The sequence below is a fragment of the Cupriavidus sp. UYPR2.512 genome (genome assembly GCF_000379565.1).
Lineage (GTDB): Bacteria > Pseudomonadota > Gammaproteobacteria > Burkholderiales > Burkholderiaceae > Cupriavidus.
The window spans coordinates 1-42,225 of record NZ_KB903161.1 but is presented as its reverse complement, the minus strand read 5'-3'; the positions used below and the strand labels follow the sequence as shown (position 1 = coordinate 42,225).

General features: G+C 68.2%; 37 protein-coding genes and 1 pseudogene. 18 read left to right on the top strand and 20 right to left on the bottom strand.

Annotated elements, in window-relative coordinates:
* Positions 1–322: 322 nt before the first annotated feature.
* The 4 genes from A3A5_RS0127970 to A3A5_RS0127955 form a co-directional block, all read right to left on the bottom strand.
* Positions 323–2,023 (bottom strand): lactate permease LctP family transporter, encoded by a 1,701-nt coding sequence (locus tag A3A5_RS0127970; protein WP_018313771.1) that lies wholly within the window; start codon positions 2,021–2,023, stop codon positions 323–325.
* Between the two features lie 249 nt (positions 2,024–2,272).
* On the bottom strand, positions 2,273–3,718 hold the full coding sequence (locus tag A3A5_RS0127965) for a LutB/LldF family L-lactate oxidation iron-sulfur protein (RefSeq protein ID WP_018313770.1): 1,446 nt from the start codon (positions 3,716–3,718) through the stop codon (positions 2,273–2,275).
* Complete coding sequence (locus A3A5_RS0127960) at positions 3,715–4,416, bottom strand: LUD domain-containing protein (protein WP_018313769.1); 702 nt, start codon at positions 4,414–4,416, stop codon at positions 3,715–3,717. Before A3A5_RS0127960 ends, A3A5_RS0127965 begins: the two co-directional genes overlap by 4 nt.
* Positions 4,413–5,195 carry a (Fe-S)-binding protein gene (locus A3A5_RS0127955; RefSeq protein ID WP_018313768.1) on the bottom strand — a complete coding sequence of 261 codons (783 nt, stop codon included), beginning with the start codon at positions 5,193–5,195 and terminating at the stop codon, positions 4,413–4,415. Before A3A5_RS0127955 ends, A3A5_RS0127960 begins: the two co-directional genes overlap by 4 nt.
* 127 nt (positions 5,196–5,322) lie before the next feature.
* Here A3A5_RS0127955 and A3A5_RS0127950 point away from each other — a divergent pair, with 127 nt between their 5' ends.
* Positions 5,323–6,048 (top strand): FadR/GntR family transcriptional regulator, encoded by a 726-nt coding sequence (locus tag A3A5_RS0127950; protein WP_026201213.1) that lies wholly within the window; start codon positions 5,323–5,325, stop codon positions 6,046–6,048.
* A 45-nt stretch (positions 6,049–6,093) separates the two neighbouring features.
* Here the strand turns inward: A3A5_RS0127950 and A3A5_RS0127945 are convergent, their stop codons facing one another.
* A complete protein-coding gene (locus A3A5_RS0127945) occupies positions 6,094–7,131 on the bottom strand; it encodes an AI-2E family transporter (RefSeq protein WP_018313766.1) in 1,038 nt (345 codons plus the stop codon).
* 204 nt (positions 7,132–7,335) lie between these two features.
* Between A3A5_RS0127945 and A3A5_RS0127940 the strand changes: the two genes are divergently transcribed.
* Together A3A5_RS0127940 and eutC are read left to right on the top strand one after the other, a co-directional pair.
* A complete protein-coding gene (locus A3A5_RS0127940; RefSeq protein ID WP_018313765.1) occupies positions 7,336–8,718 on the top strand; it encodes an ethanolamine ammonia-lyase subunit EutB in 1,383 nt (460 codons plus the stop codon).
* Between the two features lie 10 nt (positions 8,719–8,728).
* Positions 8,729–9,514, top strand: coding sequence for an ethanolamine ammonia-lyase subunit EutC (gene eutC, locus A3A5_RS0127935; protein WP_018313764.1), 786 nt, complete (start codon positions 8,729–8,731; stop codon positions 9,512–9,514).
* 96 nt (positions 9,515–9,610) lie between these two features.
* Here eutC and A3A5_RS0127930 read toward each other — a convergent pair whose 3' ends face one another.
* The 3 genes from A3A5_RS0127930 to A3A5_RS0127920 all read right to left on the bottom strand — a co-directional run bounded on the left by A3A5_RS0127930 (position 9,611) and on the right by A3A5_RS0127920 (position 12,494).
* Positions 9,611–10,084 carry an aminoacyl-tRNA deacylase gene (locus tag A3A5_RS0127930; RefSeq protein ID WP_018313763.1) on the bottom strand — a complete coding sequence of 158 codons (474 nt, stop codon included), beginning with the start codon at positions 10,082–10,084 and terminating at the stop codon, positions 9,611–9,613.
* 79 nt (positions 10,085–10,163) lie between these two features.
* Positions 10,164–11,087, bottom strand: coding sequence for a LysR family transcriptional regulator (locus tag A3A5_RS0127925; protein WP_018313762.1), 924 nt, complete (start codon positions 11,085–11,087; stop codon positions 10,164–10,166).
* A gap of 93 nt (positions 11,088–11,180) precedes the next feature.
* Positions 11,181–12,494, bottom strand: a complete 1,314-nt coding sequence (locus A3A5_RS0127920) for an MFS family transporter (RefSeq protein ID WP_018313761.1) — start codon at positions 12,492–12,494, stop codon at positions 11,181–11,183.
* A gap of 446 nt (positions 12,495–12,940) precedes the next feature.
* On the opposite strand from A3A5_RS0127920, the gene A3A5_RS0127915 reads away from it, so the two are divergent.
* On the top strand, positions 12,941–13,279 hold the full coding sequence (locus A3A5_RS0127915; RefSeq protein ID WP_035813847.1) for a hypothetical protein: 339 nt from the start codon (positions 12,941–12,943) through the stop codon (positions 13,277–13,279).
* A gap of 22 nt (positions 13,280–13,301) precedes the next feature.
* Here A3A5_RS0127915 and A3A5_RS0127910 read toward each other — a convergent pair whose 3' ends face one another.
* On the bottom strand, positions 13,302–14,051 hold the full coding sequence (locus A3A5_RS0127910; protein ID WP_018313759.1) for an SDR family oxidoreductase: 750 nt from the start codon (positions 14,049–14,051) through the stop codon (positions 13,302–13,304).
* A 266-nt stretch (positions 14,052–14,317) separates the two neighbouring features.
* Between A3A5_RS0127910 and A3A5_RS0127905 the strand changes: the two genes are divergently transcribed.
* Positions 14,318–15,088: a ferredoxin--NADP reductase gene (locus A3A5_RS0127905; RefSeq protein WP_018313758.1), complete on the top strand. Its 771-nt coding sequence runs from the start codon at positions 14,318–14,320 to the stop codon at positions 15,086–15,088.
* Between the two features lie 60 nt (positions 15,089–15,148).
* Here A3A5_RS0127905 and fumC read toward each other — a convergent pair whose 3' ends face one another.
* Positions 15,149–16,555, bottom strand: a complete 1,407-nt coding sequence (gene fumC, locus A3A5_RS0127900) for a class II fumarate hydratase (RefSeq protein WP_018313757.1) — start codon at positions 16,553–16,555, stop codon at positions 15,149–15,151.
* Between the two features lie 134 nt (positions 16,556–16,689).
* On the opposite strand from fumC, the gene A3A5_RS39445 reads away from it, so the two are divergent.
* Positions 16,690–17,580, top strand: coding sequence for a LysR family transcriptional regulator (locus A3A5_RS39445; protein ID WP_018313756.1), 891 nt, complete (start codon positions 16,690–16,692; stop codon positions 17,578–17,580).
* Here A3A5_RS39445 and A3A5_RS0127890 read toward each other — a convergent pair.
* A complete protein-coding gene (locus A3A5_RS0127890; RefSeq protein ID WP_018313755.1) occupies positions 17,577–17,927 on the bottom strand; it encodes a four-helix bundle copper-binding protein in 351 nt (116 codons plus the stop codon). The genes A3A5_RS39445 and A3A5_RS0127890 overlap by 4 nt on opposite strands.
* A 358-nt stretch (positions 17,928–18,285) precedes the next feature.
* Between A3A5_RS0127890 and A3A5_RS0127885 the strand changes: the two genes are divergently transcribed.
* Positions 18,286–18,660 carry a hypothetical protein gene (locus A3A5_RS0127885; RefSeq protein ID WP_018313754.1) on the top strand — a complete coding sequence of 125 codons (375 nt, stop codon included), beginning with the start codon at positions 18,286–18,288 and terminating at the stop codon, positions 18,658–18,660.
* A gap of 18 nt (positions 18,661–18,678) precedes the next feature.
* Here A3A5_RS0127885 and A3A5_RS0127880 read toward each other — a convergent pair whose 3' ends face one another.
* On the bottom strand, positions 18,679–20,670 hold the full coding sequence (locus A3A5_RS0127880; RefSeq protein ID WP_018313753.1) for a diguanylate cyclase domain-containing protein: 1,992 nt from the start codon (positions 20,668–20,670) through the stop codon (positions 18,679–18,681).
* Positions 20,671–20,898: 228 nt separating this feature from the next.
* Between A3A5_RS0127880 and A3A5_RS0127875 the strand changes: the two genes are divergently transcribed.
* From A3A5_RS0127875 to A3A5_RS0127860, 5 genes and pseudogenes are all read left to right on the top strand, one after another.
* Entirely contained in the window at positions 20,899–24,153 is a 3,255-nt protein-coding gene (locus A3A5_RS0127875) for an EAL domain-containing protein (protein WP_026201211.1), read from the top strand.
* 32 nt (positions 24,154–24,185) lie between these two features.
* A pseudogene (locus A3A5_RS45810) lies at positions 24,186–24,766 on the top strand (ATP-binding cassette domain-containing protein); the annotation flags it as partial.
* Between the two features lie 6 nt (positions 24,767–24,772).
* Entirely contained in the window at positions 24,773–25,411 is a 639-nt protein-coding gene (locus A3A5_RS45805; protein WP_369797826.1) for a TOBE domain-containing protein, read from the top strand.
* Positions 25,408–27,135: a putative 2-aminoethylphosphonate ABC transporter permease subunit gene (locus tag A3A5_RS0127865; RefSeq protein WP_018313751.1), complete on the top strand. Its 1,728-nt coding sequence runs from the start codon at positions 25,408–25,410 to the stop codon at positions 27,133–27,135. Before A3A5_RS45805 ends, A3A5_RS0127865 begins: the two co-directional genes overlap by 4 nt.
* Positions 27,136–27,208: 73 nt before the next feature.
* Positions 27,209–28,237: a putative 2-aminoethylphosphonate ABC transporter substrate-binding protein gene (locus A3A5_RS0127860; RefSeq protein WP_018313750.1), complete on the top strand. Its 1,029-nt coding sequence runs from the start codon at positions 27,209–27,211 to the stop codon at positions 28,235–28,237.
* A gap of 82 nt (positions 28,238–28,319) precedes the next feature.
* Here A3A5_RS0127860 and A3A5_RS0127855 read toward each other — a convergent pair whose 3' ends face one another.
* Positions 28,320–28,643, bottom strand: a complete 324-nt coding sequence (locus tag A3A5_RS0127855; protein ID WP_018313749.1) for a PadR family transcriptional regulator — start codon at positions 28,641–28,643, stop codon at positions 28,320–28,322.
* 534 nt (positions 28,644–29,177) lie between these two features.
* Between A3A5_RS0127855 and A3A5_RS0127845 the strand changes: the two genes are divergently transcribed.
* Positions 29,178–30,107: a DMT family transporter gene (locus A3A5_RS0127845; protein ID WP_026201210.1), complete on the top strand. Its 930-nt coding sequence runs from the start codon at positions 29,178–29,180 to the stop codon at positions 30,105–30,107.
* A gap of 31 nt (positions 30,108–30,138) precedes the next feature.
* Here the strand turns inward: A3A5_RS0127845 and A3A5_RS0127840 are convergent, their stop codons facing one another.
* The 5 genes from A3A5_RS0127840 to A3A5_RS0127825 form a co-directional block, all read right to left on the bottom strand.
* Positions 30,139–30,402: a hypothetical protein gene (locus A3A5_RS0127840; RefSeq protein WP_018313746.1), complete on the bottom strand. Its 264-nt coding sequence runs from the start codon at positions 30,400–30,402 to the stop codon at positions 30,139–30,141.
* A gap of 41 nt (positions 30,403–30,443) precedes the next feature.
* Positions 30,444–30,932 carry a ferric iron uptake transcriptional regulator gene (gene fur, locus A3A5_RS0127835; RefSeq protein ID WP_026201209.1) on the bottom strand — a complete coding sequence of 163 codons (489 nt, stop codon included), beginning with the start codon at positions 30,930–30,932 and terminating at the stop codon, positions 30,444–30,446.
* Between the two features lie 611 nt (positions 30,933–31,543).
* Positions 31,544–31,969, bottom strand: a complete 426-nt coding sequence (locus A3A5_RS0127830) for a PRC-barrel domain-containing protein (RefSeq protein WP_018313744.1) — start codon at positions 31,967–31,969, stop codon at positions 31,544–31,546.
* Positions 31,944–32,144, bottom strand: a complete 201-nt coding sequence (locus tag A3A5_RS43645) for a hypothetical protein (protein WP_157637308.1) — start codon at positions 32,142–32,144, stop codon at positions 31,944–31,946. The genes A3A5_RS0127830 and A3A5_RS43645 overlap by 26 nt, the downstream gene beginning before the upstream one ends.
* A 58-nt stretch (positions 32,145–32,202) precedes the next feature.
* Complete coding sequence (locus A3A5_RS0127825; RefSeq protein ID WP_018313743.1) at positions 32,203–33,096, bottom strand: LysR substrate-binding domain-containing protein; 894 nt, start codon at positions 33,094–33,096, stop codon at positions 32,203–32,205.
* Positions 33,097–33,284: 188 nt separating this feature from the next.
* On the opposite strand from A3A5_RS0127825, the gene A3A5_RS0127820 reads away from it, so the two are divergent.
* On the top strand, positions 33,285–34,304 hold the full coding sequence (locus tag A3A5_RS0127820) for a DUF1338 domain-containing protein (RefSeq protein WP_018313742.1): 1,020 nt from the start codon (positions 33,285–33,287) through the stop codon (positions 34,302–34,304).
* Between the two features lie 131 nt (positions 34,305–34,435).
* On the opposite strand, the gene fusA is transcribed toward A3A5_RS0127820, so the two are convergent.
* A complete protein-coding gene (gene fusA / locus A3A5_RS0127815) occupies positions 34,436–36,544 on the bottom strand; it encodes an elongation factor G (RefSeq protein ID WP_018313741.1) in 2,109 nt (702 codons plus the stop codon).
* A gap of 292 nt (positions 36,545–36,836) precedes the next feature.
* Here fusA and A3A5_RS0127810 point away from each other — a divergent pair, with 292 nt between their 5' ends.
* Complete coding sequence (locus tag A3A5_RS0127810; protein WP_018313740.1) at positions 36,837–37,466, top strand: response regulator transcription factor; 630 nt, start codon at positions 36,837–36,839, stop codon at positions 37,464–37,466.
* 71 nt (positions 37,467–37,537) lie between these two features.
* Here A3A5_RS0127810 and A3A5_RS0127805 read toward each other — a convergent pair whose 3' ends face one another.
* Positions 37,538–38,311, bottom strand: coding sequence for a FadR/GntR family transcriptional regulator (locus A3A5_RS0127805; protein ID WP_018313739.1), 774 nt, complete (start codon positions 38,309–38,311; stop codon positions 37,538–37,540).
* A gap of 155 nt (positions 38,312–38,466) precedes the next feature.
* On the opposite strand from A3A5_RS0127805, the gene gudD reads away from it, so the two are divergent.
* The 3 genes from gudD (at position 38,467) to A3A5_RS0127790 (ending at position 42,026) form a co-directional block, all read left to right on the top strand.
* Positions 38,467–39,822, top strand: coding sequence for a glucarate dehydratase (gudD, locus tag A3A5_RS0127800; protein WP_026201208.1), 1,356 nt, complete (start codon positions 38,467–38,469; stop codon positions 39,820–39,822).
* A gap of 82 nt (positions 39,823–39,904) precedes the next feature.
* Complete coding sequence (locus tag A3A5_RS0127795; RefSeq protein WP_018313737.1) at positions 39,905–40,927, top strand: tripartite tricarboxylate transporter substrate binding protein; 1,023 nt, start codon at positions 39,905–39,907, stop codon at positions 40,925–40,927.
* A 100-nt stretch (positions 40,928–41,027) separates the two neighbouring features.
* Positions 41,028–42,026 carry a tripartite tricarboxylate transporter substrate binding protein gene (locus tag A3A5_RS0127790; protein ID WP_018313736.1) on the top strand — a complete coding sequence of 333 codons (999 nt, stop codon included), beginning with the start codon at positions 41,028–41,030 and terminating at the stop codon, positions 42,024–42,026.
* Positions 42,027–42,225: the final 199 nt, after the last annotated feature.

Below are 42,225 nucleotides of genomic sequence, written 5' to 3'. Positions count from 1 at the left end.
AGGCGTCCCACCGATAACCTGGTTAGCAGGCTGCCAACAACCTAAAGTCGGGTTCGTCCAATAGTCCGTCGACGCAGGCACCAGACAGGGAGCGTAGCTGGCTCGAACCACCAATCCCATCAGCGGAAATCACCACCGCCCGAACCACCAACGCCGATGACTTTATTGCCAGCCGCACAGGCGACGCGTTCTTTGGTTACTTTCTGTCACTTGGACAGAAAGTGACTCGCCGGCTACGCCGGCGAAACAGCCCACGCTAGTCAAGCACGATAACCAACCACAGTGCCGAAGCCAGAAAACCATCCCCCAATACCATGCCCCATCAGCCCGGAATCATCCCCGGCAACAGGTACGCCTGTACCACGGTAATAATGCCGATGACCACCGCGAACAGCAGGCTGTGCTTCACCGTAAACCGGAACAGCTCCGATTCCTTGCCCACCAGCCCGGTCGCCGCACACGCCACGGCGATCGATTGCGGCGAGATCATCTTGGCCGTGACGCCGCCGGTGGTATTGGCGGCGACCAGCAGCGTGTCCGACACGCCGATCTGATGCGCCGTGGTGTTCTGCAGCGCGCAGAACAGCGCATTGGACGAAGTGTCAGAACCGGTCAGGAACACCCCCAGCCAGCCCAGGAACGGCGAGAAGAACGGGAAGGCCGCGCCGGTGCCGGCCAGCAGCAACGCCAGTGTCGATGACATGCCGGAGTAGTTGGCGACAAAGGCGAACGCCAGCACCAGGCCGATCGACAGCACCGGGCGCGCCAGTTCCACCAGGGTCTCGGCAAAGGTGGCCAGCAGCGCGCGCGGCTTCATGCGCAGCAGCACCGCCGAGATCAGCGCGGTCAGCAGGATGGCGGTGCCGACGGCGGAGAGCAGGTCGAGCTTCAGCACCGCGTCATAGGCCTTGGGCGTGGCCACGATCGGCGCGGCCTTGATCACCATCTGGTCCAGCCCCGGGATCTTGAACTTCAGCACCGTGCCCGCCAGCGCGCCATTGGCGGCAAACAGCGCCTTGAACGGCTGCAGGCTCCACACCGTGACGATGGCGGTCAGGATGCCGAACGGCGCCCACGCGCGCAGCGTCTGCGCCAGGGTGTAGGGCGACGCCTTGCGGCTGGACATCGCACCGCCGAAGCCGCCGCCGAAGCCGGCCAGTGCGACGGTGCCGCCGCTGACATTGCCGCCGGCACGCTGCGACGCGCTGCGCGGCTGCCATACCTTCAGGAACGCGGCCAGCGACACCAGGCTGACCAGTGCCGAAGTGATGTCCGGCAGTTCGGGCCCGATATGGTTGGACGTGAAGTACTGCGTCACGGCAAAGCTGCCGCCGCACACCAGCGCCGCCGGCCACGTCTCGCGCACGCCCTTGGCGCCATCCATCATGAACACCAGCCAGAACGGCACCAGCAATGACAGCAGCGGCAGCTGGCGTCCGGCCATGGCGCCGATATGGAAGGGATCGATGCCCGTGACCTGGCCCGCCACGATGATGGGGATGCCCATCGCGCCAAACGCCACCGGCGCGGTATTGGCGATCAGGCACAGGCCCGCCGCATATAAGGGATTAAAGCCCAGGCCCACCAGCAGCGCCGCGGTGATCGCCACCGGCGCGCCGAAGCCCGCCGCGCCTTCCAGGAAGGCGCCGAAGGCAAAGCCGATCAGCAGCATCTGCAGGCGCTGGTCGTCGGTGATCGACAGCACCGAGGCGCGGATCACGTCGAACTGGCCGGTCTTGACCACGATCTTGTAGAGGAATACCGCGGTCACGATGATCCATGCGATCGGCCACAGGCCATAGGCAAAGCCGAAGCCGGCCGAGGCCAGCGCCTGCTGCACGGGCATGCCGTAGGCGAAGATCGCGACGGCCAGCGCCAATAGCAGCGTCACGGCCGCGGCGACATGGCCCTTCATGCGCCAGACGGCCAGCGCAATGAAGAAGAACAGGATGGGAATGGCTGCCGCCAGCGACGATAGCCACAGGCTGCCCAGCGGCGTATAGAGTTGGGTCCAGGGTTGCACGGTTTAGTCTCCTGCTTCGGTGGTGTTTCGGGAAAGCTTTGTTGTTCTGGAAAAGCGCCGCGGCTTAAGTCCGCTCGCTTGTTTGCTCCCCTCTCCCGCGCGGGAGAGGGGCCGGGAGTGAGGGCAGGCGGTGGCATACCGACAGCCTCGACTTCGTCGACACCTCGGCCCTCACCCCGGCCCTCTCCCGCAAGCGGGAGAGGGTGAACACAGTCGGGAGTAGGACGCGCTAGTGCTTTGGGAAGCGGCCTACTCCGGCTGCCCCTTCTCCTTCAGCAAATCCGCCAGGCTCTTCGCCGCCGGCTTCAGCGGCGTGCGATGCTGCGTCCAGCCCATCTGTTTCGATGGCGTCAGCGCGCGCAGCCGCGTGGCCGCCCAGCGGAACAGCCGGTACGTCGCCGGGTGTGAATACGCGCCGCTCCAGAAGCGCCACACCAGGTGCTCGCCGCGGCTGTACTTGGCGCCCTGGCCGCGCAGCGGGTTGAGGACCTGCTCTTGCGGATCGCGGTTGGCCTCGGTGCGCAGGCGCACCAGCAGTTGCGGGATCGGGATGCGCACCGGGCATACCTCGCCGCAGGCGCCGCACAGGCTCGACGCGGTCGCCAGGTCGGCGGTGGCGTCCAGCCCCAGCAGGTGCGGCGAGATGATCTTGCCGATGGGGCCGGGATAGGTCGTGCCGTAGGCGTGGCCGCCGATGCGCGTGTAGACCGGGCAGTGGTTCATGCACGCGCCGCAGCGGATGCATTGCAGCGTGGCGCGCAGCTGCGTGTCGGCATAGGCCTGGGTGCGGCCGTTGTCGAGCAGCACCAGGTGGACCTCGCGCGGGCCGTCGCGCTCGCCCGCGCGGCGCGGCCCGGAGATCAGGTTGAAATAGGTGGTAATGGCCTGCCCGGTGGCCGAGCGCGTCAGCAGCGTGGACAGCGGCACGATGTGCTCCAGCCTGGCCACGACCTTCTCCATGCCCATGATGGCGATATGCACGTCGGGCACGGTGGTGGAAAGCCGGCCGTTGCCCTCGTTCTCCACCAGCCACAGCGTGCCAGTGTCGGCGGCGGCGAAGTTCACGCCGGACAAGCCGATATCCGCGTCGACAAAGGCCTGGCGCAGCGCACGGCGGCCGGTCTGGATCAGCGCGTCGACATCCTCGGTATAGGGCGTGTCGGGGATATGCGCCTGGAACAGCTGCGCGATATCGCCCTTGGTCTTGTGGATCGCCGGCATCACGATATGCGAGGGCTTCTCGCCGGCCAGCTGGACGATGTACTCGCCCATGTCCGATTCGATGCAGTCCACGCCGCGCTCGGCCAGGTAATGGTTCAGCTCGATCTCCTCGCTGGCCATCGATTTGCCCTTGATCACGCGCTTCGCCTGCTTCGATGCCGCGATGCGGTGGATGATCGCGTTGGCTTCGTCGGCGTTCTCGGCCCAGTGCACCTGCACGCCGGCGGCGGTGAGCTTTGCCTCCAGCTGCACCAGCAAGTCCGGCAGGTTGGCCAGCGCGTGCTGGCGCACCGCCTCGCCCAGGTCGCGCAGGTGTTCCAGCTCATCCGCGTCGGGGAACTGCGCCAGGCGCTTGCCCTGCAGGAAGTCCATCGCGCCGCGGAAGCTCCGGCGCAGCTTGGGATCGTCCAGCGCCTCGCGGGCGCGTGCCTTGAAGTCCTGCGGCGGAACAAAATTCAGTGTGTGCTGGCTCATTGCCCGGCCTCCGCGGTCTCGGTCTCGATCACGACCCACAGCCGGCGCGGACCATGCGCGCCGTAGGCCAGCGTCTGCTGGATGTCGGAGGTCTTGGACGGGCCGGAGATCAGCACCAGGTTGGTCGGCATGCCGTCGGACCAGCGCTCGGTGCGCGCGGCCATATGCAGGTCGGCGTGCAGCGTCGAGGCGCGCACCAGCGCGACATGCAGCGGCGGCACCAGCGACACCGTGCGCGGCGAGCCCGCGTCGGGCGCGACCACCAGCGTGCCGGTGGCGGCAATGCCGGAGCGCGCCACGGTGAAGCCGGCATCGACAGTGTCGAACAGCTCCGCCTTCCAGGCTTGGATCGGGCGGTCGTAGCCGATGGCTTCGATATGGGCCGGCAAGGCCGCCGCCAGCGCGGCACCGGCCTGGCTGGCGGGATCAAGCAGCAGGCGCTTCACGCCGGCATTGGCCAGCTCAGTGGCCAGCAATGCCGGCCAGGCCGCCTCGCTGGCGCACCAGACCTCGGCATGCAGGCCTTGCAGTGCCGCCTGCATCGCGCCGATCAGCTCGCCAACGGCTGGCGTGCCGTGGCGGCGTGCCTCGAAATGGCTGTCGATGCGGCGGTTGAGTTCCGCAGTGCCTGGGGAAGGGGCGGGCGCGGCAGCGCGCAGCCGGCCGAGCATGCGTTCGCGGGCGCCGGGGGTGCTCATGCGGCACCTCCGGTACGGCGCCACAGGAAGGTGGCCAGGTGCTCCACCTGCAGCGGGGCGTGGTCATGCGCCGCGGTATGGCCGATATTGAGCAGGCAGCCGCAGTCGGCCGAGACCAGCCGGTCGCAGCCGGTGGCGCAGGCCGAGGCCACCTTGTCGCGCACCATGGCGCCGGAGATATCGGGATGCTTGAGCGAGAAGGTGCCGCCGAAGCCGCAGCATTCCGACTCGCGTTCATGCTCCACGCGGGTCACGCCCGGCAGCGCGTCGACCAGGGCCACGCCGTGCTGGCGCGTACCCATTTCTCGACGGGCGCCGCACGAGGTATGCAGCACGATGCGCTCCTGCGGCTGGACCGCCGCTGCGGCATCGCCAAAGTCCACCTTCAGCACATGCAGCAGGAACTCGCCCAGTTCATAGATGCGCCCGGCCAGTTCCAGTGCCTTGGGGCCGGCCACCGGATCGTCGGCAAAGAGCTGCGGCCAGTGGTGGCGCATCATGCCCGCGCACGAGCCCGACGGCACGATCACCGGCCAGGGCTGGCTGAACAGGTCGAGTTGAGCGCGCGCCACCGCACGGGCCGCGTCGGGGTTGCCGCTGCTGTAGGCGGGCTGGCCGCAACAACTCTGGCCGCGCGGGAAGTGCACGGTGAGCCCTTCGCGTTCAAGCAGCCGCACGGCGTCGAGGCCGGCCTGCGGCACGAACATGTCGACCAGGCAGGTGGCAAACAGGTAGGCCTGCGCGGGGGCAGGGCCGGTGGGGTACTGACGATCCTTCATGTCTCGCTCCGGGCGTGCTGGAGTCGCACGTTTCGGCGCATAATTCCCGCTTCCGCGCGGCGGTACAAATTGGTTGGACCAATCTGCCCCTACGACCCGCGCAAGCTCAGGAGCGAGGACACATGGCATGACGGCAGCGGCAGCAAGGCACGGGCGCACCCGTGGACGCGTGGAGTCGGTCATGCGCCGGATCGAGACCGCGCTGCTCGACGGCACCTGGCCGCCCGGCACGCGGCTGCCGGCCGAGCGGGTGCTGGCCGGGCAATACGAGGTGGCGCGCAACACCGTGCGCGAGGCGATCCAGCGGCTGGCCGCGCGCGGCCTGCTGCAGAGCCGGCGCGGTGCCGGGGTCTACGCCACCGACCAGCTGCGCGCCGGCATTGCCTCGCCCTGGGGCCAGCTGGTGGCCGACCACCCCGCGCTGCGCGACGACATCCTGGAGTTCCGCCGCGTGCTGGAGGGCGCGACTGCGTATTTTGCGGCGCTGCGCGCGGATGCCGCCGATGTGAAGCGGATTCGCGCCCTGATGGCTGAACTGGAACGCGCGCGTGCCGCCGACGACAAGCAGGCGGAGGCCGATGCCGATGCGCAACTGCATGACGCCATCGCCAAGGCCTCGCACAACACCATGTTCCTGCACTTGCATACCAGCGTGATCGGCATGCTGCGCGAGCACATCACCATCAACGGCACCGGCCTGCGCGAACAGGACGACGGCGCGTCAGACCTGCTGTTGCTGCAGCACCGCACGCTGTGCGATGCGATTTGCGCGCGCCGCCCGGAAGAGGCGCGCACCGCCATGCAGACCCATATCGACTTCGTGCGCAGCCGGGTGGAGCAGGACGGCGCCTGAACAGGAATTGGTCCTACCACCGTTGCGGCATGCCGGCTGCGGCACTCAGACCAGCCCGGCGCCGGCCAGCTCCCGCTTCAGGTAGGCATAAAAGATCGGTCCGGCGATCACGCCCGGGATGCCGTACAGCGTTTCCATCAGCAGCATCACCATCAGCAGTTCCCACGCGGCGGCCTGGATGCGCGCACCGATGATGCGCGCGTTCAGGAAGTATTCCAGCTTGTGGACCACCACCAGGAACACCAGCGACGCCGCCGCGATCGGCAGCGACACCGACAGCGATGCGATCACGATGGCGGTGTTGGAGATCAGGTTGCCCAGCACCGGCAGCAGCCCGGCGATGAAGGTGATGACCACCAGCGTCTTGGTCAGCGGCAGGTGCACGCCAAAGAGCGGCAGCACCAGCAGCAGGTAGATTGCGGTCAGCACGGTGTTGATGGTGGAGATCTGGATCTGCGCAAAGATGAACTGCGAGAACGCCTGCTGCAGCGTGCGCGCGCGCTTCACCAGCGCTGCGGCCAGGGGCCGGCGGTTGGGGCGCGCCACCGCGCGGTACAGCGCCACCATTGCGCCGATCACCAGCCCGATCAGGATATGCACCAGCGTACGCAGCACTTCGGCACCCAGCTTCTGCGCCATGGCGACGTGCTCGCGCAGCGTCGCGATCAGGGTGTTGGCCAGTTCGTCCACGCCGTTGGGCAGCGCATCACTTAGCCACGGCGGCATCTGCCCGCGCGAGCGGGCGATGATGTCTGCCGCATGGTTGAGCAGCGCGTCCAGGGTATTGCCCTCGCCACTGACAAAGCGCACCAGCCCCCAGCCCGCCAGCGTCAGCCCCAGCAGGATCACCGCCGACAGGATGGCCACGGCCAGGGCGTCGTGGCGCTGGTGCAGGCGCTTCAGGCGCGGCGCCAGCACGTCCACCAGCGAGTACAGCAGCAGCCCGGACAGCAATGCCGCCACCAGGTTGGCGTGGAGCACGGTCCAGAGCGCGAGGGCGGTCAGCAGGTAGGCGACGGTGCCGACGCTGTACCACGCGGCCGGGAGCAGGCGCGGGGTGGTGGTCGGGTCGGGGTCTTTCATCGGGGTCTCCGGCATGCAATTTGCTCAAATTTATTCTGAATTCTCGCCGATCCAGATGTTGGTCCTGAGTCAGGCCCGTGTGCGCTGACGCGATGTTGGCATAACGGCACACACAAAGGCTGTCTATATTAGGGGGAATCGTGCCCGGCAAGGCGCCCGGCGCACCGCTGTCATCGTTTTCGCCAGAGCCCAGGAACGGAACGCATGGCCTACACCCACACCATCGGCACCCACCGCCACGTCTTTGCCGACCTGCGCACGCTGCTGGCCCGGGCCAGCCCGGCGCGTTCCGGCGACGCGCTGGCGGGCGTTGCCGCGGCCAGCGAGCAGGAGCGGATGGCCGCGCGGCTGGCGCTGGCAGAGGTGCCGCTCAAGCAGTTCCTGACCGAGGCGCTGGTGCCGTACGAGGAAGACGAGGTCACGCGCCTGATCCTGGACCGGCACGATGGCGCGGCCTTTGCCGCCATCGGCGCCACCACCGTGGGCGACCTGCGCAACTGGCTGCTGCTGCATGAAACCGACAGCGCCACGCTGGCGCGGGTGGCGCCGGGCATCACCCCGGAGATGGCCGCCGCGGTCAGCAAGCTGATGCGCAACCAGGACCTGGTGGCGGTGGCGCGCAAGTGCCAGGTGGTCACGCGCTTTCGCAGCACGGTGGGGCTGCCGGGCCGGCTCTCGGTGCGGCTGCAGCCCAATCACCCGACCGACGATCCCAAGGGCATTGCCGCGTCGATCATCGACGGGCTGCTCTATGGCTGCGGCGATGCCACCATCGGCGTCAACCCGGCCTCGGACAACCTGGGCGCCATCGTCTCGCTGCTGCGCATGATCGATGAACTGCGCAGCCGCTTCGACATCCCCACGCAGTCCTGCGTGCTGACCCATGTCACCAACACCCTGCGCGCGATCGGGCAGGGCGCGCCGGTCGACCTGGTGTTCCAGTCCGTGGCCGGCAGCGAGCGCGCCAACGCGGCCTTCGGCATCAGCCTGTCGCTGCTGGCCGAGGCGCACGACGCCGCGCAGGCGCTGGCGCGCGGCACCGTTGGCGACAACCTGATGTACTTCGAGACCGGGCAGGGCAGCGCGCTGTCGGCCAACGCGCACCACGGCGTCGACCAGCAGACCATGGAGGCGCGCGCCTACGCGGTGGCGCGCGCGTTCTCGCCGCTGCTGGTCAATACGGTGGTGGGCTTTATCGGTCCAGAATACCTGTACGACGGCAAGCAGATCATCCGCGCCGGGCTGGAAGACCACTTCTGCGGCAAGCTGATGGGGGTGCCGATGGGCTGCGACGTCTGCTACACCAACCATGCCGAGGCCGACCAGGACGACATGGACACGCTGCTGACGCTGTTCGGCGTGGCCGGCATCAATTTCATCATGGGCGTGCCCGGCGCCGACGACATTATGCTGAACTACCAGAGCACCTCGTTCCACGATGCGCTGTACCTGCGCGAGGTGCTGGGGCTGCGCCCCGCGCCGGAGTTCGAGGCCTGGCTGCAGCGCATGGGCATTGCCGATGCCAGCGGCAGGCTGCTCGAGCCCGCCGCGCGCCAGCCGCTGCTGCAGATGGCCCACAGCCTGTAAGGTACAGCCGATGACGGCCAGACGCCCACCTCCCGCCGATCCTGCCAACGCCGATGCCGGCCCCTGGCAACGCCTGCGCCAGTTCACGCGCGCGCGCGTAGCGCTGGGCCGTACCGGCCACAGCCAGACCACCGATGCGGTACTGGCTTTCGGGCTGGCCCATGCGCAGGCGCGCGATGCGGTGCACTTGCCGCTGGACGTGGGCGCGGTCACCGCGGCGCTGGATGCGGCGGGGGTGCCGAACCTCGCCGTGCACAGCGCGGCGCCGGACCGCGCGCACTACCTGCGTCGCCCCGACCTGGGCCGGCGCCTGGACGATGCCAGCCGCGCGCGGCTGGCCGCGGCACGGCCGGGCGAGGCACCCGATGTGGTGTTCGTGGTTGCCGACGGCCTGTCCGCGCTGGCCACGCAGACGCACGCGCTGCCGTTGCTCGATGCCACCCGCCCGCGCTTGCCGCAGGCATGGCGCATCGGCCCGGTGGTGGTGGCCGAGCAGTCGCGCGTGGCGCTGGGCGACGAGATCGGCGAGCTGCTTGGCGCGCGCCAGGTGGTGATGCTGATCGGCGAACGGCCGGGCCTGAGCTCGCCCGACAGCCTTGGCATCTACCTGACCCATGCGCCGCGCACCGGCCGCACCGATGCCGAGCGCAACTGCATCTCCAACGTGCGCCCCGAAGGCCTGCCGTATGCGCAGGCCGCCGACCGGCTGGCCTTCCTGCTGCGCGGCGCGGCGGCATTGGGCCGCTCGGGCGTGGACCTGAAGGACGACAGCGTACCGGCCTTGCCTGAAGGCTGAATCGTCTGCATCACCCGCCCGCCAGCATGCAAAACGGCCACCACGCGGGTTCGCAACCCGCATGGTGGCCGTCTAGTGGCCAATAAAAAGCGCCGCTTACATCATGCGGCGCGAGAACTGCCCGTGCCCAGCGTCCGACATCAGCTGCGAGAACTGCTCGCCGCTCATGTGCACCAGTTCCTGGTGGTCGCCGCCTTCGAAATACACGTCGGGCTGCGCCATCAGGCTGTCGTCCACATAGGTCTGCATGCCGTAGGCCATCGCCACCGGCGGAATCGCGCCGAGGTCGCAATCCTTGAAGATCTCGCGGATTTCGTCCTCATGCGCCAGCACCAGGTTGCGCCCGGTCTGTTCGCAGATGGCGGCCATGTGCAGATGGTGGCTTGAAGGAATCACGGCGGCGACATAGCCGCGGTCATCCTCCAGCAACAGCGTCTTGGCCAGCCGGTCCCCGGGAACATGCGCGGCCTCGGCAGTGGCCATGCTGCTGAGGGTGTAGGGGTGGCGGATGATGTCGTACTGGGTATTCTTGCTGCTCAGGCAGCTTGCAAGCGTGCTGGCCAGGGCCATGGTAGCTCCTCAGGTGCGGATGCGCCGACGGTTATCCTTGTGCTCCTACTATAGTCCGTGGCGCCGCTGCTGAAGGCGCCTAGCGGTGCAGCCGCGGCCACACTGCCTGCAGCTCGGTCTTCAGGAAGTTCAGCAGGTAGCGCGTGGCCAGCGTCTGGTAGCGGTTGGGCATGGTCAGCATGTAGAGCTTGCTGCCGAACACGCTGATGCGGTAGTCGCACAGCAGCGGCACCAGCGCACCGCTGTCCAGTTCCGCACCGATCGCATAGATCGGGAAGATGCCGATGCCCAGGCCCGCCAGCACCGCCTCTTTCAGGAAGGCAAAGTTCTCGGAGGTGAGCGTGGGCTCCAGCACCACCTGCTCACGGATCTCACCACCATCGCCACTGTGCCGCGTGCCCGTTGCCTTGAGCTTCTGGCCCTCGGGCGACGCGCATACGAACGCATGCCCCAGCAGCCCGGCCAGCGCTTGCGGCGCCGGGTGGCCGGCCAGGTACGCGGGCGATGCGCACACGATCCAGTCGACTTCGCCGATCTCCGTGGCGACCACCGAATCCGGCGGCGTGGAGATGATGCGCAGCGCCACTTCCACGTCCTCGGACACCAGATTGTGCACGCGGTTGTCGAAGACCACGTCGAGCGTGATGTCGGGATAGCGCTGCTTGAACAGCACCAGCAGCGGCGACAGCAGCGAATGGCCCAGCCCGGTGGGCACCGAGAGCCGCACATGGCCCTTCAGGCTCTTGCCCATATTGCTGATCAGCGCATTGGCGGCCGCCACCTCGCCCAGGATGTTGCGGCCATGCTCGTAGAGGCCGGCGCCGACCGGGGTCGGCTCGACATGGCGCGTGGTCCGGCGCAGCAGCTGCACGCCCAGCTCTGCTTCCAGCGCCTTGAGCCGGTAGCTGACATTGGCGCGCGTCATCTTGAGCTTGCGCGCAGCCGCGCTCAGGTTGCCCGCGTCGACGATATCGACGAACAGGCGCAGGGCGTTCAGGTCCATGGGGTGATCAATGAAAGACGGGGGGCGATTGCAGCCCCCGTATATTGCCATGCTCGTGGCGGCGTCCCGCGGCGTTGCACCGCGGGGTGCGCATCAATGTTCGTGATGCAGGTATCTGGCCTGGCGCGGCAGGCGCAGGCTGACGCAGAAGGCAATCGCCATCATCGCGGTCACGTACCAGTAGAACGCGGTCTCGTGGCCCAGCGTCTTCATGCCCAGCGCCACGTATTCGGCGGAGCCGCCGAAGATCGCGTTGGCAATGGCATAGGCCAGGCCCACGCCCAGCGCGCGCACCTCGGGCGGGAACATCTCGGCCTTCACGATGCCGCTGATCGAGGTGTAGAAGCTGACGATGGCCAGCGCCACGACGATCAGCACAAAGGCAAGCTCAGGGCTGCTGACCGTGCCCAGCGCGGTCAGGATCGGCACGGTGGCCAGCGCACCCAGCGCGCCGAACAGCAGCATGTTGGTGCGCCGGCCGATGCGGTCGGACAGCGCGCCGAACACGGGCTGCATGCACATGTACAGGAACAGGCAGCCCGTCATCACATAGCTGGCGGTCTTGATCGACATGCCGGCGGTGTTGACCAGGTACTTCTGCATGTACGTGGTGAAGGTGTAGAAGATCAGCGAGCCGCCCGCGGTATAGCCCAGCACCGTGAAGAAGGCTGCCTTGTGGTGGCGGAACAGCGCGGCCACGCTGCCGGCCTCCTTGCTGCCGCGGGTAGCCGCCGACGAGGTCTCGTGCAGCGTGCGGCGCAGGAACAGCGCCACCACCGCGGTGACCGCGCCGACCACGAACGGGATGCGCCAGCCCCAGGCCTTCAGTTCGGCCTCGTCCAGCAGTTGCTGCAGGATCACCACCACCAGCACCGCCAGCAACTGGCCGCCGATCAGCGTCACATACTGGAACGACGAGAAGAAGCCGCGCCGACCGCGCAGCGCCACCTCGCTCATATAGGTGGCGGTGGTGCCGTATTCGCCGCCGACCGACAGGCCCTGGATCAGCCGCGCGAGCAGCAGCAGCGCCGGCGCCCAGTTGCCGATGCTGGCATAGGTGGGCAGGCAGGCAATCAGCAGCGAGCCGGCGCACATCATGATCACCGAGATCAGCATCGAGTTCTTGCGGCCGTGGCGGTCGGCGATGGTGCCGAACAGCCAGCCGCCGATAGGCCGCATCAGAAAGCCGGCGGCAAACACGCCGGCGGTGTTCAGCAACTGCGCGGTGGGATCGGACTTGGGAAAGAACGACGGCGCGAAGTAGATCGCGCAGAAGGCGTAGACGTAGAAGTCGAACCATTCGACCAGGTTGCCCGACGAGGCGGCGACGATGGCGTAGATGCGCTTGCGCACTTCTTCGCGGCTCGGGGCGGCCGTCTGGGCTGGGGTAGCGGTGAGATCGGTCATGTTGTTGTCTTGCAGTCAGGGCGGCGCAGGGCAGCCGCGGGTCAGGTCGCGCTGCGCAGTGCTGGCGGCAGATGCCGGAAACATGGCGGCCGCAGGCCACCGGAACGGTGGGCGGCAAGGGGGAACACGGGGAAGGCCGGGCGGGAGCCCGTCGGTCTGGGGCGTGAACTGGCGCGCACTGCGGCGCATTTGCCGTCGAAGCGTAGCCCGATCCGCCGGACCTGCCCACCCCCGCGGGTGTGCTGCAAGCAGCATGGACCGGCGGGTCGACGCAGCCATCAGGGTTTGCGGGCGATTGTCCATGTGGCTGGACACTGAATCCGGCTGCGGTCCGTCTGGCCGCGGCCACAACAGGGTATTGCGTGCGCTGCGGCTTGCACTGTGCGCAGGTCTGGGCAATGATGCGAGCCGGACCCTCAACTGGCCTACTGCGCCTCCCGTTTGCCATGCACCGCTCGTTGCGTCGATGGCTGTGCCTGCCTTTGCTCTTTGCCGGCGCCAGCGCCCTGGCCCAGGACCTGGTCGAATGCAAGCGGATCGAGCACGACCAACTGATCACAGCCTCGCAGGAAACGCTGCTGTTCCTGCGCTGCCGCGCGCGCCAGGTCGCGTATGAAGCGCCGCGCCTGAAAGGCGTTTCGCAGCGCGTAAAAGACGACCTGGTTTTCGCCTGCCTGGACCAGGCCGACGCCGTGGAGCACCAGCTGCGCGTGCGCCACGGCTACTCGCGCGACGCGCTGGCGCGCCAGCGCTGCGATCTGTCCTTGCCGACGCCCGGGGGCTGACTTCCGGCGGGCGGGCAACGGCTCAGGCAAAGCCCCCGTTCACGCGCACCACCTGCGCATTCACCCAGGCCCCATCCGGCCCGGCCAGGAACGACACCGCCGCGGCAATGTCCTCGGGCGTGCCCAGCCGCTCCAGCGGCGCCACTTTGGACAGCTGCGCCACCTGCGCTTCCGATTTGCCGTCGAGGAACAGTTCGGTCGCGACCGGCCCCGGCGCTACCGCATTGACGGTGATGCCGCGCCCGCGCAGTTCGTTGGCCAGGACCCGCACCAGACCTTCCACGCCTGCCTTGGCGGCGATATAGGGACCGTAACCGGGGAAGGCGCGCGCGATCACGCTGGTCGACAGCGCAATGATGCGCCCGCCTTCGCCCAGCCGTGCGGCGGCCTCGCCCAGCACCAGGAAAGCGCCGCGCAGGTTGGTGGCGATGGTCTGGTCGAAGGCGTCCAGGCTGGCCGGCGCAACCGGCGCTATCGGCATGATGCCGGCGCTGTTGACGACCACGTCGAGCCGGCCGAACGCCTGCTGCGCGGCATCGAACAGCCGTGCCACGTCTGGCGCCTGCGCCACATCGCCCTGGATGGCGATGGCATTGACGCCGGCCTCACGCGCCGCCGCCACTGTCTCTTCGGCCCGGGCGGCGCTGCCGGCATAGCCAATGGCCACGTCGAAGCCGTCGGCGGCCAGCCGCAGCGCGATGGCGCGGCCGATGCCGCGGGAGGCGCCGGTGACGAGCGCGGCGCGGCGGGAGGTAACCGGGGTGGGGGTCATGGCAGTTTCCTTGTCAGAGGGAGCAGAGTAGATGGCTCCATGATCGATGTTGGCTGCACCTGGATAAATACGTGGAAAATAAATGGATTGAACAGAATAAATCAACAATACAGCACGTGCCGCATAGGCCGCACTGCCTTGCGCATCCCGGAAATCCCGCGCTGGCATTGCAGGCTCCGCCTGCGCCGCCCCCAAGCATGCGTTAAGATTCTTCCTTTCCAGCCGTCTTTGGCGCTGCATCCTCCCGCTGTATCCCGCGTTTCGCCATGAGTAACCTGAACCAGCAATCCATCCTTTCCGTCCATCACTGGACTGACACCCTTTTCAGCTTTACCTGCACGCGCGACCCTGGTTTTCGCTTTGAAAACGGCCAGTTCGCCATGGTCGGGCTGGAAGTGAACGGTCGCCCGCTGCTGCGCGCCTACAGCATTGCCAGCGCCAACTATGAGGAAACGCTGGAATTCTTCAGCATCAAGGTGCCCGACGGCCCGCTGACCTCGCGCCTGCAGCACCTGCGCGAGGGCGACCAGATCTTCGTCGGCAAGAAGCCGACCGGCACGCTGCTGGTGGACAACCTGCTGCCCGGCAAGACGCTGTGGCTGCTGGCCACCGGCACCGGCCTGGCCCCGTTCCTGTCGATCATCCGCGATCCGGAGGTCTACGAACGCTATGACAAGGTCGTGCTGACGCACACCTGCCGCTTCGTGGAAGAACTGGCCTACCGCGAGCTGATCCAGGAACACCTGCCACAGCACGAGCACCTGGGCGATCTGGTGCGCGAAAAGCTGGTGTACTTCCCGACCGTGACGCGCGAAGAGTTCGACAACCGCGGCCGCATCACCGACCTGATCGCCTCGGGCGAGCTGTTCGAGCGCCTGGGCGTGGAGCCGTTCTCGCTGGAGAACGACCGCATCATGCTGTGCGGCAGCCCTGACATGCTCAAGGACGTCCGCGGCATCCTGGAAGAGCGCGGCTTTGCCGAAGGCAATATGAGCCATCCCGGCCATTTCGTGCTGGAAAAGGCTTTCGTCGGCTGAGGCCGGCCTGCCCCGGCGCGGATCGGTTCCGTGCCGGGGCGCATCTCTGCTACACCCCCGCTACACCTCCCGCGTCATCCCCTTCAGGTCGATCCACTCGGCAAACTGCGCCTCGGTGACATGCCCCGACGCAATCGCCGCCTCGCGCAGCGACAGGTTGCGCTTGACCGCCAGCTTGGCGATCTCCGCGGCCTTGTCGTAGCCGATATGCGGGTTGAGCGCGGTCACCGGCATCAGCGAACGCTCCAGCAGTTCGGCGATGCGTTCGCGGTCGGCCTCGACGCCTTCCACCATATGCTCGGCAAAGCTCGACGCGGCACCGGCCAGCAGGCTCACTGACTGCAGCAGGCTGTAGATGATCACCGGCTTGTAGGCGTTCAGCTCCAGCGTGCCCAGCCCGTTGGCCAGCGTCACCGTGGTGTGGTTGCCGATCACGCGGCAGCACACCATCGCCAGCGCCTCGGCCTGGGTCGGGTTGACCTTGCCCGGCATGATCGATGAGCCCGGCTCGTTGGCCGGCAGCACCAGCTCGGCAAAGCCGGCGCGCGGCCCCGAGCCCAGCAGCATGAAGTCGCGCGCGATCTTCAGGAATGACGAGGCCGTGGTGCTGAGCGCGCCGGACAGGTCGGCCAGCGCATCGTGCGAGGCCTGCAGCGCATAGCGGTTGGGCGCGGGTTCGAACGGCAGGCCGGTGTAGTCGGCCAGCGCCCGCGCGAACGCCGCGGCGAAGCCGTGCGGGGCGTTCAGGCCAGTGCCTACCGCGGTGCCGCCCTGCGCCACCGGCATGGCGCGCAGCATGGCCTGCTGCAGGCGCGACTGCGCATCGGCCACCTGCGTCATGTAGCCCGAGAACTCCTGCCCCAGCGTCAGCGGCACGGCATCCTGCAGATGGGTGCGGCCAACCTTGACGATATCGGCAAAGGCCTCGACCTTGCGCGCAAAGGTCTGCTGCAGCTGCTCCAGCGCCGGCAACAGTTCCTGCCGGATCGCGCGCGTGGCGGCGATATGCATCGCGGTGGGGAAGCTGTCGTTGGAGGACTGGCTGGCGTTGACGTGGTCGTTCGGATGCACCGGCGCCTTGCTGCCGACCTTGCCGCCCAGCAATTGAATGGCGCGGTTCGCGATGACCTCGTTCAGGTTCATGTTGGTCTGCGTGCCGGACCCGGTCTGCCAGACCGACAGCGGGAACTCCTCAGGCCAGCGGCCCTCGATGACCTCGGTCGCGGCCTGTTCGATCGCGTGCGCCAGTTCGGGCTTGAGCACGCCAAGCTCGCCATTGGCGCGCGCCGCGCACAGCTTGAGGATGGCAAAGGCCTCGATCAGCGCCGGCGGCATCTTCTCATTGCCGATGCGGAAGTTCTGGCGCGAGCGCTCGGTCTGCGCCCCCCACAGCCGGTCGGCGGGCACGGGCACATCGCCCAGGCTGTCTTTCTCGATGCGGGTGGCGGAGGTGGACGGGTCAGACATGGGCAGACTCCTATGCAAGGCAGCGGACGGTTGGACCGGGTGGCTTGGTGCAGTCCCTTAGAATACCGCTTCACCGTGGCCGGCGCCCAGGCGCTCGCCGCCTTGCCTTGCCCTTAGCGACATCCCTCGGCCGCATGCTCATCGCCCAGCTCAAGTCCTTCTTCATGGTGGCCCGCATCGGCAGCGTCACGCAGGCCGCCAAGCGCCTGGGCCTGTCGCAGCCCACCATCACCGCGCAGATCCGCGCACTGGAAGACGCCTACGGGGTCGAGCTGTTCCACCGCGGCGGGCGCCGCCTGGCGCTGTCAGATGCGGGGCTGGCATTGCTGCCGCGCGTCGAGGCGCTGGTGCAGCAGGAAACCGAGATCGATTTCTTCCTGCGCCATTCGGGCGACCTGCGCACCGGCAGCCTGCGCGTGGGCGCGACCGCGCCCTACTATGTGCTGGAGCTGATCCGCGGCTTCAGCGAGCGCTTTCCGGCCATCGATGTCAGCGTGGTGACGGGCAATTCGCAGGAAGTGCTGGCAGCGCTGCAGGAATACCGCGTCGACATCGCTACTTCGTCGCAGCGGGTGGACGATGCGCGCCTGTCGCGCGTGCTGCTGGGCGTGGATCCGCTGATGCTGGTGGTGCACCGCACCCATGCGCTGGCCGGGCACACCGAAGTGGCCGTCAGTGCGCTGGCGGGCTGCCGCCTGCTGATGCGCGAGCTCGGGTCGACCACGCGCATCGCCACCGAAGACATGCTGGCGCAGGCGCGCGTGAGCCCCGCCGCGCAGATGGAGATCGGCAGCCGGGAGTCGATCCGCGAGGCGGTGATACGCAACCTGGGCGTATCGGTGATCGCCCGGCACGAGGTGCCGAGCCATCCGGACCTGCGCGTGCTGGGCTTCACCGATGCCTCGCCCTGCCTGCACGAGTATCTCTACTGCCTGCGCGAGCGGCGCGGCGCCAGGCTGATCGATGCCTTCGTCGCGTTGGCCGACCCGCCGCAGGGGCAGCAGGAACCGGGCGGGGAGCGCTAAGCCGTCATCTTCAGGCACTGCTCCATGCAGGCTGCGCAGGCGCGGGCGCATTCCTGGCAGTGCTCGGTGTCATGGTGCTCGCATTCTTCCTTGCACCACTTGCAGACTTCGGCGCAGTCTTCGCACACCAGCGGCGCGAACTCGCTGTTGCGCAGCATGTAGGACGCGGCCAGCTGGGCGATGCCGGCGCAATCCATGTCCAGCGCGATGCAGCGCGCCATCTTGCGCACGTCCTGTTCTTCCAGGCAGGCCGCGGCGCACTTGAGTGCGGCAGCGGCTGCGGCATTGCAGGCGGCAATGCAGTCGGCGTAGCGGGCGGCGTTTTCCTGCACGGTGGGTCGGATCATGGAACGTCCTCCTTCGGGGGTAGGTGGATGGAACCGGGAATAGCCAGCACCAGCGTTGGCGCCGGTAGAGGGAGAGGCCCGCGGTGCCGGAAGCGGCGCATCCGCGCCCGCACGGGGCATCGTTATCCACAATAGCAGGCGCTGCGGGTTCCTGTCGGCCCGGTATTTGCTGCGCCGCGCTGGTTACAATGCCGGCTGGGGGAAGCAGATTGGCGACGGCACGCACACAGCGCAGCCGTCACCTGCGACAATGGCCGGGCACCACTGGCCCGCATTGCGCATCTAACAGGCACGGTCCGGCCACACTGGCGGGGCCGATGCAAACACACACCGGCAGCACGGGGAAGGAAGGCACATCATGGGCGAGGCAAAACGGCGGGGTACCCCCGAGGAGCGTGCGGCACAGGCACGCGCAAAGATTGAGGCCTTGCGCCCTGCCCAGCTGGTCTGCGGGCACTGCAAGACCGCGTTCGCGCAATTCGACGCGCTCGACGTGCCGGGCCTGCCCGGCATCGATGCCGTGTTCGGCGGCGAATGCCCCGGCTGCGGCAACGACGTGGTGGTGTTCAAGGGCGCGCCCGATGCGGTGGCCGAGGCCATGATCGCGTGGGAGAAGATGCTGGGCGCCGATGCGCAACTGGGCTACCAGTCCAGCGATGGCCGCCACGTGCCTTTCGAGCCCGAGGGGGCCGGCGGCGCGGCGTCGGACAAGCCCGGCGGCACCATCCACTGAGCCCTCGGCCGGGGCTGCCTACTGCGGGCTGAGCTCGCCCGCCAGTTCCGGCGGGCCGATCTCATAGCGCCCGCGGCCCGCGCCCTTGGCGCGGTATAGCAGCACGTCTGCCAGCCGCATCAGTTCGCGGTCCAGCGCCGCGCCGCCGTGATAGAGCGCCACGCCGATGCTGACGTCCACGTCGGCGGACACGCCCTCGAAGTCGAAGGGCTCGTCCATCGCCTGCAGGATGGCCTGTGCCACGCGGCGTGCCGCGGCGGGCTGGGTCATGTCTTCGAGCACCACCGCGAACTCGTCGCCACCCAGCCTGGCGACGGTGTCGCGCTCGCGCACGCAGCGGCGCACGCGCTGGGCAAAGGTCTGCAGCAGCTGGTCACCGGCGGCGTGGCCGTGAATATCGTTGACGGCCTTGAAGCGGTCCATGTCCAGGTACAGCAGGGCCATCAGCGTGCCATGCTCGCGGCTGCGCACCATCGCCGCGTGCAGCTGGCCCTCGAATGCGCTGCGGTTCATCAGCTGCGTCAGGTGGTCGGTGCGCGACATGCGCGCCAGGCGCTGCGTCTCCAGCTTGCGCTTCGTGATGTCCTGCACGTGGATATGCACGCCCACCACCTCGCTGCCGTCGGCGCTCCATTCCGGGCGCAGGCTGCTCTCCATGCAGTGGTATTCGGGATCGCTGTCTTCGGTTTCGAAGGTCACCGCGGTGCCCGCCAGCGCGCGCTGCATGAATGGCTGCACGCGCGCGTAGCGGGTCTCGCCCAGGATTTCGCGCACGTGCCTGCCGCGCAGTTGCTCCGGCTTCAGGCCGAAGACACGCTCGTAGGCCTGGTTGTTGAATACATAGCGCTCATCGGTGTCGATAAAGGCCAGCAGCGACGGCAGCGTATCGGTCACCGCGCGCAGGCGCCGTTCACTGCGGTCCAGCGCCTGGCGGCGCTCGCGCACGTCGCGCATCAGCTTGATGAAGGCGCGCGTCAGGTCGCCGATCTCGTCGCGCTGCTGCCGTGTCGGCAGCCGCTCGAACGCGGACAGGTCGTTGGCGCTGGCCTGCACCACCTTGTGCAGGCGCGCCAGCGGCGCCAGCTGGCGCCGCACCGCCAGCCAGATCAGCAGGGCCACCGCCGCCATGGCCACCCCGGCCATGCCCAGGAAGCGCTGCTGCATCTGGTGCAGCGGTGCGTAGGCCTCGCGCGCGGGCAGCAGCGCCACCAGTTCCCAGCCGGTGCTCGACATCAGGTAGCGCGCGATCACCGGCCGCGCCGGCGTGATGAATTCCAGCGGCGCGGGGCTGTCATCCTCGCCGCAGGTATCGGCCACGGCCAGCGCCGGCTGGCGCGCCTGCGCGGGGTCGGGATGGCGGACGTAGACCGGCTCGGGGCCGGCCGACACCAGGCAGTAGTAGCCGGTGGTGCCGAGGCGGTTGTGCAGGATCTCGACCAGGAAGTTGGCGCTGGACAGATCCAGCCAGCCGCCCACCAGGCCGACGAAGGTCTGGTTCGGCGCCAGCACCGGCACCGCCATCATCACCCCCATCTGGCCGCTGGTGCGCGAGCGGATGGGCGGCGACACCACGGGCGCGAGCGAGCGGGCGGCCTCGCGGAAATAGCTGCGGTCGCCAATCTCTGCCCCGGCGCCGCGGTTGCTGACGATGTTGCCCTGCATGTCGGCGACCAGCAGCGCGTTGAACGCGGCCGGCACCGGGATCGCTGCGGACAGCGTATCCAGCGCCCGCTCGCGCACCGCGGCGGCTTGTGCGCCGTGCGCCTGCGCCAGCAGGCCGCTGAGTTGCGCAGCCTGGTGCGAGAGCAGCACGATGCGGTCGTTCATGGCGGTGTCGAGCTGGCTGGCGGTCAGCTTGACGACGGAGTCCTGCTGGACCTGCAGCGCATCGTGCAGGTCGCGGTGGGCATCGTACAGGGCGGTCAGTACGATGCCGGTGCCGAACACCGCGGCCAGCACGGTGGTGATGATCGCAATGCGCGCTTTCAGCGTGGGTGTGTAGACGGGCATGTAGGGCGCAGTTGGGGCGCCAGTGGCGCGGACTGTCGCATACTTGGGGGGCATCTCCGGTGCAACCCTACCATACCCCGACTTGGTGGGGCATGCGGTCTTCCCCCGAACGGGTTCATCCCCGGCGGGGGTGTGCGCGCTGCCTGTGCCACGGTATAGTCCCCCGTTAATGCGAAGGCACGTCCACGCAGACGGCACGCCCCTGCTGCATGCCGGAACCGATCGACCATGAGACTGACTTCGCTTTCCCCTGCCTTGTTGTCATTGCTGGTCGCGGCCGGCGGCGCGCTGATGACGGCTGGGGCCTGGCTGCAGGCGGAGCGGCTCGAGCGCCGCGAGGCGCAGCAGCATTTCGATGCGCTGCTGGGACAGGCCGGCAGCGCGCTGCGCGAGCGCATGCTGGAGAACGAACGCCTGCTGCGCGGCGTGGCCGCCGTGCTGACCGCCAACCCCGACACCTCGCGCGCGCAGTGGCGCGACTATCTCTATGCCGCCCAGCTCGACGACCTGCCCGCCGGCACCCAGTCGATCGGCTACGCGCCGCTCACGCCGTTGCAGCGGGTGCCGCGGCTGGTGCAGGCCGCCCGTGCCGACGGCCTTGCCGACTACGACATTCATCCCGGCGGCAAGCGCGACCTGTACGCACCGATCTTCTATATCGAGCCGCTGGACGGGCGCAACACGCGCGCCGCCGGCTTTGACATGCTGTCCGAGCCGACACGCCGGGCGACGCTGGAAGCCGCCCGCGACAGCGGCGAACCGCGGCTCACTCCAGGCCTGGCACTGATCCGCGAAGGCGATCCGGCGCAGCGCCAGCAAGGCGCGCTGGTATTCCTGCCAGTCTACGCCGGCGAGGCGGCGGTCAGCACGGTGGCGCAGCGGCGCCAGGCGGTGATCGGCTATGTCTACGTGTCGCTGCGTCTGGGCGACCTGATGCGCGCGGTCGGTGCCCCGGCGGCGGAACTGGAGTTGTCGCTGTACGAGGGCTCCCCGGCCGCTCCCGGGCCGATGCTGTCCGGCGGGCCGACCGAGGGCGAGCGCCGCGAGGATGGCAGTGCCGCGCTGCTGCAGGGCGAGCGCCAGCTCCAGTATGGCGGCGTCACCTGGACGCTGCACGGCGCCACGCGCCCCGCCTTCGAAGCCGCGCATGGCCCGCGGCAGGCGTATCTGGTGCTGGCCGCGGGCACGCTGGCCACGCTGCTGCTGGCGTGGCTCACCCATGCACTGGCACGCCAGGGCCGCGCCGCGCGCCAGCGCGAAGCGCAGGCCGTCCATGCCTGGGAAGATGACAACGCCATGCTGCAGGCGTGCATGGCGCAGTCGGCCGACGGCTTCCTGCTGGCCGATGCACAGGGCGTGGTGGTGCGCGCGAGCGAGCGGGCGGGGCAACTGTTCGGCGCCGATCCGGCGGCACTGGCCGGGCGCGGCCTGGACACCCTGGTTCCCGGCGCCACCGGCCTAGTCCCCAGTGGCGCCGCGGCAGGGGCCGAGGCCCACCGTGAACTGGCGGGCGTGCGCGCAGACGGCAGCCGCTTCGCGCTGCGCGCCAGCGCCGCGCGCCTGCCTGTGGCCGACGGCGGCACCGCGCACTGGCTGTGGGCGGTCACTGACCTGGAGCCGGAACGGCGCGCCCAGCAGGCCGCCGCGGTGCAGGCCGCGCGCTATGCCGGGCTGCTCGACCATGCCGCCTTCTGCGTGATCACGTTCGATGAGGACGGGCTGATCACCGGCATCAACGCGGCAGGCCAGCGCATGCTCTGGTACAACGCCGCGGAACTGGTCGGCCACATGCGCATGACCGGCCTGCATGTTGCTGACGAACTGGCCGACCACGCCCGTGTGCTCAGTCGCGAACTGGGCGAGCCGGTGCCGCCGGGGCTGCCCGCGCTGGTGGCCAAGGCACGGCTTGGCCTGACCGACGAGCGCGAATGGACCTGGGTGCGCAAGGGCGGCTCGCGCATGCCGGTGCAGCTGGCGGTGTTCGCCTTGCCGGCGCCCATCGAGGCGCCAGCCGCTGACGCAGCGCCTGCCGGTCCCGCCGATGGTGCCGATGGTGCCGAGGTGCCCCGGTCCGCGCCGTCGCCTGGCTACCAGGCCATCGGCTACGACCTGACCGAGCGCCGCCGCGTCGACGAGTACATCCGTCATCTGGCGCTGCACGATCCGCTGACCGGCCTGCCCAACCGCGCCGAGCTGAGCGAACGCGCGCAGGCGCTGCTGCTGCATGCGCGCACCCACGGCGAGCGCGTGGCCCTGCTGCTGCTCGACCTGGACCATTTCAAGCACATCAATGACTCGCTCGGCCACCCGGTCGGCGATGACGTGCTGCGCACCATGGCAGACCGCCTCAAGGGCACGGTACGACAGGGTGACCTGGTGGCGCGCATGGGCGGCGATGAATTCGGCGTGGTGCTGGGCGGCCTGCGCCACGACAGCGAAGCCGAGCTGATTGCCGCCAAGATCCAGGCGCGTGTCAATGAAGAACTGCAGGCCGGCGGCCAGCGCCTGCGCGTGACGCCATCGATCGGCATGGCGATCTTCCCGGACGATGGCGATAGCCTGACCGAGCTGCTCAAGGCTGCTGACTCGGCCGTCTACGCGGCCAAGCACGACGGGCGCGCGCAGTTGCGCCGCTTTGCCAGCGCCATGGCCGAGGCCTCGCTGGCGCGCTTCACCATTGAAGGGCTGCTGCGGCGCGCGCTCGCTGGCGATGAGTTCCGGCTGCGCTACCAGCCGATCGTTGATGCCGCGACGCTGGCCATCACCGGCGTCGAGGCGCTGATTGCCTGGAACACCCCGGAACGCGGCGCCATGCAGCCGGCCGAGTTCATCCCCATCGCCGAGCAGAGCGGACTGGTGGCGCCGCTGGGCGAATGGACCCTGGCCACCGCCTGCCGCGAAATCCAGGCGCTGCGCCAGGCGCTGGGCCGCGAGATCGAGGTCGCGGTCAATATCTCGCCGCTGCAGCTGCGCCAGGCCAACTTCCCCGATACCGTGGCGCACTGCCTGCAGCAGGCCGGCCTGCCGCCGCAGGGGCTGGTGATCGAGGTCACCGAAGGCATCCTGGTCGACGGCGGCGAGACCACCATCGAGACCTTCCGCCGGCTGCGCGAGCTGGGCGTGGGGCTGTCGATCGACGACTTCGGCACCGGCTACTCCGGGCTCAATTACCTGACCCGGCTGCCAATCAGCCGGCTCAAGATCGACAAGTCCTTTGTCGACGACGTGGCCACGCCCGGCCACGACCAGGCGGTGGCCGCGGCGATCATCGCGTTGGGCCACCAGCTGCATCTCAAGGTGATTGCCGAAGGGGTGGAGACGGCGGCGCAGTTCGAGTTCCTGCAGGCGCAGGGGTGCGACGGGCTGCAGGGGTTCCTGTTCAGCCAGGCGGTGCCGCAGCAGGCGCTGCGCGAGATCCTGGAAAAGGGGATTGGGGTGCCGGCCCCCACGTCCGCGGGCGCCACTGCGCTGCGCGAGTCATAATCGTCCAGGGGCACCATTCATAACTTGCCGGCATGCCCGCGCCGCTGCCCAATCCCAAATCCCCCGATACCTCCATCGAAATACTTTGCCGATCTGCCACACGGCTGGCATCTGCGCTGCCTATGCTGGCGACCGATTCAATGGAGATTTGCGGAGATTCGGTCATGCAGGCAGGCAAGTCCGGGGAGGGCCGGGCGTTCCTGGCGGTGGAGCAGGTCACCAAGCGCTTTGGCAGCTTTGTGGCGCTGGACAGCGTGTCGCTGTCGGTCGGGCAGGGCGAGCTGCTGTGCCTGCTGGGCCCGTCCGGGTGCGGCAAGACCACGCTGCTGCGCATCACGCGGGACTTGAGCGCGAGGACGCAGGACGCATCCATGCCGGCGCGCGTGAACTGACCGGGTTGCCGCCGCAGGCACGCGACTACGGCATCCTGTTCCAGTCCTATGCGCTGTTTCCCAACCTGACCGTGGCGCAGAACGTGGCCTATGGCCTGCACGGGCGCGGCATGGGGCGCACGCACCGCGACGCGCGCGTGGCCGAGATGCTCGGCCTGGTCGGCCTGGCCGGCAGCGAGCGCAAGTTCCCGGGCCAGCTCTCCGGTGGTCAGCAGCAGCGCGTGGCGATGGCCCGTGCGCTGGCGCCGGCGCCTTCGCTGCTGCTGCTCGATGAGCCGATGTCGGCACTGGACGCCCGCGTGCGCGAACACCTGCGGCTGGAACTGCGCCAGCTGCAGCGCAGACTGAACATCACCACCGTGATGGTCACCCACGACCAGGAAGAGGCCATGACCATGGCCGACCGCATTGCCGTGATGGACGGCGGGCGCATCGTGCAGGCCGGCACTCCCGCCGAGATCTATGAGCAGCCGGCGTCGGCCTTTGTCGCCGGTTTTGTCGGGCAGGCCAACTGGCTGCCGGGGCGCAGCGCGCAGGCCGGGCGCTTCACCGTTGGCGAGGGCAGCCAGGCCGTCGATTTCCTGGTCGACTCGCCGCAGCCGGCGGCATCCGCCGGCCGGCTGTGCTGCCGCCCGGAAGCGGTGCGGCTGGACCCGGATCCCGCCGAGCCCAACCGGCTGCTGGCGCGCGTGGTCGACCAGACCTATCTCGGCAACCGCTACCGGCTGGCGCTGGAAGCGGACCGCCTGCCAGGGCTCGCCCTGTTTGCCGACGTGGCGCGCGAGGCGCGGCACCGGCTGCCCGACGCGGGCGGCCACAAGTTCTGGATTGCGCTGCCGGCTCAGGCGTTGCGGGTGTTTGCATGATGCGCGCGGCCACTGCCGTCCTGCCCGAAGCTACGCCGGCAGCCTCGCCGCGCGGCACCGGGCTGGTCTCCCGGCTGGCGCACGGTGCCCCGGCCGCAATGAAGTGGCTCTGGCTGGCCGGGCTGGCCGTCGGCTTGCTGCTGCCGTTGCTGGCGCTGTTCCGCCAGGCCTGGTTCGATGCGGCGGGCCAATGGGCGCTGGGCGCGCGCATGGCGGCGCTGGTGACCAGCCCCAACTTCGTGCCGATGCTCGGCCGCAGCGTGGCGGTGTCGCTGGCAGTGGTGGTGCTGGTGGTGCCGCTGGCATTTGGCTTTGCCTATGCGCTGCAGCGTTCCTGCATCGCACTGCGGCCACTCTGGCGCGGCGTTGCGCTGCTGCCGCTGTTTGCGCCGTCGCTGCTGCCGGCGATCGCGCTGGTCTACCTGTTCGGCAACCAGGGCATCTTTCGCGGCGCCTTCGGGCAGGGCGGCATCTATGGCTTCTGGGGCATCGTGCTGGGCGAGGCCTTCTACACCTTCCCGCATGCGCTGATGGTGCTGGTGGCGACGCTGTCGCTGGCCGATGCGCGCCTCTATGAGGCGGCGCGCGCGATGGGCGCCAGCCCGTGGCGCACCTTCTGCACGGTCACGCTGCCGGGCGTTCGCCAGGGCCTGTTCGCCGCCGCCTGCCTGGTGCTGACGCTGGTGATCACGGACTTTGGCGTACCCAAGGTGGTGGGTGGCGGTTATCCGGTGCTGGCGCTGGAAGCGTACAAGGCGGTGGTCGGGCAGCAGCAGTTCGATCGCGGTGCGCTGATCGGCATGCTGCTGCTGGCGCCGGCGCTGCTGACCTTTGCCGTGGACATGGCAATGCAGCAGCGCCAGCGCACCCAGATGGGCAGCCGCGCACAGGTGTATGTGCCGGCGCCCGAGCGCGGCCGCGACAGCGTGTGCCTGCTGCTGGTGGCGCTGGTCAGTGCCGCGCTGCTGGCAGTGATCGCAACCGCGGTGGGCGCGTCGCTGGTCAAGCTGTGGCCCTACAACCTGGGCCTGACGCTGGCGCATTACGACTTCGACAACATGGACGGCGGCGGCTGGCTGGCCTACCGCAACAGCCTGAAGCTGTCGGCACTGACCGCGCTGGCGGGCACGGCGGCGATCTTCCTGGGTGCCTGGCTGACGCTGCGCACGCGTGGCCCGGCCTGGCTGCACGGTGTGCTGCGCGCGGGCTTCCTGTTGCCGATGGCGGTGCCGGGGCTGGTGCTGGGCCTGGGCTATGTGTTCTTCTTCAACGCGCCCGGCAATCCGCTGCACGCGCTGTACGGCACCCTGGCGCTGCTGGTGCTGTGCAACGTGGCGCACTGCTACACCACCGGCCACCTGACTGCGGCCGCGGCGCTGCGCCAGCTCGACCACGAGTTCGAGGCCGCGGCGCTGTCGCTCGGGGTGGCGTCGCTGGTGACATGCTGGCGCGTGACCGTGCCGGTGTGCCTGCCGGCACTGCTCGATATCTTCCGCTACCTCTTCGTGTCGTCGATGACCACGGTCTCGGCGGTGATCTTCCTGTACAGCCCCGACACCGTGCTGGCCGCGATCTCGGTGCTGAACATGGACGATGCCGGCGACACCGCGCCCGCTGCCGCGATGTCGACGCTGATCCTGCTGACCTCGGTGCTGGCGGCCTTGCTGCTGCACGCGGTCTCGGCCGGCTGGCTGCGCCGCGCCCAGCGCTGGCGCGCCGGCTGATTTTTGCCGGATTTTTTGCCCGATTCGCCGTACCCCTGCATTCCGGAACACTCACCGAACCCAAGGAGAAACCATGTCCCGCATCACCAACCTTGTCGCGGCGCTTGCCGCCGCGGCCGCCCTGCCGCTGCTGGCCGGCAACGCCAGCGCCGCCACCGTGCTGACGGTCTACACCGCGCTCGAAGCCGACCAGATCGCCGCCTACAAGGCCGCGTTCGAGAAGGTGCATCCCGATATCGAAATCAAGTGGGTGCGCGACTCCACCGGCATCGTCACCGCCAAGCTGCTGGCGGAAAAGGCCGCGCCGCGCGCCGACGCGGTGTGGGGCCTGGCCGGCTCCAGCCTGGCGATCCTGGACAAGGAAGGCATGCTCGACCCATACGCGCCGAAGAACCTGGCCGCGATCGATGCCAAGTACCGCAGCCCGGCCAACCCGCCGGCATGGGTCGGCATGGACGTGTGGGGCGCGGCGATCTGCTTCAACACCGTGGAGGCGCAGAAGCAAGGCCTGCCCAAGCCGACCTCGTGGGCCGACCTGGCCAAGCCGATTTATGCGGGCAAGGTGGTGATGCCGCACCCGGCCTCGTCGGGCACGGGCTTCCTCGACGTCAGCGCCTGGCTGCAGATGATGGGCGAGCAGAAGGGCTGGCAGTACATGGACGCCCTGCACAAGAACATTGGCCTGTACACGCACTCGGGCTCCAAGCCGTGCAAGATGGCTGCGCAGGGCGAGTTCCCGATCGGCATTGCCTTCGAGTACCGTGCCATGAAGTCGAAGAAGGAAGGCGCGCCGATCGATATCGTGCTGCCGGCCGAAGGCCTGGGCTGGGACATCGAGGCCACCGCCATCGTCAAGGGCACCAGGAACCTGGACGCCGCGCGCAAGCTGGCGGACTTCTCGGCCTCGCGCGAAGCGATGGCGCTGTATGAGAAAAACTTTGCCGTGCTGGCCGTGCCCGGCATTGCCAAGCCCGACGCGCTGCTGCCCGCCGACTACGAGAAGCGCCTGATCAAGAACGACTTCCGCTGGGCGAGCGACAACCGCGACCGCATCCTGGCTGAATGGAGCAAGCGCTACGAAGGGAAGGCGGAGAAGAAGTAAGGCACAAGGCGCGCCCGGCGGCGAGGGAATGGCCCGCAGAAACGGGTACGCTCCCCGCGCCGTGGCGGCCGCCCTGGCCGGATCAGGCCAGGCGCGGCACTTCGTCGGTTGCCGGCTGGCCGGCGTGCAGACGGCGGTAGAGATCGTCGATGCGCCGGCGGCTGGCCTGCAGTTCTTCGCGGCCGTGCTCGGTCAGCAGATAGACCCGGCCGATGCCGTCGCGCAGCACGCTTTCCAGGTAGCCTTCCATTTGCAGGGCGCGCAGCAACGGGCGCACTGAGCCGATATCGACCTGGAAGCCGTATTCCAGCAACATGTCGGCAAGCATGGCCACCGTAGCCGGGACTTCGAGCGCAAATTGCAGGACGTAGACGCGGGCCAGCAGGCCCAGGAACTGTCGTTTCATGTGGACTGGCAACGCGGCAGACGCCGCGCCGGTTGACGCAGGCGCTGTCCGGAGCTTCGGGTTTGCAGGCGTTGTGACGCCGGCGGCGCGGCAGCCTGTCATCCTGTTGGACTGGCAGTGCCGATGCGCCGAATAAGGCGCATTCTACCATTCGGACAAAAAAGAAGCCGCCAGGAGCCCTGGCGGCTTGTCGGGAATGCGTCGGAGGGGTCAATTAACTCTGGCGCAGACCAGAGTTTAGTTTAATCGAAGGCGGCTTGTCACGCTTCGGTGACAGCGCCCCTCCAGCGTGGGGTGATGACGAAAGCCTTTGGTAAGAAAAGTGACGAATACGCGAAGCATTGTGCGGAGAACGGCGCTCAAAAATGTCGTAGATCCGTCAACATCACTTAGATTCCTGGCGGCAAGCGGGTCGCCATCGTGGCGACGGCGGGGCACAGGTCCGAATCCGGCTTGCGGTATGCGCTGCACGGGCGTCAAATCGCGGCAGCCTTCAACCCGCGCCGGCTTCCCCGGCGCCTCCCGGTTCCCCTGATGAAACCCGCCGATCTCGCCCGCTTGCTTGCCCTGGCCGCCATCTGGGGCGCCAGTTTTCTGTTTATCCGCATCGGCGCGCCGGTGCTGGGACCGATGCCGACTGCCTTCGTCCGGGTGCTGATCGGCGCGCTCACTCTGGCGGCATGCCTGCCGCTGCTGAAGCTGCGCTGGGAGATGCAGGGCAAATGGCCGGCGGTGCTGGCGCTGGGTGTGGTCAATTCCGGTATCCCGTTTGTCATGTACTCGGTCGCCGCGTTGTGGCTGCCGGCCGGCTATTCGGCCGTGTTCAATGCCATGACCCCGCTGATGGGCGTGCTGATCGGCGCGCTGGCGTTTTCCGAACGGCTCACGCGCGCCAAGGCCCTGGGCGTGCTGCTGGGCGTGGCGGGCGTCGCGGTGCTGACCCGCACCGGACCGGTGGCGTTCTCGATGGACGTGCTGCTGGGCGCGCTGGCCTGCCTGGTGGCCACTGCCTGCTACGGCCTGTCCGGCTTTCTCGCGCGGGGCTGGATCACGCAGCGCGGCGGGCTCGATAGCCGGCTGGTCGCCGCCGGCAGCATGGTCGGCGCCACCGTGTTCCTGCTGCCCTTCTGCCTCGCCGCGCTGTGGCGCCACAACACGGTGCCCGCTGCCGGCGCCGGCGTGTGGGCGGCCATGCTGGGGCTGGGCGTGCTGTGCACGGCGCTGGCCTACATCCTGTATTACCGCCTGATTGCCGACCTGGGCCCGGTGCGCTCGCTGAGCGTCACCTTCCTGATCCCGCCGTTCGGCATCGTCTGGGGCGCGCTGTTCCTGGGCGAGGCCCTGTCGTGGGCGTACGCGGCGGGTGGCGCGCTGATCGGCGTGGCGGTGTGGCTGGTGTTGCGGCCGGTGGCGGGGGCGGAGCAGGGCGTCCGTCCGGCAGGCGGTGTTGCGGTCAAACGTTGAACCTGCGGCGGTCAAACGTTGAACCTGCGGTTCAGGCCTGTGCCGCCGTGCCCGCCGCCACGTTGTACTGCTCGCGCACCATCATTACCACGCGGCGGGCCTGGCGCAGGTGACGCACGGCGTCGGCTTCGCTGCGTTCGGGGAAGTCGACCTCGGCGCTCCAGTTGCAGCCGGTGTGGTCGGGCCGGTGCACGCAGACCGCGCGCAGCTGGCAGTCTTGGCAGCCGGGTTCCTGCCGCAGGCACAGGTTGAGCAGGCGTTTGAGTTCGGACAGCGGCTTGTTCAGGCGCTCCATGGTTGGCTCCGTCAGGTGCGCGGCATGAGGCGGCGGCGCGCTTACGCCCGGGCAGGCAGCTCCGGCGTGGGCTCGGCCTCATTGGCGCCGGCCCGGCATTGCGGGCAGACGCCGTACAGCACCAGCATGTGCTCGCGCAAAACAAAGGCGTTGTCGGCGGCTACCTGGCGCTGGCGCTGCTCGATGCTTTCATCGCGGAATTCTTCCACGCGGCCGCACGCGACGCAGATCAGGTGGTCATGATGACCGCCTTCATTGAGTTCGAACACGGCGTGGTCGGACTCGAAGCTGTGCCGCAGCAGGATGTCGGCCTGCACCAGCTGGTTGAGCACGCGATACACCGTGGACAGTCCCGCATCCTCGTCCTGCGTCAGCAGGACGCGGTAGACGTCTTCGGCGCTCAGGTGGCGCCGGGCGCTGGTGCGGAACACTTCAAGGATCCGCATGCGCGGCGACGTGGCCTTCAGGCCGGCGCGCTTGAGATGGATCGGGTTTGTGCTCTCGAATGACATGGCGGAAGGCATTGGCATGCGGCTGGCGCCCCGCGGGCGGGGCGGCGCCCGGCCTGGCGCCGCGCACGGGCGGCGTCGATGGCTTGGCGGGATTTCAGGCTGAAGCGCCAGGGGGCGGATCAGCGCTGGCGCTCCCGCCCCTGGCGGCGCGCCATGCCTGCATGACGCGCGGAATAAAAAGGTGGCCTGGCTTGTCACCGGAAGACGCGATCGGGAAAGCGGGGTCTGGTTGCTTTCCCGATCTTCCGAAGACTGGCTACTGCCAAACGCTCCGCGTGACGGAGCGGTCCCCACAAAAGTCGGTGTCGAATGCCGCAGCGGCGGCATCCGGAAATCCTGTCGTTCCTGCCAGCTTCGGTCGCTGCCGCGTGCCGCGGGGCGCCGGACCTGGCCGGTCTGCCTGTCGGGCGGTGCGCCGTGCGTCAGGCAGTGATCGAATAGTAAATGGGAATCGATCTCATTACAAGAGAAATTTTTCCGGGCCGCCTCATTTTTTGAGGGCGGCCTGGTGGCGCGATGTACGACCTTGAGAACACGAGCGGTGCAGCGCCTGTTCCCGGGCATGGCGGGTATCGGCCTGGCCGCGCTGGCGGCTTGCAACCTGGGCGTAGGCGCTGCGCAGTCGCAGCCTACAGCGGCGGGGACACCCAGTATGGGTCGCGGCCGTAGTACTCATGCAGCGACCTGCCCCACTGGGGATCGGCCATGCTCGGCCAGCTGTCCTTGTTGAAGCCCGGTGCGGATTTGAGCCGGTCTGCCGTCACGGCAATCCGGAAGCATTTCTCGTCGGTGTCCATGACCAGCGCATTCCATGGGATGGCGTGCAGTGTGTCGCCGATGCCGAGGAAGCCGCCGGTGGTCAGCACCGCGTAGGCGATGCGGCCGTGCGGCACATCCAGCATGATCTCGGAAATCTTGCCGACGTGTTCGCCATCGGATGAATAGGCCTTGGTGCCGTCAAGGCTCGATGCCGCCATCACTTCAGGGCCCGGGCCCTCGCCCACGCCTGAACCGATGATGGCCGCGCCTTCACTGATGGGAGGTTGGTTTGGCATGCTTTGCTCCTTGTCGCAAGACGTTGGAATGCATGGCATGCGCAATGACCATGCCTGCGCCGTTTGTGGCGCAGTACGCATGGGGCTGAAGTTGCCATGCTGCCGCCGTGGTAATTCTTTCGCGCGGCATGGAAAAAAAGCGCGTCAACGTGGCGCTGCGCGCCTGCTGGTTCATGGATTTCCTTTGGAAGTCCGATCCGCGCCGGTGCTTGCAGCGCGTCGGGCCGGTTCCGTCAGGCCGATGACAGGCCCAGGATCCAGTTGCGGAAGGCCGCCAGCGCTTCGGATTCGGGCCGGCCCTCCGGATAGGCAAAGTAGTAGCCCTGCTGCTCGTCCAGCATGCCCGCCAGCGGGATCACCAGCTGGCCGGTCTGCAGCTCGCGCTCGATCAGCAGGCGCGGCGCCAGGCCGATGCCAAGCCCGGCCGCAGCGGCGGCCGTCATCATCGTGAACAGTTCATAGCGTGGCCCGCGCGAGGCGGCCAGGTCATAGGCCCAGCCCTGTGCCGCGTACCAGTCGCGCCAGGCGTTGGCGCGCGTGCTCAGGTGCAGGTGGCGGCAGCGCGCCAGGCTGGCGGCGCCGGTCACGGGATGCCCGGCCAGGAAGGCGGGACTGCACACCGGCACCATGCCCCCTTCGCGGAAGATCACGCCGCCGCGCGTGCCGGGCCAGAACTGGTCGCCGAAGTAAATCGCCGCGTCATAGGCGCATTCCTGGAACGAGAACGGCTGCGAGCGCGCCGACAGGTTGACCGTCACGTTGGGATGGCGACGCGCAAAGTCCGGCAGGCGCGGGATCAGCCATTGGGTGGCAAAGGTGGGCACCACTGCCAGCTCCAGTGTGTAGCCCATGGCCCGGCCGGTGGTGATTTCCAGCGTGTCGCGCTGCAGGTGGTCCAGGTGCCGGCGGATGCGCGCGGCGTATTCGCGCCCGGTATCGGTCAGCACTAGGCGCCGGCGCACGCGCGTGAACAGCGCCACGCCCAGGCGCTGCTCCAGTTGCGCCACCTGCCGCCCCACCGCGCTGTGCGTCAGCGCCAGCTCTGCCGCGGCGCGGGTAAAGCTGCCCAGCCGTGCCGAGGCCTCGAAGGCCTGCAGCGCGCCCAGGTTGGGGATGTCGTTTCTCATGGGACTGCGAGGGAAGGAAGGCTGACAGTATAAACAGCGGCGCCAGGCCGCACCGCTACCCTGGTCGTGCGCCGCATGCACAATATTGTGCGCAATGCGCGCTTGTGCGCGCCATGTGAGCGCCCCTATCCTGCCCCGCGGATCGTCGCCAGCCCGGCTGCCTTCCCAGTGCTCACCTGTTTGCGCCCATGACCTCCAAACTCTCCACGCTCCTCACCGCCAACGTCGGCGCCACCCGCGCTGCGCAACTGCTCGCGCTGGTCAGCTTGCCCGCGGATCTGCCGCAGGCCCCGCAGGGCCGTGCCACCCGCGCGGAAATCGCCCAGGCCCTGAACATGGTGCTGTTCGGCGGCATCCTCGAGCGCGTGCCGACCGGGCGCGCCTACACCGACGACGTTGCCGCCGCCGGCGGCAAGGTCACCTTCGACCACGGCGCGCTGCGCACGGTCAAGTGGCGCGACAACGGCGCGCTGCCCGAAGGCGAGGCCGCCTTCACCCGCATCCTGCGCCCGCTCGGCTATGTGCTCAACGGCACCTATCCGCTGGACCGCATCGGCATGACCGGCCGCTCCTACGCGCATGCCGACGCGCCCGAGGATATCGCCCAGTTCTTCCTCAGCGAATTCCATCCGGAACGTTTCAGCGACGCCTTCCGCGCCGCCGTCAGCCGCGTCACCGGCACCTCCGCCGACCCGCTCACGCCGCGCGCGCAGACCCTGCTGTGGCAGCTGGAGCGCGACGGCGCACTGGACCTGGCCGACGGCGCCGAGCTGGTCGGCCTGCTGGTGCCATGCTTCGAGCGCCAGCACGCCACGCCGAGGCTGGCCGACTATGAAACCCTGCTGAGTGAATCGGCGGAGATGGCCTGGGTCGCCACCGAAGGCAACGCCTTCAACCACGCCACCGACCGCGTCGACGACGTGTTCGCGCTCGCCGAGCAGCAGAAGCAGCTGGGCCGGCCGATGAAGGACAAGGTGGAAGTCTCGCGCAGCGGGCGCGTGAAGCAGACCGCGTTCCGGGCGGATACAGTGCGCCGCGCCTTCGTCGGCGCGCAGGGCGAGACGGTGGAGCGGGACGTGCCGGGATCGTTCTACGAGTTCATCACGCGGGACCGCTTTGCCGAAGAAGCGGCCGCGCCGCAGCGCTATGACCTGGGGTTTGATGCGGGCAATGCGCAGGGGATCTTCAAGATGACGGCGGCTTGCTGATTGCGGTAAAGGGTATTGATGCGCCTGCCCTCACCCCCGGCCCCTCTCCCGCAAGCGGGAGAGGGTTGGGGTGAGGGCCGGCGCGTCGACGAAGTGCGGCGCGGCCGTGTACCTCGGCCTCCGGAAATCCGTCAGCCCGCCCGTTTCGCCGATATCACCGCCTCAGCCACATTGGCCGGCGCCTCGGCATAGTGCTTGAACTCCATCGTGTACGTCGCGCGCCCCTGCGTCAGCGAGCGCAGCGTGGTGGAGTAGCCAAACATGGTGGCCAGCGGCACCTCGGCACGCACGATCTTGCCGCCGCCACCGGCGATGTCTTCCATGCCGTGCACCATGCCGCGACGTGACGACAGATCGCCCATCACGTTGCCGGTGAATTCCTCAGGCGTTTCCACCTCGACGGCCATCATCGGCTCCAGCAGGATGGGCCTGGCCCGGCGCATGCCTTCCTTGAACGCCATCGAGCCGGCCATGCGGAATGCGTTCTCGTTTGAGTCCACGTCGTGGTAGGAGCCGAACACCAGCGTGGCCTTGATGTCGACCACCGGGTAGCCGGCCAGCACGCCTGACTGCATGGTCTCGCGGATGCCCTTGTCCACCGCGGGGATGAACTCGCGCGGGACCACGCCGCCTTTGACGGCATCGACGAACTCATAGCCGCCGCCATGCGGCATCGGGTCGAGGTTGAGCACCACGTGGCCGTACTGGCCGCGTCCGCCCGATTGCTTGATGAACTTGCCCTCGACGTCCTTGGCCGGCTGGCGGATGGTCTCGCGGTAGGCCACCTGGGGCTTGCCGACCGAGGCCTCAACGCCGAACTCGCGCCGCATGCGGTCGACCAGGATTTCCAGGTGCAGCTCGCCCATGCCGGAGATGATGGTCTGGCCGGATTCCTCGTCCGTGGTCACGCGGAAGGACGGGTCTTCCTGCGCAAGGCGGTTCAGCGCAATGCCCATCTTTTCCTGGTCTGCCTTGGTCCTGGGTTCCACTGCCTGCGAGATCACCGGTTCCGGGAAGCTCATGCGCTCCAGGATAATGACCTTGTCGGGGTCGCACAGGGTGTCGCCGGTGGTCGCTTCCTTCAGGCCGACGGCCGCGGCGATGTCGCCGGCGCGCACTTCCTTGATCTCCTGGCGCACGTTGGCGTGCATCTGCAGGATGCGGCCCAGGCGCTCGCGCTTGCCCTTGACCGGGTTGTAGACCGCGTCGCCGGATTTGACCACGCCGGAATAGACGCGGAAGAAGATCAGCTGGCCGACAAAGGGGTCGGTCATGATCTTGAAGGCCAGCGCGGCAAACGGCTCGTCGTCGCTGGGATGGCGTTCGGCCTCGCGGTCGTCTTCGGTGTGGCCCATGATGGCCGGCACGTCGGCGGGCGAGGGCAGATAGTCGATCACCGCGTCCAGCATGCTCTGCACGCCCTTGTTCTTGAAGGCGCTGCCGCACAGCATCGGCACGATCTCGTTGGCGATGGTGCGCTTGCGCAGGCCGCGCTTGATCTGCTCCTCGGTCAGCGGCTCGCCCGACAGGTACTGGTTGAGCAGCGTCTCGTCGGCCTCGGCGGCGGCTTCGACCATCTTGTCGCGCCATTGCTGTGCGGTGGCCAGCAAGTCCGCCGGGATGTCCTGGTATGCAAAGCGCACGCCCTGGCTGGCATCGTCCCAGACGATGGCCTTCATCTTGACCAGGTCGATCACGCCCTGGAAGTGGTCCTCGGCGCCCAGCGGGATCTGGATCGGCACGGCGCGGCCCTTGAGGCGGTCGGCGATCTGCGTCTGCACGCGGAAGAAGTCGGCGCCGACGCGGTCCATCTTGTTGACGAAGGCAATGCGCGGCACCGCGTACTTGTTGGCCTGGCGCCAGACCGTCTCGGACTGCGGCTGCACGCCGCCGACGGCGTCATAGACCATGCAGGCGCCGTCGAGCACGCGCATGGAGCGCTCGACTTCGATGGTGAAGTCGACGTGTCCCGGCGTATCGATGATGTTGATGCGGTGTTCGGGGTAATTGCCGGTCATGCCTTTCCAGAAGGCAGTGGTGGCTGCCGACGTGATGGTGATGCCGCGCTCCTGCTCCTGTTCCATCCAGTCCATGGTGGCGGCGCCGTCGTGCACTTCGCCCATCTTGTGGCTGACACCCGTATAGAACAGGATGCGCTCGGTCGTCGTGGTCTTGCCGGCGTCGATATGCGCGCTGATGCCAATGTTGCGGTAGCGCTCGATGGGGGTCTTGCGAGGCACAGTGTTCTCCATGGATGAAACACGCTGGAATAGAGTAGCACCACTGGCCGTCTGCTGTTGTCCCTGCAGTGCGCAGGGGCACACCGCCGCTCCCCGGTGCTCCGGCATAAGCGTGTGTCTGAGGCGGGCCTAGGATTCGGCTTCATCCGAAACCGATTTCTCCCATCCTGCCAGCGTCAGCGGCTCCCTATACTGGCGCAGCATCGCGCCCCGCGTGTTCATCGCCCTGCCATCCCATGCCCGGCCAGGATGCGCCCGGTCGCCGATGCATTCCCGGACTACGAAGCCACGCATGACAACCATCCTGATCGTTGACGACCATCCGGCGATGCGGCTGGTGCTCAGGCACCACCTGTTGCAGCTGCTTGGCGTAGACGAGGTGATCGAAGCAGACAACGGACAGTGCGCCATCGAGCTGGTGCGCGCGCGCACGCCGGACCTCGTGCTGCTCGACCTGGACATCCCGCGCTCCAGCGGGCTGGACGTGGCGCCGCGCCTGCGCGCGATCCATCCGCAGGTACGCATTCTGGTGGTGACCGCGCTGGACCCGGCGGTGTTCGTCAGCCGCTCATGGCAGGCCGGTGCGCAGGGCTTTGTCAGCAAGACCCAGGACATCAAGGAAATCCTGCGTGCGGTCGAGGCGGTGCTGGCGGGCTATACCGTGTTCCCGGTGCTCAGCCGCGGCGGCGCGCCGCGCCAGGCCATGTCGGCGGATGAGGAGATCCTGCGGCGCCTTTCCGACAAGGAACTGGCGGTGCTGCAGATGCTGGCGCGCGGCCTGTCGTACAAGGCCATCAGCGCCAGCCTCTTTATCAGCAACAAGACCGTCAGCAGCTACAAGGCACGCATCATGGGCAAGCTGCAGGTCTCGTCCCTGGTGGAGCTGGTGGACTTTGCGCGACGCTGCCGGCTGACGCCCTGATTGTGGTTGTCCTTATTAGACATCGTATAAGTTAGGTTGGGCCGCACCCGCCCAAGGTGCGTGCGCGCCGCTCAGCCTTGGGCGCCGGCTGGCCCTGAGGCCTTGCGCAGCCGTTCGCGGCTGTTGGTCAGGTGCATGCGCATGGCGGCCTTGGCTCCGTCGGGGTCGCGGCGGTCGATCGCGTCGTAGATGTTCTCGTGCTCGATGCTGACGCGCTCCAGGTACTGCTCGCGCTCGGGCGTGCTGACCTGCAGGCGGCTGCGCGGGATCACCATGGTGCCCAGGTGGCCCATGATGTCCGTGAAGTAGCGGTTGCCGGTGGCGCGCGCAATTTCCAGGTGGAAGGCAAAGTCGCTCTCCACGGCGTCGTTGCCGGCGCCGGCACTGCGCTTGAGCTCATCCAGCGCCTGGCGCATCGCGGCCAGCTGCGCGTCGGTGCGGCGCGATGCGGCCAGGCCCGCGGCCTCGGCCTCCAGGCTGACGCGGAATTCCAGCATCGCCATCACATCCATGGCCGTGCCCAGCGCGTCAGGCCCGATGCGGAAGGGCGAGGGCGCCTCGGCCGCGCGTGCCAGCACGAAGGTGCCGATGCCGTGGCGCGTCTCCACCAGGCCGCTGGCCTGCAGGCGCGACAGTGCCTCGCGTACCACGGTGCGGCTGACCCCCATCGACGCCATGATCTCCGACTCGGTCGGCAGCTTGTTGCCGGGCTTGAGCTGGCCCTGGCGGATCTCTTCGCCAAGGGCTTGCACCACTTCCTCGGCAAGTGTGCGGCCGCGGCGGCGCAGCGGCGCGTGCGGCGCAGGAACAGGCGGAACGGACTGGGCGGAGGTGGAGTTCGGCATGGTGGATACGGGCGGGGTTTCCCGGACTTGACCGGTTCGAGATGGCCTCATTATACTGGGTTATCAGTCATACGATGACAGATAACATACGCGACACGATGGTCCGGGTGAACGATTCGGCGCCCGCCGTCGGAAATGCCGGAGACAACCCAGAGATGACCCCAACCGCCGCCCCGATGGCGTCCGCCCACACCCCGGTCGTGACCGAACTGACCGTGGTGCCCGTGGCCGGGCATGACAGCATGCTGATGAACCTGTCCGGCGCCCATGGCCCGTACTTCACGCGCAATATCGTGATCATGCGCGACAGCGCCGGCCACACCGGCGTGGGCGAGGTCCCGGGCGGCGAGGGCATCCGCCAGACGCTGGAAGACGCGCGGCCGCTGCTGGTGGGCCAGCCCATCGGCCAGTACCAGGCCATCCTGAACCGCGTGCGCGCGGCATTCGCCAGCCGCGATGCCGGCGGCCGCGGCCTGCAGACCTTTGACCTGCGCATCACCATCCATGCGGTGACGGCACTGGAGGCGGCACTGCTCGACCTGCTCGGCCAGCACCTCGAGGTGCCGGTGGCCGCACTGCTCGGCGAAGGCCAGCAGCGCGACGCCGTGGAGATGCTGGGTTACCTCTTCTATATCGGCGACCGCCAGCGCACCACGCTGGACTACCGCATCGAGCCCGATGCCGACAACGCGTGGTTCCGCCTGCGCAATGAAATGGCGATGACGCCCGAGGGCGTGGTGCGGCTGGCCGAAGCCGCTTACGAGCGCTACGGCTTCAACGACTTCAAGCTCAAGGGCGGCGTGCTGAGCGGCGACGAAGAGATGGAAGCAGTCCTGGCGCTGGCCGAACGCTTCCCCAGGGCGCGCATCACGCTGGACCCCAACGGCGCCTGGTCGCTGGCAGAAGCCGTGCGCCTGTGCCGCGACAAGCGCGGCGTGCTGGCCTATGCCGAAGACCCGTGCGGTGCCGAAGACGGCTACTCCGGGCGCGAGATCATGGCCGAGTTCCGCACCGCCACCGGCCTGCCCACTGCCACCAACATGATCGCCACCGACTGGCGCCAGATGGGGCATGCGGTGCGGCTGCAGTCGGTCGACATCCCGCTGGCCGACCCGCACTTCTGGACCATGCAGGGCTCGGTGCGCGTGGCGCAGATGTGCGCCGAGTGGGGCCTCACCTGGGGCTCGCACTCGAACAACCACTTCGATATCTCGCTGGCGATGTTCACCCACGTGGCCGCTGCCGCACCGGGGCGCATCACCGCCATCGACACGCACTGGATCTGGCAGGACGGCGAAAACCTGACCCGCAACCCGCTGCGGATCGAAGGCGGCCTGGTGCAGGTGCCCAAGACGCCGGGCCTGGGCGTGGAGCTCGACATGGATGCCCTGGCGCGCGCGCACGCGCTGTACCAGAGCAAGGGCCTGGGCGCACGCGACGATGCCGCGGCGATGCAGTTCCTGATTCCCGGCTGGAAATTCAACAACAAGGCGCCTTGCATGGTGCGCTGATGCGGTACCGGCAACGCCCAACCGGCCGCTGCTGTCATCGGGACGGCCGGCTCATCTGATAAAGACACTGCAGGAGACAACGATGTATACGTTCCAACGCCAGCGCGCCCTGCGCCTGCACCACTGGCTGCGCGCCTTCGCGCTCGGCTCTGTCGTCACGGCGGCGGCCCTGACCGTCAGCGCCGCCGCCCACGCCGCGCCGCAGGACTGGCCGCAACGCCCGGTATCGGTCGTGGTGCCGTTCCCGCCGGGCGGCTCCAGCGACGCCATCGCGCGCATGCTGACCGTGCCGCTCAATGAAAAGCTGGGCCAGCCCTTCGTCATCGACAACCGCCCCGGCGCGACCGGCGCCATCGGCGCCACCTTCGTCAAGCGCGCGCCGGCGGACGGCTACACCATGATGGTGGCGTCGATCGGGGTGTATGCGGTGAACCCGTTCCTGCAGAAGAACCTGGCCTATGACCCGGCCAAGGACTTCGACCTGCTGACGGTGGCGGTGCGCGCGCCCAACGTGCTGGTGGCCAATCCGCGCTTCCCGGCCAACACGCTGCAGGAACTGGTGGCCTACATGAAGAAGAATCCGGGCAAGGTCAGCTTTGCCTCGTCCGGCGCGGGTTCGTCCGACCACCTGACCGCGGCGCTCTTCTGGCAGAAGAGCGCCACCGACGGCCTGCACGTGCCCTACAAGGGCGGCGGCCCGGCCATTTCCGACCTCCTTGCCGGCCAGGTCGACGTGTCGTTCCAGAACGTCAACGCCGTGCTGCAGCACATCCGCACCGGCAAGCTCAAGGCGATGGCCGTGACCTCCGACAAGCGCTCGCCGGTGCTGCCCAATGTGCCCACCATGGCCGAGGCCGGCATCAAGGATGTGGAGGTCTATTCCTGGCAGGGCGTGGCCGCGCCGCGCGGCCTGCCGCCCGCGATCAAGAGCCGCCTGCACGGCGCGCTGGTGTCCTCGCTGAACGACCCGAAGATGCGCCAGACGCTGTCCGAGAGCGGCTTCGAGGTGGTGGCCAACACGCCTGAGCAGTTCAACCAGTTCGAGGCGCAGGAGCTGCAGCGCTGGAAGACCGTGATCGAGAAGGGCAAGATCGCGCTGGACTGAAGCCATAGCACTGAACCCAGACACTGCAGCACCGACCGCGCCGGCCATGCACGCATAGCGTGCCGCGCCGGCGCGCGCGCCATCGACAGGAGACCACAGCATGACCCAGGGACGCCGCAACTTCCTCAAGCAATCCTCCGCACTGGCCGCCGGGCTGGCTGCCGGCCCGCTCGCCGGCTTGTCCTCGGCGGCGCACGCCGCGCCGGATTGGCCCACCCGCCCGATCCGCCTGGTGGTGCCGTACACCGCCGGCGGCTCGTCGGACATCATCGCGCGCCTGATCAGCAAGCAGCTGGGCGACGCGCTGGGGCAATCCGTAGTGGTGGACAACCGCCCCGGCGCCAACGGCAACGTCGGCGCGGCACTGGTCGCGCAGGCCACCGACAACCACACGCTGATGCTGTGCGATATCGGCGCGCTGGCGATCAGCCCGTCGGTCTATACCAAGCTGACCTTCAATATCGCCAAGGACCTCAAGCCGGTGTCGATGCTGGCCTACTCGCCGCACTTGCTGGTGGTGCATCCGTCGGTGCAGGCGGCCAGCGTGAAGGAACTGGTGGCGCTGTCGCAGCGCAGCCAGCTCAACTTCGCCGTGACCGCCATCGGCAGCGCGCCGCACCTGGCCGGCGTGGCGGTGGAGCAGGCCACCGGCGCCAAGTGGCAATACGTACCCTACAAGGGTGGCTCGCAGGCCATTGCCGATACCGTGGGCGGCAGCGCCCAGGTGCTGATGAACGGCATGCTGGCCACGCTGCCGCACGTGCAGTCGGGCAAGCTCAAGCTGATCGCCCAGTCCAAGCGCACGCGCATGCCGCTGCTGCAGAACGTACCGACCATCGCCGAGCAGGGCGTGCCGAATTTCGAATCCGGAACGTGGCAGGGCGTGATGGCCCCGGCCAGCATGCCCGATGCGATGGTGGCGCGCATCAGCGGCGAGCTGATCCGCATCATCCGGGCGCCGGACCTGCGTGCTCAGCTGGTGGCGCAGGGGGCGGAAGTGGTGACGATGACACCGGGCGAGACCGGGAAGTTCTTTGTTGCCGAGCAGACGCGATGGGCGGGGGTGGTGAGGCAGGCGGGGATTAGGCTGGAGGCTTGAGGTGAGGTTTTGTGGGGGGTGGCTGGGGCTATTTGGTCGGGTGTCGTGCTTGGCTGGCGTGGCTGTTTCGCCGGCGTAGCCGGCGAGTCACTTTTTGTCCGAGCGACAAAAAGTAACCAAAAAACGCGTCGCCTATGCGGCTGGCAATCCATTCCTCGGCGTTGGTAGTTCGGGCGGCGGTGATTTCCGTTCGATGTGG

What these genes read in the sequence shown, in the direction of transcription:
- A3A5_RS0127965 (WP_018313770.1), bottom strand. Translation starts at nt 3,718, where the DNA reads ATGAGCCAGCACACACTGAATTTTGTTCCGCCGCAGGACTTCAAGGCA.
- A3A5_RS0127960 (WP_018313769.1), bottom strand. Translation starts at nt 4,416, where the DNA reads ATGAGCACCCCCGGCGCCCGCGAACGCATGCTCGGCCGGCTGCGCGCT.
- A3A5_RS0127955 (WP_018313768.1), bottom strand. Translation starts at nt 5,195, where the DNA reads ATGAAGGATCGTCAGTACCCCACCGGCCCTGCCCCCGCGCAGGCCTAC.
- A3A5_RS0127950 (WP_026201213.1), top strand. Translation starts at nt 5,323, where the DNA reads ATGACGGCAGCGGCAGCAAGGCACGGGCGCACCCGTGGACGCGTGGAG.
- A3A5_RS0127945 (WP_018313766.1), bottom strand. Translation starts at nt 7,131, where the DNA reads ATGAAAGACCCCGACCCGACCACCACCCCGCGCCTGCTCCCGGCCGCG.
- A3A5_RS0127940 (WP_018313765.1), top strand. Translation starts at nt 7,336, where the DNA reads ATGGCCTACACCCACACCATCGGCACCCACCGCCACGTCTTTGCCGAC.
- eutC (WP_018313764.1), top strand. Translation starts at nt 8,729, where the DNA reads ATGACGGCCAGACGCCCACCTCCCGCCGATCCTGCCAACGCCGATGCC.
- A3A5_RS0127930 (WP_018313763.1), bottom strand. Translation starts at nt 10,084, where the DNA reads ATGGCCCTGGCCAGCACGCTTGCAAGCTGCCTGAGCAGCAAGAATACC.
- A3A5_RS0127925 (WP_018313762.1), bottom strand. Translation starts at nt 11,087, where the DNA reads ATGGACCTGAACGCCCTGCGCCTGTTCGTCGATATCGTCGACGCGGGC.
- A3A5_RS0127920 (WP_018313761.1), bottom strand. Translation starts at nt 12,494, where the DNA reads ATGACCGATCTCACCGCTACCCCAGCCCAGACGGCCGCCCCGAGCCGC.
- A3A5_RS0127915 (WP_035813847.1), top strand. Translation starts at nt 12,941, where the DNA reads ATGCACCGCTCGTTGCGTCGATGGCTGTGCCTGCCTTTGCTCTTTGCC.
- A3A5_RS0127910 (WP_018313759.1), bottom strand. Translation starts at nt 14,051, where the DNA reads ATGACCCCCACCCCGGTTACCTCCCGCCGCGCCGCGCTCGTCACCGGC.
- A3A5_RS0127905 (WP_018313758.1), top strand. Translation starts at nt 14,318, where the DNA reads ATGAGTAACCTGAACCAGCAATCCATCCTTTCCGTCCATCACTGGACT.
- fumC (WP_018313757.1), bottom strand. Translation starts at nt 16,555, where the DNA reads ATGTCTGACCCGTCCACCTCCGCCACCCGCATCGAGAAAGACAGCCTG.
- A3A5_RS39445 (WP_018313756.1), top strand. Translation starts at nt 16,690, where the DNA reads ATGCTCATCGCCCAGCTCAAGTCCTTCTTCATGGTGGCCCGCATCGGC.
- A3A5_RS0127890 (WP_018313755.1), bottom strand. Translation starts at nt 17,927, where the DNA reads ATGATCCGACCCACCGTGCAGGAAAACGCCGCCCGCTACGCCGACTGC.
- A3A5_RS0127885 (WP_018313754.1), top strand. Translation starts at nt 18,286, where the DNA reads ATGGGCGAGGCAAAACGGCGGGGTACCCCCGAGGAGCGTGCGGCACAG.
- A3A5_RS0127880 (WP_018313753.1), bottom strand. Translation starts at nt 20,670, where the DNA reads ATGCCCGTCTACACACCCACGCTGAAAGCGCGCATTGCGATCATCACC.
- A3A5_RS0127875 (WP_026201211.1), top strand. Translation starts at nt 20,899, where the DNA reads ATGAGACTGACTTCGCTTTCCCCTGCCTTGTTGTCATTGCTGGTCGCG.
- A3A5_RS45805 (WP_369797826.1), top strand. Translation starts at nt 24,773, where the DNA reads ATGGCCCGTGCGCTGGCGCCGGCGCCTTCGCTGCTGCTGCTCGATGAG.
- A3A5_RS0127865 (WP_018313751.1), top strand. Translation starts at nt 25,408, where the DNA reads ATGATGCGCGCGGCCACTGCCGTCCTGCCCGAAGCTACGCCGGCAGCC.
- A3A5_RS0127860 (WP_018313750.1), top strand. Translation starts at nt 27,209, where the DNA reads ATGTCCCGCATCACCAACCTTGTCGCGGCGCTTGCCGCCGCGGCCGCC.
- A3A5_RS0127855 (WP_018313749.1), bottom strand. Translation starts at nt 28,643, where the DNA reads ATGAAACGACAGTTCCTGGGCCTGCTGGCCCGCGTCTACGTCCTGCAA.
- A3A5_RS0127845 (WP_026201210.1), top strand. Translation starts at nt 29,178, where the DNA reads ATGAAACCCGCCGATCTCGCCCGCTTGCTTGCCCTGGCCGCCATCTGG.
- A3A5_RS0127840 (WP_018313746.1), bottom strand. Translation starts at nt 30,402, where the DNA reads ATGGAGCGCCTGAACAAGCCGCTGTCCGAACTCAAACGCCTGCTCAAC.
- fur (WP_026201209.1), bottom strand. Translation starts at nt 30,932, where the DNA reads ATGCCAATGCCTTCCGCCATGTCATTCGAGAGCACAAACCCGATCCAT.
- A3A5_RS0127830 (WP_018313744.1), bottom strand. Translation starts at nt 31,969, where the DNA reads ATGCCAAACCAACCTCCCATCAGTGAAGGCGCGGCCATCATCGGTTCA.
- A3A5_RS43645 (WP_157637308.1), bottom strand. Translation starts at nt 32,144, where the DNA reads ATGAACCAGCAGGCGCGCAGCGCCACGTTGACGCGCTTTTTTTCCATG.
- A3A5_RS0127825 (WP_018313743.1), bottom strand. Translation starts at nt 33,096, where the DNA reads ATGAGAAACGACATCCCCAACCTGGGCGCGCTGCAGGCCTTCGAGGCC.
- A3A5_RS0127820 (WP_018313742.1), top strand. Translation starts at nt 33,285, where the DNA reads ATGACCTCCAAACTCTCCACGCTCCTCACCGCCAACGTCGGCGCCACC.
- A3A5_RS0127810 (WP_018313740.1), top strand. Translation starts at nt 36,837, where the DNA reads ATGACAACCATCCTGATCGTTGACGACCATCCGGCGATGCGGCTGGTG.
- A3A5_RS0127805 (WP_018313739.1), bottom strand. Translation starts at nt 38,311, where the DNA reads ATGCCGAACTCCACCTCCGCCCAGTCCGTTCCGCCTGTTCCTGCGCCG.
- gudD (WP_026201208.1), top strand. Translation starts at nt 38,467, where the DNA reads ATGACCCCAACCGCCGCCCCGATGGCGTCCGCCCACACCCCGGTCGTG.
- A3A5_RS0127795 (WP_018313737.1), top strand. Translation starts at nt 39,905, where the DNA reads ATGTATACGTTCCAACGCCAGCGCGCCCTGCGCCTGCACCACTGGCTG.
- A3A5_RS0127790 (WP_018313736.1), top strand. Translation starts at nt 41,028, where the DNA reads ATGACCCAGGGACGCCGCAACTTCCTCAAGCAATCCTCCGCACTGGCC.